The organism is Acinetobacter pittii ATCC 19004 = CIP 70.29 (assembly GCF_000369045.1).
GTDB lineage: Bacteria > Pseudomonadota > Gammaproteobacteria > Pseudomonadales > Moraxellaceae > Acinetobacter > Acinetobacter pittii.
The window spans coordinates 368,274-425,944 of sequence record NZ_KB849796.1 but is presented as its reverse complement, the minus strand read 5'-3'; the positions used below and the strand labels follow the sequence as shown (position 1 = coordinate 425,944).

The following is a 57,671-nucleotide window of genomic DNA, read 5'->3' as shown; positions in this document are numbered from 1 at the left end:
AGTTCCTGATGCTTTTGCCATTCTGCTTCCATTAAGGGACGAACAAAATGTTCTGGAAGATAAGAAGCAAATAGACGTCCCGCAGCAGAATTCACTAAAGGCATAATCGAGCCGACTTTAGTCACAATCGAAATAGGATGGTTTGACTCAATCGATTGAACCACGACAGGGCCTTTTGGTGACCATTTACTAATTTGTATACCGCAACCAATTTTGTTTTGTAGGTCATAAATTAAATGCTGTACCAGCTGTAGTGTGTCGCTATGCTGAACACAGTTGAGACCTAAGCGCCATGCCTGATCACCTAGGGCATATTGCCCATCATCAAGTTGTTTTGCATATTCCATGCGAATAAGGCTAACCAGATAGCGGTGAACTTTTGCAGGATGCATTTCTAGCTTGCTAGACAGATCTTTGAGAATAATAGGTTGATTGTGTTCCAAAAGGGCGTTTAGTACAGATAAACCGACTTCAAGTGATTGAACCCCCCCAGATACTTTTTCTTCAATCATTTAAATACCCTTAATAAATTTACTTCAGCTGTTAAACAGTGACGATCAAAACATAAATTGAAATTGGCGCGTTTTACATCATGCCTGAGCCTAGTGAAAAATAGAAATCACCTTTTTCTATTAGCGAAATTGACATGTTTAATAACCAACAATTTTCTAAAATCACTATGCTCTTATTTATAGCGTAATTTTCTAGAAATTTAGCGGTTTTAAATAATATAAATCGGCATTGATATAGAACTGCTCTTAAAACAATTCTAATCAATGCCGATTTTTTAGTGCGCTCTTTAAAAATTAGGTTCCTAACTCTTCTTCATGCAAGAAATGAGTGTGGTGTGGAGCGCGTTTGGTTTTGCTCCATTCCTCTAGCATTTCAGTTTTCATTTCTTCAGTAATTTTTGCAATTTTTTCTTCAGCATGCGCATCGTTATAAGTCAGTTCTAAACGATGGCCATTTGGGTCAAAGAAATAAATTGAGTGGAAAATGCCATGGTTAGTTACACCTAAGACTTTCACACCATTTTCTTCTAAATGTTGCTTGGCAGCCATCAACGCATTTAAGTCTTCAACTTCAAAAGCAATATGTTGTACCCATTGAGGCGTATTTTCGTCTCGGCCCATTTCTGGTTGAGTTGGCAATTCAAAAAATGCCAAAACGTTACCTTGACCAGCATCTAAGAATAAATGCATATATGGGTCAAAAGCTTTAGTTGACGGCACATGGTCTTCAGCAAAAGCTAAAATGAAATCCATATTGAGCATTTTTTTATACCACTCAACAGTTTCTTTCGCATCCTTACAACGATATGCAACGTGATGTATTTTTTTAATGGCAAATGTCATATTAAAACTCCTTTTTACTATTCCCAATCTGGTTGTTGTTCTGGCGCCGCGTTATAAAAGGCTGGGATAGACAAACAATGGTGATAAATCGATTCAATTTTTGGAAACGCAGATAAATCAATCTTGAAGCGTTTCGCGTTGTAGACCTGTGGAATCAGGCAGCAATCGGCAATTGTTGCTTGTTGTCCAAAGCAAAATTGTCCATTTGAATCTTGAAGTAGCTGTTCGAGATTTTGAAAGCCTTCAATAATCCAGTGCTGATACCAATAATTTTTTTGTTCGTCTGAAACATTTAAGTCATTTTTTAAATATTTCAGTACGCGTAAGTTATTTAATGGATGAATATCGCAAGCGATTGCTTGAGCAAAAGCACGGATTTTGGCTCTCTCTTGCACATCACTTGGAAGTAGTTTGGTTTCTGGATATTGTTCATCCAGATATTCCAAAATACTTAACGATTGAGACAAGGTTAAATCGCCGTCAATTAAAGTCGGGACCAGAGCACTACGGTTTAACTTTAAATAGTCTTCGCTTTGCTGTTCGTTTTTTACTAGATGAACCGGAACAGTCTCATAAGCTAAACCTTTAATGTTCAGACCAATCCGTACTCTGTAGGCTGCAGAGCTACGAAAGTAACTATACAGCTTCATAGTCAGGCTCCGAAGTTTCTGCAAAATCGAAATTTAATGCAGGAAGGACTGTATTTCGAACTTCACCGAAGCCAATGCGAATACCATTTTTCTCACAATGACCTTTCATGATCAGGGTATCGCCGTCTTGCAAGAAACCACGAGTTTCACCATTGGCAAGTGTTAAAGGCTTGGTGGTGTTCCATGTAAGCTCAAGCAAGCTGCCATAAGAGTCAGGTGTAGAACCTGAAATGGTACCTGAACCCATTAAATCACCAACCTGAACATTACAGCCGCCAATGGTGTGGTGAGTAAGCTGTTGAGCCATAGACCAGTACATATATTTGAAATTAGTTTGGCAAATCACGTCAGCTTGTGCCGATTTCGGGCTTTGAATTTCAACACTCAAATTAATGTCATAACTATTCGCGATATTTTCTTGTAAATACGCTAAAGGTTTAGGCTCTTGTTTTGGGCCTTCCACTTTAAATGGCTCAAGTGCTTCAAGTGTGACTACCCACGGTGAGATGGCACTAGCAAATGATTTTGAATTGAAAGGACCTAGAGGCACATATTCCCATTGCTGGATATCGCGTGCTGACCAGTCATTGAGTAATACCATTCCAAAAATATGATCCCACGCATTTTCAATCGAGATCGGTTGACTAAGCTCTGTTGGTTTACCAATAACAAATGCTGTTTCAAGTTCGAAATCGAGTTTACGCGTAGCTGAGAAAACTGGGCGCTCTTCATTTGGAAGTTTAATTTGTCCAGATGGACGTACGACTTGAGTGCCACTGACTACAACAGAACTAGCACGACCATTATAACCAACAGGCAATTCAGTCCAGTTTGGCAGTAAAGCATTTTTAGGGTCGCGGAACATACAGCCTACATTGGTGGCATGTTCTTTAGAAGAATAGAAATCGGTATAACCAGATACTTGAAGTGGTAAATGCAAAGTAACATTGTCTTGCTTAACCAAAACTTCCTGGCGCAATGCTTCATTTTCTTGAAGCGTTAAATTTTCAACCGAGAGAAGAGACTGTAGTGTCTTACGAACTTTTGACCAGTTGGCTTTGCCAGACTCGATAAATTTATTGAGTGTTGGCTGGTTAAAATATGTGTCTTGTTCTGAAAGTTTTAAAAGACCGTGCTTTTCAAGAGCAGCGAGATCAATCACCCAATCACCAATAGCTACACCAACTTGACGCTCACTTTCGTTAGCTCTGCTAAAAACACCGTAAGGCAAATTATGAATAGTGAAATCTGATTGAGGTGAAACTTCAATAAAAGAGTTTAGTTTTTGTTCCATTTTCGCTTCCTTGTCTTTATCTCGGGTCTTATACAAATAAAAGTTCGGTCTAGGACTGAGCTACTCAATAAGTTTTAACCTTTGCTTAGATCATCTTTTGTCTTATGAGTTTGATATAGACCGAGCACAACCAATTGCTTCATGTCTCTATAATACTGAATTCATCAAATTACGCAATACATAATTTAATTACACATTCCATAATAATTGTCATTTCTTGTATTTTCTGTTTTCATTCGCGGTCATGAGAAAAGTCACGCAATTATTTTTTCATGAATCTCTATGAAAGTTTGATCAATTTATGATATACGTAATTTATTGGAAAAAAATTACGTGACACGGATGAGAATAATCATATGTCAGCACAAGAGCAAGGAAACCTGAAACATGGTTTGAGTAATCGGCACATCCAGCTTATTGCATTGGGTGGGGCGATTGGCACAGGGCTTTTTCTTGGTATATCACAATCGATTAAATTAGCAGGTCCATCGGTCATCCTCGGTTATGCCATTGCAGGATTTATTGCTTTTTTAATGATGCGTCAGCTTGGTGAAATGGTAGTTGAAGAGCCAGTCAGTGGTTCTTTTAGTCATTTTGCCTACAAATATTGGGGACCATTTGCAGGGTTCATGTCAGGATGGAACTATTGGGTACTCAATGTACTCGTCTGTATGGCAGAACTAAGCGCAATTGGTCTTTACATTCAATATTGGTGGCCGCAAATCCCGACGTGGGCATCTGCTTTAGCCTTCTTTGTCTTAATTAATGGCATTAATTTGCTACACGTTAAGTTTTTTGGCGAAATGGAATTTTGGTTTTCTATTGTCAAAATCTTAGCGATTCTTGCAATGATTGGCTTTGGTTCATATCTACTTGCAACAGGCACAGCAGGTCCACAGGCAAGCATTTCAAACCTCTGGGCACTTGGCGGTTTCTTCCCGTTTGGTGTTGAAGGCTTAGTGATGGCAATGGCGGTCATTATTTTTGCTTTTGGTGGTATTGAGCTTTTCGGTATTACTGCAGCTGAAGCACGTGACCCTGATAAAACTTTACCTAAAGCTGTGAATCAAATTATTTATCGTATTTTGATTTTCTATATTGCGACACTTTTTGTTTTATTCTCGCTATTCCCATGGAACCAGATGGCACAAGGTGGCAGTCCATTTGTGATGGTATTTGCTTCTTTAGATAGCCAAGGCATTGCAACGTTATTGAACTTTGTCATTTTGACAGCAGCGGTTTCAGTTTATAACGGCACAAGTTATTGCAGTAGCCGTATGTTGTTAGGCCTTGCGCAACAAGGAAATGCACCAAAAGTATTTGCACGTATTAATAAACGTGGTATTCCAACCAATGCAGTGATCCTTTCAGCGGCAGTCACTATTTTATGTGTACTGTTAAACTATATTTTCCCTGAAAAAGCATTTGGTTTACTCATGATGCTTGTGGTTGCAGCGATTGTAATTAACTGGGTTGTAATTTCATGGACGCATTTAAAATTCCGCAAATATATGCAACGCCAAGGGCAAACAACAAAGTTCCCAAGCTTCATGTATCCATTTAGCAACTATTTATGCATACTGTTTATGCTGGGTATTTTGGTCGTGATGTCTTTAACACCAGATATGCGTGTTGCGGTCATGATGATTCCTGGCTGGATCTTGTGTTTGATGGTGGCTTACCAATTTAAACGCCGAAAATTAAAAGCTGAGCAGTCTGTACCTGCCTTAGAAGCAGATATTTAATAAATTATTGAGTTGTATCTAAAAAGGACGTCTGACAGGCGTCCTTTTTTATTTTTAAAATTTAGCAACAGAAATTAAAGGATTTTATTATTGTTATAATATAACATTTCATTAATTTAATGATGAGCAATTTTCCCATTTTTGGTGAAGATAGAGCATATTTATGAAGCGTTATTTCGGTTTAATTTTATTATCTCTCACAGCATGTAGTACCCAAACACCCAAGCCAACAATTCCTCTGCATACCCAAACATCTTTACCTCAACCTACAAAAACATTGGTCAAAATAAAGCCTCAACCCGAGGCGTATGTTGCATGGTTAGCTACAGCAGACCATCGACAGGCTGTGCAATCTTACAAGCAATTTCTTAAGCAAAAGGGACTTGCCAATTTAGTGCGAGACCATGAGTTATTACGCTCGGCTCGCGATTGGCAAAAATGTGGAGTTGAGCCTTATGCGGTGCCACCAAGGGAGATTTGGTCCAATATCGTTCCGACACTTAGCATTTTAAAAGCGTTAGTTGATGATGGCGTAATTAACGATTTTGAAGTGACTTCGGTCTACCGTGCTTTATCTCTAAACCGCTGTGCAGGTGGTGCTGATGCTTCTCGACATGTCTTTAATGCAGCACTTGATTTTCGAATTGGCCCAGAACAGCCGAGTGATTTAGACCAGTTCAATATTCAGCAAACTAAAACCAAACTTTGTCAGTTTTGGGCGACTAAAGGCCAAGCGCTTAATATGGGACTAGGTGTTTATGCTTCAGGACAAATCCATATTGATAGCCAAGGATTCCGTGCATGGGGACCTGACCATCACTACAAAACCTCAATTTGTCAGGGACTATAAAAGCAATTTTTTCAACGACTAAGTAAATTGATTTAAACAAAAGCGGAATAAAAACTTGATCAATAGTTATGTTATAACATAACATTATTGTGGTTTAGAAATAGATTACGCCTGTGATCTGGCCATACCTAGATGGCCAGCCATGATCAGTTTAAATATTATTCGAAGAGATCAAGCCATGCGCACTGCAATCGCCAACTCATTTGCCAAGCTTCCCGTCACTGTTTTATCAGGCTTTTTGGGTGCAGGAAAAACCACATTACTCAACCATATTTTAAATAATCGTGAAGGCCGCCGTATTGCCGTGATTGTCAATGATATGTCAGAGGTGAATATTGATGCGGCATTAGTACGCGAAGGTGGGGCGGAGCTTTCAAGAACAGATGAAAAGCTGGTTGAAATGAGTAATGGCTGTATCTGTTGTACTTTACGAGAAGACTTATTGGTTGAGGTGAGACGTTTAGCTGATGAAGGGCGCTTTGATCAATTGGTGATTGAGTCAACAGGCATTTCAGAACCACTGCCTGTTGCAGAAACCTTTACCTTTGAAGATGAAGATGGAAACTCTCTCAATGAGTTTGCTCGACTCGACACCATGGTCACGGTAGTCGATGCTTTTAACTTTCTTAAAGATTACGGTTCAATCGACTCACTGCAACAACGTGGTGAGTCATTAGGTGAACACGATGAGCGAACTGTGGTCGACCTTCTTATTGATCAGATCGAATTTTGTGATGTGATTATGCTCAATAAAATTGACTTGATTGATCAGGCTCAGCAAGACCAACTCATTGCAATTTTAAAAACTCTAAACCCGCGTGCTCGAATTGAAATTGCTCAATTTGGAAAGATCGCTTTAGATAAAATCTTAAATACACAGCTATTTGACTTTGATGAAGCCGCACAAGCACCGGGCTGGTTAAAAGAGTTACGTGGAGAACATACGCCAGAGACTGAAGAGTATGGAATCAGTAGCTTTGTTTACCGCGCGCGTCGACCTTTCCATCCAGAACGTTTTTATGATTTGGTGCAGGCTGAATGGCCGGGTGTCGTTCGTTCTAAAGGCTTTTTCTGGTTGGCTGCTGAACCGACATTGGCTTATTCATGGTCACAAGCAGGTGCGATGGCACGACATGGCTTGGCAGGTTATTGGTGGGCCACCGTTGCAGAAGAAGACTGGCCAAGTGACTTAGACAGCATCGAACAAATTAAAAAGGTTTGGGATGCTCAAACAGGTGATGCACGTCAGGAGCTGGTTTTAATTGGTATGCAAATGGATGAGCAAGCTTTAATACAACGCTTAGACCGTTGTTTATTAAGTGATGAGGAAATGGCTTTAGGACCACAAGCTTGGCAGAACTGGTCTAATCCTTTTAAACAAGAAGATGAAACGATGTTGATCGCTTAATTAAAAAAGCCCCTATTTTAAAGGGGCTTTTTTTTATGATTTGTCTTTAATGAAAATTTTTCGAATGTAGCTGTTAAGCGGTGTGGAATAATATTTTTCAATCGCTGCGCTGATAATAAAGGTCAGAACCAGATAGCCAATTAAAAGCATAATTTTGATGCTAGAGTCGGTTTGAGCCGGAACAAAAGCAACTTTCATAAGACCCAGCACAACTAGATGAAACAAATAAGTTTCATAACTTCTTTGCCCCAACCAAACCATGATTTTTGTAAAGAGGTTATGCGCTTGCGTTTCGGAAGGATATTGAAAACACAGAATGAGTAAACTTGTGGCAAGAGCAAATAAGCTAATACCCCATGTGCTAACTTCTTTAATTGGCGCATATAAATATAGAGCGGTCATGCTCAAAATAATCAACCACGAAAGAGGTTTTTTATAGGGCCAATTTGGCTGATATTTATGAGAAAAAATGGCAGTTAAACAGCCCACCGCTATACCATCAAAACTTGAAAAATAATGATATAAATAGGCGCCGCTTTCTTCTCCAAAATGTAGAGACCTAAAATAAGACCCGTATAAAATGACTCCAACAAGTACAGCAATAAAAACCTTATTACTACGTGTGAACAAGCACAATAATGGAAAAACAAAGTAAAAAACTTCTTCCACAGAGAGCGACCACAGCACGCCCAAAGCGTAGTTTACCCAACCGAATTTAATAATCAGGATATTCATCCAGAAGGCTAAAGCCGCAAAAATTGTTAGTGGATAGGAAACCTCAATGCCATTTGGAGCTTGGTTCATAAAGGGTTTTAAGTCAAACGAACCGAGTATGCTTACACCTAAAATGAGTAATACCAGACACGGTAAAATACGCGCTGCTCGTCGGATATAAAAATGTTTGAGGTTAATTGCGGAAAATTGTTTATCTCTTTTTAAGGTGTGATGAGTAATTAAAAAACCCGAAATCACAAAAAACATGGTGACGCCATAATTTCCATTTCTTGCGATGACTGTGCTAAATGCTTCACCTAAGAAATCAAAACCTAACCATGTATCTTTAAGTTTATAGGGAATATTAAAATGGTGTAAAAGAACCAAAAGGATAGAGATTCCTCGAAGAATATCTATTTTATAATTACGCATTCGATGTGCTTCCAGTTTTATTAATATACTGTGTGGCAGAAGAATACTATCGATCAGTTATTTTAAATAAAAGTTTTAAGCAGCGTTTCGTAAATTAGAAAAAACGATACTTTTTACATCCTTGAATTGAGCATAAACTTAGCAGACACAACTATTAAATAAATATTGATAAGATCCTAATATATTTGAATTTCTCTACATAAAACTTTAAATTAGCTCTTACCGAACTATGTTTATTTTTTAAACTTTTTAAAATCTATTTAATTCATAAATTAACATGTTGTATGTGGTTGTATATACATAGCATGTTAACTAAAATACTTTTTTGCCTGCCGCCTTTTTGAGTATTTGTTATGCCCAGAACATCAAAACAAGAACATGCTGAGCTTTCGATTGAAGCTGATAGTCCAGTTCCTTTATATCAACGTGTAAAACAGCTGATTTCACAAAAGATTTATGAAGGCTCATGGGCTGTAAATAAAAAAATTCCTTCGGAAAGTGAACTCGTTAATCAACTTGGCTGTAGCCGTATGACGGTAAACCGTGCGCTACGTGAGTTAACAACAGAAGGCTTACTCGTTCGAATTCAGGGCGTTGGTTCTTTCGTAGCTGAAGGGCAAGGCCGAACTGCACTTTTTCAAATTAATAATATTGCCGATGAGATTATTGCACGAAACCATAAGCACCATGCTGAAGTTTTAGTCTTAGAACAAATTTATGCAAATGCAGAGCAAAGTGTATTAATGCAGACTCGCGAAGGGCAAAAATTATTTCACTCGATTATTGTGCATTATGAAAATGATGTACCTGTTCAGGTCGAAGATCGTTTAGTGGATGCAGCACTGATTCCAGATTATTTAGAACAAGATTTTAAAACCATTACCCCGAATGCTTACCTCATGGCAAAAGCACCTGTGTCAGAAGGTGAGCACATTGTCGAGGCCGTTTTAGCATCTCCTCAAGAGTGTAAGTGGTTGAAGATTACTAAAGCTGAGCCATGCTTATTGATTCGCCGTCGTACATGGTCAAATAAACAACTCATTTCAAGTGCGCGTCTGATTTATCCGGGTAGCCGCTACTATCTCGAAGGAAAATTTAACCCATGATTGAATTGATCAGGGCCGATCAATATACAAAAATGCTTTGGAAAAATGGTGCAGGTTTTACTTTAGAAATTGCCAGAAGCCAAGGTGAAGCTGATTTCGATTGGCGTATTTCGATGGCAGATGTGACCACTTCTGGGCCATTTTCGCTATTTCCCAATAAGCAGCGCATTATTAGCGTACTCGATGGACAGGGTATGGTATTGCATGTCGATGATCTTCCTGCCAAAACGCTGAACCAAGGTGATATTTTTGCTTTCCATGGCGAGAGTCAGGTCCAAAATGAACTGGTCGACGGTGCAATTCGAGATTTAAATTTAATTTATGATCCTGCAAAGTTTCATGCTCGTTTTCAGTGGTTGAATGATGCAGCGGAGCAGGCATTTATCAGTTCGGCAGACCTGATTTTCATTTTTAATCAGGGTAGTGAAACGGAAGTGAACGTTGATGATCATTCCGTTCAGCTTGCTGCTCAAGAAACACTAAAAATTGAGAAAAACGCTGGCGTGACATCGATTAGTTTTCCCAAAAGACAACTCAAAAGTTGCTATGTCATGGAGCTAATTCAACGATAAAACAATATAATTTACTACTTAAAAAGCACGTATCGATTTAAAAGATATGTGCTTTTTTTATGCCTGATATAAAAATAAATTAATTTAATTCATAAGCTTATTCAATTTTATTAAAAAAATATCAGTCACCCTCTTCACGCCGAAAAATATTTGTGTAGTATATGGATGTATATATAAGTTAATACATTACTATACAAATGCAGAAACAAGTGATGTTCTGCTGATGTAAGCTCAAAGGAAGGAGTCCGCCTGTGACAACAATGACAACAAAATTTCGTGATGTAGAAATTCGTGCGCCACGCGGCACTGAATTGACGGCTAAAAGTTGGTTAACTGAAGCTCCATTACGTATGTTGATGAATAACCTTGATCCGGACGTTGCAGAAAACCCGAAAGAGTTGGTTGTATACGGTGGTATTGGCCGTGCAGCACGAAACTGGGAATGTTTCGACAAAATTGTAGATACTTTAAAAAATCTTGAAACTGACGAAACTTTATTGGTTCAATCAGGTAAACCAGTAGGTGTATTTAAAACTCATAAAGATGCACCTCGCGTTTTAATTGCAAACTCAAACCTTGTACCGCACTGGGCAAACTGGGAACACTTCAACGAGTTAGATGCAAAAGCTTTGGCTATGTATGGTCAAATGACAGCAGGTTCATGGATCTACATTGGTAGCCAAGGTATTGTACAAGGTACTTACGAAACTTTCGTTGAGGCAGGCCGCCAACACTACAACGGTGATTTAAAAGGTCGTTGGGTTCTTACTGCTGGTTTAGGCGGTATGGGTGGTGCTCAGCCTTTAGCTGCAACACTTGCTGGTGCTTGTTCTTTAAACATTGAATGCCAACAAGCAAGTATCGATTTCCGTTTACGTACCCGTTATGTAGATGAACAAGCGACTGACTTAGACGATGCTTTAGCGCGTATTGACCGCTATACAAAAGAAGGTAAAGCAATTTCAATTGCGCTTCATGGTAACGCTGCTGAAATTTTACCTGAGCTTGTACGCCGTGGTGTACGTCCAGACATGGTGACTGACCAAACAAGTGCACACGATCCACTTAATGGCTACTTACCAGTAGGCTGGACTTGGGATGAATACCGTGCACGTGCGAAAACTGAACCGGAAGCTGTTGTAAAAGCTGCAAAACAGTCGATGGCAAAACACGTACAAGCGATGCTTGATTTCCAAAAAATGGGTGTTCCAACATTTGACTATGGTAATAACATCCGCCAAATGGCGAAAGAAGAAGGTGTAGCAAACGCTTTTGATTTCCCAGGCTTCGTACCTGCATACATCCGTCCATTGTTCTGCCGTGGTATTGGTCCATTCCGTTGGGCAGCGCTTTCTGGTGACCCAGAAGACATTTATAAAACAGATGCCAAAGTTAAAGAGTTAATTCCTGATGATGAACATTTACATCACTGGTTAGACATGGCACGTGAACGTATTAGCTTCCAAGGCTTACCAGCGCGTATTTGCTGGGTAGGTTTAGGCTTACGTGCAAAACTTGGTTTGGCATTTAACGAAATGGTTCGTAGCGGTGAATTGTCTGCACCAGTTGTGATTGGTCGTGACCATTTAGACTCAGGTTCAGTTGCAAGTCCAAACCGTGAAACTGAAGCAATGCAAGACGGCTCAGATGCAGTATCAGACTGGCCTTTATTAAATGCGTTGCTCAATACAGCAGGCGGCGCAACTTGGGTGTCTTTACATCACGGTGGTGGTGTAGGTATGGGCTTCTCTCAACACTCAGGCGTTGTGATTGTGTGTGATGGTACAGATGAAGCTGCTGCACGTATTGCTCGTGTACTGACCAATGACCCTGCAACAGGTGTTATGCGTCATGCCGATGCAGGTTATGAAATTGCGATTAACTGTGCGAAAGAGCAAGGCCTACACTTGCCAATGATCACGCAATAAAAATACACGGAAGAACTAGCGGTGCTTTTTGCAATTGTGAAAAGCACCGTCTCAGCAGAATATAGTGCAAAAAATTAGGAAGCCAACATGGAATTATTAATCCAACCGGGAAAACTGACCTTAGCCGATTTACGTCAAGCCTACCTCAACCCAATTAAAGTTAAATTAGATGAAAGTGCTTCATCAGCAATTAATGCAAGCGTGGCTTGCGTTGAGAAAATTGTAAATGAAGGACGTACAGCTTACGGTATTAACACGGGCTTTGGCTTACTTGCTTCAACTAAAATTGCTCCTGAAGATTTAGAAAAATTACAGCGTTCATTGGTTCTTTCGCATGCGGCAGGTGTAGGTGAAGCACTTGATGATGCAATGGTTCGTTTAATTATTCTATTGAAAGCAAATAGCTTGGCGCGTGGTTTCTCTGGTATTCGCCGTAAAGTGATTGATGCTTTGTTGGCTTTAATTAATGCCGAAGTTTACCCACACATTCCACTAAAAGGTTCAGTAGGGGCTTCAGGTGACTTGGCGCCACTTGCACACATGTCTTTAGTGTTACTTGGTGAAGGTAAAGCGCGTTATAAAGGTGAATGGTTACCAGCAGTTGAAGCTTTAAAAGTTGCAGGTTTAGAACCTATTTCTTTAGCAGCTAAAGAAGGTTTAGCACTTTTAAATGGTACACAGGTTTCAACTGTTTATGCTTTACGCGGCTTATTTGAAGCGGAAGATTTATTTGCAGCTGCAACAGTTTGTGGTGGCTTAAGCGTTGAAGCAATGCTGGGTTCACGTGCACCATTCGATGCTCGTATTCACGAAGTACGTGGTCAACGTGGCCAAATTGATGTGGCTGCGGCTTATCGTGACCTATTAACAGACTCAAGTGAAATTGCACATTCGCACGAAGACTGTAGCAAAGTTCAAGACCCATACTCTTTACGTTGCCAACCACAGGTGATGGGTGCATGTTTAACGCAAATCCGTCAGGCTGCTGAAGTATTAGAAATTGAAGCAAATGCTGTATCTGATAACCCGCTTGTTTTTGCTGAACAAGGTGACGTGATTTCTGGTGGTAACTTCCATGCAGAACCTGTTGCAATGGCGGCTGATAATCTAGCTTTGGCAATTGCAGAAATTGGTTCACTGTCTGAACGTCGTATTTCGATGATGATGGACCGTCATATGTCACAGCTTCCACCGTTCTTGGTGGCAAATGGTGGTGTTAACTCAGGCTTTATGATTGCTCAGGTAACTGCTGCTGCTCTTGCAAGTGACAATAAAGCGCTTGCACATCCAGCAAGTGTTGATAGCTTACCGACTTCAGCTAACCAAGAAGACCATGTATCAATGGCTCCGAATGCTGGTAAACGTCTTTGGTATATGGCTGACAACGTCCGCGGCATTTTAGCTGTTGAATGGTTAGGCGCTTGTCAGGGTCTAGACTTCCGTGAAGGCCTAAAAAGCTCGCCTAAACTTGAACAAGCTCGTAAAATCTTGCGCGCTCAAGTGCCTTACTACAGTGAAGACCGTTTCTTTGCTCCTGATATTGAGCAAGCAAGTGAATTACTCTCAAGCGGCTGCTTAAACGAGTTACTTATTCCAAAACTACTCCCTAGTTTATCTGAAGTGTGATTAATAAAACGGTCACATGGAGTGGCCGAATCTAACTAAATATCCTCAAGGATTGGAGATTATAATGTCACAAAGCTCCACATTACAGCGGGGGTTGAACACCCGCCACATTCGTTTCTTGGCATTGGGCTCAGCAATTGGAACTGGGCTTTTCTATGGTTCGGCAACTGCAATTAAAATGGCAGGGCCTTCAGTATTACTGGCGTATATCGTTGCAGGGATTGCAATTTATATCGTTATGCGCGCATTGGGTGAAATGGCTGTCCAAAACCCTGTCTCTGGTTCATTTAGCCACTATGCATCACAGTACATTGGTCCATTGGCTGGCTTTACGACAGGCTGGACTTATGTTTTTGAGATGATCATTGTGGCGTTGGCTGATGTCACTGCTTTTGGTATTTACATGGGGTTCTGGTATCCCGATGTACCACGGTGGATCTGGATTTTATCCCTGATTATGTTCTTGGGTGCAATTAACCTCATTCACGTTAAAGTCTTTGGCGAACTCGAGTTTTGGCTTTCTATTGTCAAGGTGAGCGCTATTGTTGCCATGATTTTAGGTGGAATCGGTTTAATGTTCTACGGCTTCCATGCTGACCATAGCAGTGTGGTACCGGGTATTCAAAACTTATGGATTTATGATGGCTTTATGCCGCATGGGATTGCAGGCTTAGTTGCATGTTTATCTGTGGTTGTATTTGCTTTCGGTGGTATCGAAATTATTGGTATTACAGCAGGTGAATCACAAGATCCGAAAACCACTTTACCAAAAGCAATTAATGCAGTTCCGGTTCGTATTTTACTGTTTTACGTATTAACCATTTTTGTACTGATGTCGATTTTCCCATGGAATCAAATTGGTAGCCAAGGTAGTCCATTTGTACAGATTTTTGAGAATTTAGGCATTCAATCAGCAGCTACAATTTTAAATATTGTTGTTATTACGGCAGCAGTTTCAGCGATTAATAGTGATGTATTTGGTGCTGGTCGTATGCTTTATGGCATGGCAAACCGTGGTCAAGCGCCTCGAGTTTTCCAGAAATTATCACGTAATGGTGTGCCATGGATGACTGTAGTGGTTATGGCTGGCGTGCTATTAATTGGTGTAGTGCTGAACTACCTGATTCCTGAAAATGTATTCATGATCATTGCCTCAATTGCAACTTTCGCAACCGTTTGGGTGTGGCTCATGATCTTGCTTTCGCAAGTCGCGATGCGCCGTAAGTTGTCTACTGCTGAAATTAAGGCATTGGATTTCCCCGTTATTGGTTGGCCGTATGCTCCTGCGTTTGCAATTGGTTTTATGGTATTCATTTTAGTCATGATGGGGTATTTCCCAGATTCACGCCCTGCAATTTATGTGGGAATCACATGGCTTGTTCTGTTAATGATCGCTTATCGTATTTGGGTCAAACCTCAGCAAAATTCGGGAAAGCAAAATAATTCAATTCCGCAAAATATCGAGATAGAAAGCTAACAAGTCAACTGCCCAATGGTTTAACTATTGGGCAGTTTTGAGGAAAGGCGAATGAAAAAACTTTGGCAAAATTGCCACATTGCGACCATGCAAAATGGGCAATATTCCTACATTGAAGATGCTGCAATCGTCACAGAAGGGCATCTCATTCATTGGATTGGAAAACAACAACAACTTCCTGCCGACACTTATTCCGAAACAGTTAACTTAAATGGCGCTTGGGTAACCCCAGGTTTCATTGATTGTCATACACATAGTGTATTTGGTGGCAACCGTAGTGTTGAGTTTGAAAAACGCTTGCAAGGTGTGAGCTATGCTGAAATTGCAGCAAGCGGTGGCGGCATTGCCAGTACAGTGCGTGCAACGCGTGAAGCCAGCGAAGAACAATTACTAAGCTCAGCACTTAAACGTATTCGTTGTATGCAACAAGACGGTGTAACCACCATCGAAATTAAGTCTGGCTACGGACTCAATTACGAAAATGAACGCAAAATGCTGCGTGTCATTCGTCAAATTGGTGAAGCTTTACCAATGACGGTAAAAAGCACTTGCTTGGCTGCACATGCGTTACCGCCAGAGTACAAAGACCAAAGCGATGCTTATATCGAGCATATCTGTACAGAAATGTTGCCTAAACTGCATGCGGAAGGTTTAGTCGATGCAGTTGATGCATTTTGCGAGCATTTAGCATTTTCACCTGCTCAGGTCGAACGTGTTTTTAAAACGGCACAATCTTTGGGTCTACCCGTTAAGCTCCATGCTGAGCAGCTTTCATCACTAGGCGGTTCAAGCTTGGCAGCACGTTATCATGCTTTGTCAGCCGACCATTTAGAGTACATGACTGAAGATGATGTTAAAGCCATGGCAGAGTCGGGCACGGTTGCTGTGTTATTGCCGGGCGCGTTTTATTTATTACGTGAAACACAATATCCACCGATTGAAAGTCTTATTAAACATGGCGTGCGTATTGCGCTGTCGAGTGATTTAAACCCGGGCACATCTCCAGCACTTTCTTTACGTTTAATGCTCAATATGGGCAGCACACTTTTCCGCTTAACGCCTGAGCAAGCATTAGCAGGTGTCACCATTCATGCTGCACAAGCGCTCGGTTTAGAGCAAACACACGGCAGTTTAGAGCAAGGTAAAGTCGCTGACTTTGTGGCTTGGGATATTGAGCATCCATCTGAAATTGTTTACTGGCTGGGCGGCGATTTGCCTAAGCGAGTCGTTCAGTATGGACAAGAAGTTATTTTTTAGACGGTGGCATATGAATCACACATTTAAATGGCAAGGCCGCCATGATGGCGAAGGTGAAGCACACCAACGTATTCACCATATCATGAACAAAAACCAACATGCCGAATTTGCGCTGATTGGTTTTAGTTCTGATGAAGGCGTGAAACGTAACAAAGGCCGAGTCGGTGCTGCCGATGCGCCAGACGCAATCCGTAATCAGCTTGCTAACTTACCGATTCATCGCCCAGTCAGTATTGTCGATTTGGGTACAGTGACCTGTGAATATGACAATTTAGAGCAAGCACAAACCGAGTTGGCAGAACAAGTCGCAAACAGCTTACAAAATGGTTTGAAACCGATTGTATTGGGCGGTGGACACGAAGTCGCATTTGGTAGCTTTAGCGGTCTGTTCCAATATGTACAAGCCCACGCACCAGATAAAAAAATAGGCATTATTAATTTCGATGCCCATTTTGATTTGCGTGAAGCTGAACATGCCACCTCTGGAACACCATTTTTACAAGCAGCAAGGCTTTCAGAACAGCATCAAAAACAATTTAATTATTTATGTATTGGGGTCGCCAACCATGCCAATACTAAAGTTTTGTTTGATACAGCCGATGCGCTGAATTGTTCATATTTAAGAGATCATGAGGTTAATATTTTTAACCTAAACAACGTGCTCGCGGCGGTTGATGCTTTTATTGAAAAAGTAGACTGTTTGTACATTACGATTGATTTAGATGTCTTCGCGGCTGCGGTTGCACCGGGGGTCAGTGCGCCAGCCGTAAAAGGAATTGATTTAGCCACTTTTGAAGCAATTTTTAAGCATATTCAAGAGACTGGCAAAATCAAACTTTTAGATATTGCCGAGTGCAATCCAAAATTTGATTTGGACAATCGAACAGCAAAACTGGCTGCCTATATTGTTTATCAATACTTCTTTAATTAATAAGTTAAAGAATATACTTTTAAGTCAGGTTTTTACTTAAGGCCTGACTGAAAAGAGTGTAAAAATAATGAACTAGAAGAATAGCCTGATAGGAATGATTGATTCTGGTCTAGGAGGATTGTCTCTATTTATTAAGCATATTCGGCAGACCCTTCCGAATGAAGATATTATTTCCTTTGCAGACTCGAAATATATTCCCTATGGGGATAAAAATAGCGATTGAAACGATTAGAGCGCAAAATTAGTATTCCACTTATTGCTATAGAACCTGCGGTAAAACCAGCTGTAGGAATAACCTTAAGTAAATATATTATTGTTTTGGCAACTGAAACCACCGTTAAAGGAAAAATTTAGAAAATTTAATTGAAACTTACGCAAAAGATATCAAAGTGTCTTTACTGCCATGTATTGGTCTGGCCGAAAAAATTGAAAATACCAAAGCATACACTGCTGAAGTTAAAAGCTATTTAAAAAATATTTTGGATTTTCTGTTAGGACGAAAGGTTGATATGATCCTAGCCAAAATAATGGACACAAAGTCCCTCTAAAGCTAACTATGGAGATATAAGAAATGGCGAAACGCTTTAGCACTGAATTTAAGCAACAAGCGATAGAGTATGTGCTGGCAAATTCACATGAACCATTAGCTGCCATAGCTAGGAAGTTGGGTGTGGGTTATTAAACGCTAGATAAACGGGTACGTGATACGTGAAATAAAAGTGGCTGGTGCCAGCAAACGACAACTAACACCAGAGCAACAACGTATTCTGGATTTAGAAAAAGAAGTCAAACAGCTTAGTGAAGCGAATGATATTCTAAAAAAACGCATGTGTACTTTCTGACCGCAGATCAAACTTCGAAAAGTACACGGTAATTGCGGATTTAACGATGAATAAGAAAGTCACTATCTCTTCAGCCTGTAGATGTTTAGCTGTCAGCGCTGCTGGTTATTATGCTTGGCGCAAGCGACGAGTTGATAATGCTCAGAAATATAAGGATTTAAAAGCAGTATATTAGCAACCTCATGCTCGTTTGGGCGCACCGTCATTGGTTTATGACATGCATGATCTGGGCTACAGCATGAGTGAACGTATGGTAGGAAGAATGCTTAAGCATCTTGGGTTATGCAGTAAGATTTCATGCAAATATAAGCATACGACAGATTCAAATCATCGTTTGCATACAACTCCCAATTTATTGGATCGCCAATTTACAGCCACAAAACCGAATCGGGTTCGGGTATAGACAACAGACATTACATATATTTGGATCAAAGAAGGTTAGTTGTATTTATGTGTGATGCTGGATCTATTTAGCCGTCGTATTGTAGGAGGCAAACCAGCCATAGAATAGACCAATTTAAGGTCTATGAGGACACTAATTTGCCATCACACGATACGACGAATGAAAAGTGCTTTTGTAAAAAAGGCACTTTGTCGAATTATTTTATTTGTTTTCTATAAACATAATCATTATCTTCTTCATGAGTTTTTATAAAACCTGATTTCTCGAGAATTTTTATAGAAAATATGTTTCTAGGATCAACATAACCTTCTAGGTACTGCACATTATCTTTTTCTTTTAAAAAATTTTCAAGCCATTGCAAAGCAGAATATCCATAACCTTGGTTCCAATATTTTTTATAAATTACATAACCTACATAAGCTTTTTTTTCATTTTTTAATACTGTAGCTTGAATTGTACCAATTGGGTAATTTTTATGAAAGTCACTATATATTATCCAGTTCATCCACTCTTCGTTCGGATTATGAGATCCATCTATTAAAGATTGATACCTATTTCTCAATTGTTGTATATTCTCATACTTAACATCTGGAATATACAAATATAATTCATCATCCTGCAGGTAATTAAAAGTATTTTCTGCATCACTGATACTCAATAAAAATACATTTAAACTATTCATGATAAAACCTCATTAATTAAAAAAAATTTATATATAAATAGATTATATAATTCAAAATGAAGATTTGAATTTTTATCATCAAATAATTTGTCATTAAAATTTAATGGTTGATTAAACAAAAATAATCTTTTTAGAGGCTCTTCTTTAATTATTAAAGAAATATCATTTAAGCTTAGAATGAGATCATCATTTAAATTGAGGGATCCATCATTAAACTTTTTAAGTATAAAAATATTATTATTAATTCTATATTTATTATCTCTTATTGCTTCGGTGAAATAATTGTTTCTTTCGACTAAGTAGTTATCTATTAATAAATAATCAACATCAAATTTTTTTAGATACCAATCTATTGCTTGATTATAATTTTCTATAATAGGCTCATCTGGACCATTGAAAGATGTGTTAACTAATACGCCAAACCCTGTTATTTCTTTAAATTTTGTTATTAAATCATATAACCAAGGATCATCTTCATAATCTAGCGTTTGGCATCTTGTCGTATTATCTGGATGTTCTAAAGCTGGCATTTTTCTTAGATTACTATCAGATATATTATATGAGAACGTCATCCAAGAGCTATTTAAGGGACCGTGAAAGATATTTCCTATTTCTTCTTTTAGAATAATAGGTGCAACTGGTCTCCATGACTGTCTCTTCTTTATTTTGTTTAATTTGTTTTTTGTACTATCCAATAGTGGAGAGGCCAATATACTTCGTCCACCAAGTGCTCTTGGGCCAAACTCTGAGCGACCTGAACAACGAGCAAATATTTTCCCATCGAATATTAATTTTGCTACTTCATGGGTATTCGTTTTTTTGAATGAAATGAAATTTTTATGCTCTTTATTTAAAATATCTATATCTAGTTCATATTTGATGCCAAGCCTATCCGTTGTAACTTTGTTAACTTGATCTTTAAGTTTAACTGCACCCCAAAATGCACAACCAATTGATATTCCAGCATCATTTGGCGCACTTGGTAAACTAACACTATCGAAAAAACTACTGTTATAGATTTTAGAATTAGCTAAAATATTAAGAAAAGAGCCGCCTGCTAATGCGATATCCTTTAAACCTGTTAATTCTGATGCTTTCTTTGCATAATGTAAAAGTATATTTTCTGCAGCATTTTGACAACTATCTGCCAAATAAAATTTAGTTTCATCTGTTAATGTAAATTGATCATTATTATTTGAGGGTAATTTATATAGCATCTGTTGCCAATTATTATGATATATGATTTCTCCATCTTCTTCTTCAAAAATTTTTATTAATTCTTTACGTTTGTTATAGGCTGCTAGGGCCATCAAGGAGCCATGTTGTCCCTCTTTATTAAAAATTAATCTACTAACATTTTCATATAAGGCTCCAACACTTTGAATTATTGAAAAGTTATTAGGGTGAGGAATTTGGCTTTCTCTATATTTTAAATCAAAGTATTCACCTAATTTAATTTTATAAATACTTAAATTTTCAGATTTAAGTTTGACTGGTTTTTTACATTTAATTGTTGAATTATACCATTCCGAAAACTTCATTTCATAATCTTTTAATTCTTCAGTAGCTGATCCAGCATAATCAGATACTAATACACAAATTTCTTTTTTAGGTGCATAACTTGAAGCACAATAAGCATGAGCTAAATGATGTGAAATAACGTAATGATTATTTGAATAGGGATCAAAATCATCAAAATCCTCTTCTATAACCGAATGCTGAAATCCTACACCTCCTCTTGCAGTACCCTGAAAAGAAGACACAATAATATCAACTTGTTCGATTGAAAATCCAAAAGATTCTAAAAAATTCTTTATTTCTAGTCTCTTTGATAAACCATGACAAACGAAGTTTTTTATTCTGGTTATTCGTTCTAATCGTGTAGCTGCTATAAGCGTACCATCTTGAACTAATGCTAATGAAGCATGATGTCCTAAATGAATTCCTAATGATAGTCCCATTATTATTTATCCTCTAGGAGTAAATCCAATTGTTAAAATTCCAATTGACTCATTAACAGATAGTTGTGATCTTCCATGTACTATGGAATCACCATAAGTAATCATTATTTCTCCAGGCTTGAAATAATATTTTCTCATTTTTTCTCCATTAATATCAAATGCATATAAGAAAGAATTTTTATTTCCCACTGCTTCATGCCATAGATTTATATTTACATTTATCGAGAAACTCGTTGTATCTACATGCGCAGCCAATCCTTCTCCAACTTTCTCATAAAATAAATAGCTTGCTATTCCTGTTGGAGTTGATTGCGTAGTATAAGTAGTGACAAGTTCATTTAGCTCATTTGACAATGCAATTCTATCTGCAATAGTTCCTCCTAATCTTAAATAATGTCCAATTTGTTTAATTGCTCTTGGTCGTACTTCATTTTTTGCTTCATTAATAAGCTGATTTAGCAATTTATCAGTCATGAAGCTAGGTCTTCCAAAGTAATTAACCCCGGTTTCAGAAATTTTATTATGATTTTGAATTCTTGAGATCAAATATGCATAATCTTTGAATAAGGATAGTTCTTCATTATTCTTTGGTAATACTCCATTTGGACATATTTCCTGGATAGCCATAGATAAACTTCCTCTTAATAAGGCTAACTCCTTAGAGTTAAGTTTATCTTTAATTTTTAAAATTGATTCAGCAAAACTTTCAATTACCATTTAATATCTCCAAATTTTTTAATGGGAAGCCATAGGACATAATGCATACTTCCTCTCCTTCCTTTAAAGTAGTTCTTGCATGTACAGTTGTTTTTGCCCAAAATATTATATAGTCACCTGGTTTTAAATTTAATTCTATGGGATCTGATAACATTGGATATAAAATTAATTTTGATGAATCATTTATATTGTAATTATGCTTTAGCATAATAATCATGTTTATACAGAAATCTTCAATATCTATATGTGGATATGCTAATTCACCTTCATTATAAAAATTATAATTACTATTAACCTTTCCATTAAATTTTATTTTATTTTCTTTGAAAATTGTTTTGATAAAATTTTGAAAACTACTGCTATTAAAAAATTTTTTTGACTCAGAACTAGCAATATTCCATCTATGTGCTTTTTTAGGAACAGTTAGACAGTTTTTTTTAATAATTCCGCCTCTTCACTTAAATATTGTGGTAGGACTCCATTTTTAAGGAGTTGGCCATGCCATTATTCAAACTCATTTTCTTTCACAATTAATTATTTTATTTAAAATTTGGATTTTCTATATCCTGATTTTTTAAATATATAAATTATTTTTATTTTATAATCTTAATTATTTTGTTTTCCTGTTTTTGTGGGAGGATTAATTATTATTTAAAAAATTATTTTAATATTTAAACGAATAATATTTTATTTAAAGATATAAATAATCATGAGAATAATATGAAACTTCATAAATTTATATTGTTTTTAAACCTTGTGGTCGGTGCTTACAGTATTACAAATGATGATGCGAACGCTCAGCAGGAATTTAAAAGAATTTGTTTGTCAGATGAACACATGCAAGCCAGTTGCAATTGTGTTTGCCAACAGCTCGCGCAACTGTATTCACCTCAAATCGTGCAACGTTTAAAACACACCAGTTTGCAAAGTCCTGTTCTCCCACAGGGCTTTGCCCCTAACTTGTTTAGCAGCATTCAACGCTGCGATAAAAATGAAATGGGCTAAGTTCGCTTAGCTCCTTTATCTCTGTGTCGCAATGATCTCTCAAACTTTAAATCAGCGCAAAAGTAAAAGTCCGTTGTGACACAGGGTCCTAGGGAAGTTTTCTACTATCAAACTAGATTTTCTTACACGCAAAAGCGTCTGCGTAGTCGTATGAACGCAATAAAAAAGCCCGATAGGCAATTAATGCATATCGGGCTTCCTAATCAACAGAAGCGATCTAGACCCCTTATGGCATAGATAGTATGTCTGATTATTATTCTACAGTTACTGACTTCGCCAAGTTACGTGGCTGGTCAACGTCTGTACCACGTAATACAGCAACGTGATACGACAACAACTGAACTGGTACGCTATAAACAATTGGAGCTAGCCATTCGTTTACTGCTGGAATATGCACAACGTGTTGACGTTCTTTTTCATTGATTCCGCTATTTTCATCAGCGAAAACAAATAGCTCACCACCACGTGCTTGAACTTCTTCCATATTCGATTTTAGCTTATCAAGCATTTCATCATTTGGAGCAAGAATCACGATCGGCATTTCATTATCAACAAGTGCTAATGGACCGTGTTTTAACTCACCAGCTGCATAGCCTTCGGCATGAATATATGAAATTTCTTTTAGCTTTAATGCGCCTTCCAATGCGATTGGATAATTCGTACCACGGCCTAAGAATAAGCAGTGATTTTTTTCAACGAATAATTCAGACAAACGCAAAATTTCTGGATCATACTTAAGCGTATCAAGAATAACTTTCGGGCTGTGCCATAACTCACGTGTAATTTCTTCAAGCAGAGCAGGGCTAATACGTTGTTTCACTTGACCAATTTTCAAGATTAACAACATAAGTGCAGCAAGCTGAGTCGTAAACGCTTTAGTTGAAGCAACACCAATTTCAGGACCAGCAAGCGTCAATAAGTGATGATCAGTTTCACGAACCATTGAAGACGTCGCAACGTTACAGATAGTCAAAGTCTGAATATCTATATTGTTTGCTTTAGCACGTTTTTGAGTTTCACGTAGTGCAGCTAAAGTATCAGCAGTTTCACCTGACTGTGAAATACAAATATAAAGTGTATTTTCAACAATTACAGGAGTGCGATAGCGGAATTCACTTGCGATTTCAACTTGGCAAGGCACGCCAATCAGTTGCTCAAACCAATATTTAGCAATCATTCCTGAGTGATAACTTGTACCACACGCAATGATTTGTACGCTTTGAATTTTATTGAAATCTGCATCAGCATTTTTCAAGAAATCATCACGTAAGCTATTGCCATCAAGCGCTTGAGAAATTGTTTGCTTGATTGCTTCTGGTTGCTCATAAATTTCTTTGAGCATGTAGTGTTTGTATTCACCTTTTGATGCACTACTTACGGTTGCATCAAGCTCTCGTACTGGACGCTCAACGCGTTCGCCATTTGCAAATACTTCAATTGAAGTACGAGTAAGACGTGCAATATCACCTTCTTCTAGGTACATAAAGCGGTTAGTTACAGGCAAAAGTGCAAGTTGGTCTGAACTAATAAAGTTTTCACCAATACCTACACCAATCACGAGTGGTGAACCTTCACGTACAGTAATGAGTTCATCTGGATAATCGCTGTGGATAATACCTAGCGCGTAAGCACCTTTAAGCTGAGGTACAACAGTTTCAACAGCTTCTAAAAGGCTATCTGTACTTTTTAATGCTTCAGCAACTAAGTGTGCAACAACTTCAGTATCTGTTTGAGAAGTAAAAACGTAACCTAAAGTTTGAAGGTCGTCTTTTAATTCTTGGTAGTTTTCAATGATACCGTTATGTACTACAGCGACCTTACCAGACATATGCGGGTGAGCATTGTTTTCAGTTGGTTTACCATGTGTTGCCCAACGGGTATGCGCAATCCCGATAGCCCCCGCAAGTTGGTGTTCAGCGACAGCTTCTGCAAGATTGATAACTTTACCTACACGACGCTCACGTAAAATTTGTTGGTTATTCAGTAAAGCAACACCCGCAGAATCATAACCGCGGTATTCAAGACGTTTTAAACCTTCAAGTAAAATCTCGGTTACACAACGTTGTGCAACGCCTCCGACGATACCACACATACTTCAATCCTCTTATTTTTTAACCTTTTGGGGACGTTGATAATTTGCTTTTGAAATTTGTTGTGCACGTTCAAAGGAGAGACTTTGCTCGGCTACATCTTTCGTAATCACAGAACCAGCACCAACTGTTGCGCCACTCCCAATGGTCACCGGAGCAACCAGCGAGCTATTAGAACCGATAAAAACGGCATCACCAATAGTGGTTTTGTGTTTATTTGCACCGTCGTAATTACAAGTAATCGTACCTGCCCCAATATTTGATTCAGCACCGATTTCTGCATCACCTAAATAGGTGAAATGGTTAGCTTTACTACCCAATCCAATCGTTGTATTTTTAACTTCAACAAAGTTGCCGATATGTACTTCATTTGCCAATTTAGCGCCTGGGCGTAAGCGTGCAAATGGTCCAATTTGAGCATTTTCGCCTACAACTGCGCCATCAAAAATGCTATAGGCTTGAACTTTAGTTCCGGCTGCAATTTTGGTGTTCTTTAAAATACAACCAGCCCCGATTTCTACAAAATCGCCCAGTTCACAGTCACCTTCAATAATCACATTTACGTCAATACGAACGTCATGTCCAACTTTCACAGAACCGCGTAAGTCAAAGCGTGCAGGGTCTGCAAAAGTTACGCCTTGTTGCATAAGCTCTTTTGCTTGCTGTTGCTGGAACTCACGTTCAAGTGCAGCAAGTTGTAAGCGATCATTGACGCCTTCAACTTCGAAAGCGAGTTCTGGTTGAATAGATGCGATTTCTAGACCATCTGCAACAGCCATTGCTACGATATCAGTTAGATAATATTCGCCTTGCGCATTTTCATTTGAAAGTTTAGGCAACCACTCATGAAGTTTTGCGTTGCTAACACAGTAAATGCCTGTGTTGATTTCTTGAATCTGACGCTGAGCTTCTGTTGCATCTTTATGCTCAACAATCGCTTGAATCTTACCTTCTTGACGAACGATACGACCATAACCTGTTGGGTTGTCGACATGTAAAGTAATCATGCCAATGCCCGTTTTACTTGAAACTTCAACAAGTTGCTCTAGTGTTGTTTGACGTACTAAAGGTACATCACCATAAAGAATTAATGAAATCCCGTCTTTAGGAAGTACGGGTAAAGTCATTTGTACCGCATGACCTGTACCTAGTTGTTCTGCTTGTTCAACCCATTGAATCTTTTCTTGTGCAAAAGTTTGTTTGACGTGGCCACCACCATGTCCATAAATCGTAATAATATTTTCTGCATGTATTTTTTTTGCTGTTTGAATGACATGTCCTAGTAGCGGGCGACCAGCTAAAGGTTGCAATACTTTAGGTAGTTGTGAACGCATTCGCGTTCCTTTGCCTGCAGCAAGGATAATGACGGTAGTTGACATGAGTAAACCTACTTAAATGGCGTTACGCCCCAGAAAGTAATAAATATGATGATACAGAGTGCCGCCCAAAGCCCTGCAATGACGTCGTCTAGCATGATCCCGAAACCACCAGCAACTTTCTGGTCGGCAACACGGATTGGCCAAGGTTTCCAAACATCAAATAGGCGGAATAAGCAAAAACCAATTAGTGCCCATTGTAACGACATTATATTAAAAAAGATTAAAGGCAGAAGAGTAATTGATTGTCCTGCAAATTCATCCCAAACAATTCGCCCATCATCATGAACATCAAGGACTTTTGCAGTTTGACCACAAATATAAATTCCCACCAATGACATGATGAGGATAGCGATCAAGCTTAAGTTAAAGCCAAGTGATAACCAGATTGGAACAAAAAGTAGGGCAAAGGCAGAGCCAAAAGTACCGGGAGCTTTAGGTGCGAGACCAGATCCGAAACCAACTCCACAGAAAACGATGCAGCGGTTGAACCAAGACATGTCCTTAAAATGAATCGGTGGCTTATGCAAAGTGTTGGTATCCATGAATTTGCAATGGGTAATCTGAACCCAAATGCTCAAAAGTTAGTTGTGTTTGCTCAACGATCTCTCCGATCATTGTAATCTTAATGTCTAGTTGTTTTTGCAAAAGTTTTTCATAATTTTGCGGTGTTATTGTAAAACATAACTCGTAATCATCACCACCAGCTAGCGCATATTGCCAGCGCTGTTGTTCGGGTAGTTCTTGTAGTGTTGAATCAATTGGTAATTTTTCTAAAAGTAACCGAGCACCGACCTTTGAAGCTTTTAAAATGTGACCTAAATCTTGTGCTAATCCATCAGAAATATCAATCATACTAGATGCTAATCCCTTCAGCTGTTGTCCAAGCTGACAACGTGGTGTCGGGTAGTCTAGTCTTTTTTGTAATGGATGACCTAGGTGCTGTAAACCATACGCTGCATCACCAACTTGACCACTCACACAAACATAGTCACCGACTTTGGCACCTGAACGTAACACGGCTTGTCCGGTTTCAACCCAGCCCATGGCTGTGACAGTAATGGTGAGATGAGGGCCTTGAGTCGTGTCTCCGCCAATAAGAGCAACCCCAAATTGATTACAGCAGTCATAGATACCCTGACTGAATCCTTCAAGCCATTCATGATCAATTGTGGGTAGGCTGAGCGCAAGTAAAATACTATGCGGTTTTGCCCCCATGGCAGCAATATCTGAAAGATTGACAGCTACGCTTTTCCAGCCAATCGCATGGGCAGAAGTATCAAGAGGGAAGTGACGTCCAGCAACGAGTGTATCTGCACAGATCACCAATTGTTGGTTTACGGGAGGGGTAATTAAGGCTGAGTCATCTCCAATACCCAAGGTGACATCTGTATAAGATTGTCTGTTAAAGTATTGGTCAATAATAGAAAACTCAGCCATATCAACTTCAAACCTATTAGTTTGCTTGTTGTTTTTCAGCACTACGTAGTGTTGAACTTAAACGATCTAGAACGCCATTAATGTATTTATGGCTATCTGCTCCACCAAAGTGTTTAGCGAGTTCAATAGCTTCATCTAGAACGACACGGTAAGGTACTTCTAAATGATCACGTAACTCGTAAGCACCCAAGCGTAATGTTGCTAGCTCTACACCATCAAGTGCACTAAGTTCACGGTCAAGTACCGGAATAAGTAATGCATCAAGATCTTCGTGCTGTGCAATCACTTGTGTTAGCAGTTCGTGATAGTAGTTTAAGTCTACCTTGTGCATTGCATTTTCAGCACGGGTGCGTGCTTCGATTTCATGTACAGGGTTGTGACTCATTTGCCACTCATAAATACCTTGTACAGCAAAACGACGTGCTTTACGTTTTGCTGCATAAGCGGCTTGCAGTGTTTGAGACATGCTTTAAATTGCCTTTAATAAATTAACCATTTCAATAGCAGTCAATGCAGCTTCGCTACCTTTGTTTCCTGCTTTTGTACCTGAACGTTCGATGGCTTGCTCGATGCTATCAGTAGTTAATACACCATTGATGACAGGCAAGCTGCTTTCTAACGCAACTACACCTAAACCTTTTGCACATTCACCTGCAACGAAGTCAAAGTGTGGTGTGCTACCACGAATAACTGCGCCAAGTGCGATAATGGCATCAAACTGGTTTGATGTAGCTAATTTTTTAGCAACAATCGGGAGTTCCCATGCGCCAGGAGCATGAATAACAGTAATGTTATCTTCATTTACACCGTGACGTTTTAATGTGTCGATTGCACCATCCAATAAGTGTTCAACAACAAAGCTGTTGAAACGACCCACTAAAATCGCATAACGACCTTCGCTTGCGAGATGTAATAAACCTTCAATACGGCGAATTGCCATAGCAACCTCGATTATTTCGTTGTGATTTGATCAGCAGTGACATATTCCACTACTTCTAAATTAAAGCCAGATAAAGCATTGAAACGTAATGGTGAGCTAAGAAGCTTCATTTTTTCAACACCTAAATCACGCAAAATTTGAGCACCGACACCAATAGTTTGATATTGATGTGAAAGTGCTGCATTGGATTTCACCGGTTTTGGCTTATTTAAATCATCCAACGCTGGTCCCAAGTCTTGCAAATGATCTTGTCCGATCCAGACTAAAACACCGCGATCACTCGCTGCAATCGTCTGTAGGGCACGGTCTAAATTCCACGCAGGTTCACCATCAGCTTTATTTAGCTTAAGCAAATCGCGAATTGGACTAAAACCATGCACACGTACTGTAGTAACACCTTCTTTTGGCTCGCCTTTAACTAAAGCCAAATGAATGTCCGGGTTACCAATCTCACGATAACGATAAAGTTCAAATGAACCGTATTCTGTTTGAATGGTTTTTTGATCCAGACGTTCAACCGTTTGCTCATTGGTCATGCGGTAGTGAATCAAGTCCGCAATTGTACCAATTTTTAAGCCATGCTTCTCAGCAAAAATTTCCAAATCTGCACGGCGTGCCATTGTGCCATCTTCATTGATGATTTCACAAATGACAGAAGCTGGTTCAAGCCCTGCTAAACGTGCTAAATCACAACCTGCTTCGGTATGGCCTGCACGATGTAAAACACCGCCTGGTTGTGCCATTAACGGGAAAATATGGCCCGGCTGTACGATATCAGTTGGTTTTGCATGCGCTGCGACAGCAGCTTGAATAGTATGTGCACGCTCTGCTGCTGAAATACCCGTGGTAATCCCTTCGGCAGCTTCAATTGATAAGGTAAAGTTTGTACTGTGCTGAGCACCATTTTGGTCAACCATCAACGGAAGGTTTAACTGTTTACAGCGCTCACGGCTTAGCGTTAGGCAAACTAGACCACGTGCATGGGTAATCATGAAGTTAATATCTTCAGGACGAACATGCGTTGCTGCAATGACAAGATCACCTTCATTTTCGCGATCTTCGTCATCCATCAAGATAACCATTTTGCCTGCACGAATATCGGCGACAAGATCTTCAACACGACTCAGCGGCATTCGCTTTCACCTTTTTTTGTCGTAAGACAATTTCTATTTAATAAATTTTGCATAGTTTACGCTGTTTAGAGAATTTTGCCTATGATTCTGATTTATCCAAATTTGTGACCTCTAAGAATAGATCGAGATTTATTTATACAAATAAATCATAAGAAAATGGAGTGGTTTTAAATAAAAGCCATGAATTTAAATAAAAAAACCTAGCCAAAAGGCTAGGTTCTGATGCGCGTAGTTACTTTTTATGAAGCTGCACTACTTGGACTATCATTTTGTGGGATTGATTTTTTCCCCATTAAAATTTCAGTCCGGATATTTTGAGCAAGTTCAGCACATTCTGCATTCATACCATTGATCATAAATGCATGACGTGTCATCACATTGCTTGGGTTTGGCATTGCAACAAGTTGGTAGCTGTCTTGAATTGCTTTGAGCTGTTCATTTTCGAGATATAAAGCAGATTCTTTAGCGTGAAGATGTTGTGCTAAACGTTGAGCCGCTTCTTTTGCATCGATTTGCATAGCTTCTACAGCATTACACGTTGCACTACGAGTTTGCAGCGCAAAACGTTTATCTTCACGGTAACGTTTATATAAAACATCTGAAAGTAGTTGGAATACGGTTCCAATCATAAGCAGACATTCTACGGCATGCGTATGAGAGGTTGAAATCGCAAGTGTCGCACCGTCGGCATTAAACTCCTCTACTACTTCAATATCTGTGAGCTTCAATTGGTAATGCTTAACGCATAACTCAATACTCTTGTTTAAAAAGAGCTGGCAGAGTTTGAAATAAGGAACAGATACCGATTGGTTAACACTGCTTAATAACTGTTTAGGATCATAAAACTGAATATTGAGTGCCAACGTATGTTGGTCAGCTGAATCTGAAGTTTTTTCGGCTTGTTGGCGAGCTGCTGGTTTCGCTTTCGCTTGTTGCTGCGCTTGTGCAACCAAAGTTACCGTATTTTGTTTTTCTAGAGCCAATGCTTGAGTTAACTGCTGAATTTCATGCTTCAAGCGGTTTTCTTCATTAATGCGTGCCAAATATTCGCTTCGTGTTGGACGAGCAATCGCGCGATAGGCAAGCCATAATAAAACATGCAAAAACAGAGAAGCTAAAATGGCAAGCCATTGAGTACGAAGAATTTCTCCAATACTTGGCTGAATCAACGTAACTTCGATAGATCCGACTTTCTTTTCATTTTGAAGGGCATCACGAGCAAAAATTTCGCCTTGGCGGGTTTTTGAAATTCCGCTCGTTGCTAGAACCTGTTTGTTCGCATCAAGAATGCGAATAGACGCAACACTTGGATTGGTCGCATAGCGATTGGCAATCAGAGCTAAAGACACCGTATTAGCAGGTTCAAGCTCGGATAAGCTGTCTGCAACGAGCTGACTGGTCATGAGCTGACCTTGACTCGCACGGTTTTCATTAAGCTGGTGTGTCGTTGCAATGACCAATAAAAAGGTATGCAATGCAAAACTAACGATCAGTAGGCTAGCAAATAGCCCTTGTCTAGGCGCAATCAAGTTAAACTTCCAAGGCAATTATATTGAAATTCGATTATGATTCTTACAATAGTTGTCACTCAGACTAGAGTCAATTCATGCGAGAAATCATTCTTATATCCTTTTTAGGACCGGACCAACCAAACCAGTTTACCCGATTAATGCAAGTACTATCCGTACATTCATTGCAAATACTGGATGTAGGTCAGGCTGTTATTCATAATCAACTTACATTAGGCATTGTGGTCGCTTCTGATAATGAAACTGCAACCGCATTGGCAATGAAAGAGATTCTGATTTTAGCACATGATATTGGCTTAACAGTGCGCTTTAAACCAATCACGGGCGCAGAATACGATCAATGGGTAAGTGAAGGTGGTCGGACTCGTTATATCGTCACGGCTTTAGCCCCAGAACTCACTGCTGCACATTTACAAGCGGTTACACAAATTGTGTCTAGCCAAGGCTTTAACATCGAAACGGTAACGCGTTTATCAGGTCGTGTCGACTTTGAAAAGGATAGCGCATTCCCACGCCGTGCCTGTGTACAGTTTGGTTTAAGTAGCGGCCCAACTTTAGATGCACAAGCTATGCGTGCTGCTTGTTTACTTCTTTCAAGCGAATTAAATATCGATGTTGCTGTTCAAGAAGACAATGCTTATCGACGCAATCGCCGTTTAGTGTGTTTCGATATGGACTCAACCTTAATTGAGCAAGAAGTGATTGATGAGTTGGCGATTGAAGCAGGGGTAGGCGCTCAAGTTGCTGAAATTACTGAAAGAGCGATGCAAGGTGAGCTTGATTTCCAGCAAAGCTTCCGTGCACGTGTTGCATTATTAAAAGGGCTTGATGCTGCTGTTTTACCTAAAATTGCAGAGCGTTTAACCATTACCGAAGGTGCAGAGCGTCTTATCTCGACCTTAAAGGCACTTGGTTATAAAACGGCAATTTTATCTGGTGGATTCCAGTATTTTGCTGAATATTTACAAGGCAAACTCGGTATTGATGAAGTTCACGCTAACATTTTAGATGTGCAAGACGGTTTCGTAACAGGCGAAGTGAAAGGTGCGATTGTAGATGGTGCCCGTAAAGCTGAGTTATTACGCGAACTTGCAAATAAGATGGGGATTTCTCTAGAGCAAGCGATGGCAGTAGGCGATGGTGCAAACGATTTACCGATGCTTGCGATTGCAGGTTTAGGGGTTGCTTATCGTGCAAAACCATTAGTACGCCAAAACGCAAATCAAGCGATTTCAAGTGTTGGTTTAGATGGTGTGCTTTATTTACTCGGTATGCATGATAAAGATTTAAATCGTGCTTAACCTATATAGATAAGCTTTAAGCGCTACTTCAGAGTAGCGCTTTTTTTATGCAGAATAGTCATAAAAACAAGCAAGTTATGACAAAATTTTGCACAGAAAAAAGGCAATAAAAAAATCTGAAAAAAACTTATTTTGGTCCTTAAAAACAGCATATTTTTTTGTAATGACACGCCAGAATTGATGCCATATAGGGAATCGAACTTTTTGAATTTTGCAAAAATGTAATGACAAAAGAATGTTGCGACAAAGTATGTCGCATTAAGAAAAAACGGGTCTTTTTTTCTAAAAAAAAACATCCATAATGCATCGTAAGCTTCAACACAAATCATGAATTAAAGTTGTTTTTGGAATGAGGTCGGGTATTAAAGACCGAATGTTTTTAGACGTTTTCATTAAGACGGAGGTTTCTATGGTAACAGCGAATTTTGCCGCTATCGCCGGATTCAGCTTAATTGCTGTCGCGCTTGTTGCTGTTTTCTTTTCTCCTTACCGTCGTTGGCTTGGTTTTATGCTTGCAGGGATGTTCTTTTGGGGGCTATTGGAAGTGGTCCGTTTTGGAGTTCAAGTCACTTTTGAAATGCCAGTCACATATAGTTATTTAACTGCATTAAGTCTAGCGATGGTAATGGTTACATTTATTTTGTTACGTGAGGATAAACAAGCACAAAAGGCATTGGCAAATCGCCAATATATAGAACACACGCCAGTATATGAAGATGATCAGCAGCAATGTTCTAGCCGATAATTAAATTGTTATCTAACGGTAAAAAGGTATGCACAGCATGCCTTTTTCATTTACGAAACGTGATTTTTATTATACAAAGCATTTATTAAAAAATAGCCAGTTATGCTACGATAGATGGGTCTGTTGACGTTTCATCTAGATTGCGTTGCCAGCTAAAAAATATCAATTGATGCATAAAACATAAGCAATGGTATGTCCTTGCTAAGTTTTGCTCTAAAGTTTTCATAAAAATACAATAGGCGTGAATGTTCATGAAACTTTCTTCCATACCTGTAGTCAAGTTACCTCTTGTTGATGTCAGTACAGACCCATTAGATTTGTTGGTAGCAGGTTTAGTGCTGCGTATGAAGCAGTTGGCGCGTACTAGCCCTAAGTTTATTGAACTGATTCATGACCGCGCATTCCGTATTCAGATCGGTACAGATTTAGGTGTTGCACGTCAGATCATTATTAATAATGGTCAGATTGATACTGTTGCAGGCGCACCTGAAAAAGCTGATTTTATTTTGCAATTTGCAGACAGTGAGCAAGGTGTAAAAACTTTGATCAAAGGTGACCCAACAGCATTTATGACGGGTATGCAAGACGGCAGCATTAAAATGGAAGGTGACTTCAGCCTATTGGTGTGGTTCAACCAAGTTGCTAAGCTCATTCCGCCTAAGTTACCAAAACCAGTAAAAGATAAAGTACGTCAGGCACGTGCTTTTATTAAAGAGAAAACTGGACGTTAATATCCAAATATAAAAAAACTCCCATTTTGGGAGTTTTTTTATATTTATGCTTCGACTTCTAGATTGAATGTCACCGGACCATCATTAATCAAATGAACTTTCATATCAGCTGCAAAAATTCCAGTTTGAACTTTCTCAAATTGAGAATGTGTATATTCAACCAATTGTTCATATAACGCTTTTGCGTCGCTAGGTGGCATTGCTGGGCCAAAGTCTGGACGCAGACCTTTTTGTGTTTGTGCCATCAAGGTAAATTGTGACACAAGCAAGATTCCACCATTTGCTTGAGACACGTTCCAGCCCATTTTGCCTTGTTCATCATCAAAAATTCGATATTTCAAAATCTTATCAATAAGCTTTTGGCCAATAGCTAAAGTATCATCTCTGCCAATGCCTAAAAACACCAGAAGGCCGTGTTGGATTTCGCCTGTAGTTTCACCATCTACGACTACTTTGGCTTCAAGAACTCGTTGTATTAAAGCGCGCATAGTTAAAGCAAATTTCTATAATTAATTGAATTAACGTAGTTTAGCAGAATTTAAATTAAATGATTTTTAAAAGGAAATTTCATGGAACTGCAACAATGGTATAAAACCTCGTAATTCATCCATAAAAATATGCTTTAATGCTAAGAAGCAAGCGAATAATCATTGACTATGTCTCCAATTATCCATTCTTTACTAGATACAGACTTGTACAAATTTACGATGCTACAAGTGGTTCTGCATAAATTCCCACAAACGCATAGTGTCTATCATTTTCGTTGCAGAAACTTAGAAGATACAGTCTATCCATTAGTGGATATTTTGGATGACTTAAACGAGCAACTCGACCATTTATGTAATCTCAAATATAAAGAAGACGAGCTACAATATTTAAGAAAATTACGATTTATTAAAAGCGACTTTGTCGATTACTTAGAATTATTCCAACTCAAACGTCGTTTTATTCAGGCTAGTATTGATGCCGAAGGTCGTTTAGATATTCATATTGAAGGACCGATGGTTCAGGCGATGATGTTCGAGATTTTTGTCCTAGCCATTGTAAACGAGTTGTATTTTAGCCGTATCAAAACAGATCAAGTTTGGGCCGAAGGCGAACGCCGTTTACAAGCAAAGCTCGATTTGATTCAGCAATATGAAAAATCTCAACAGCCAAACGATCCACCGTTTTTAGTTTCTGATTTCGGTACACGTCGTCGTTATAGCTTTGCTTGGCAAAAACATGTCGTAGCGGCATTTCATAAAACTGTACCAAATGTGTTCCGGGGTACAAGTAATGTGTTGCTGGCTAAAGAGCTTAACATTACACCGATCGGGACCATGGCACATGAATTCCTACAAGCGTTTCAGGCACTTGATGTACGTTTGCGTGATTTCCAAAAAGCTGCTTTAGAGACGTGGGTACAAGAGTACCGTGGAGATTTAGGAATCGCCCTAACCGATGTGGTAGGGATGGACGCTTTCTTACGCGACTTTGACCTGTATTTTGCCAAACTATTTGATGGTTTACGTCATGACAGTGGCGACCCGTATGAATGGGGTGATAAGGCGTATGCACATTACCGTAAATTAAAAATTGATACCAAAACCAAAATGCTGACCTTTAGCGATGGCCTTAATTTGCCAAAGGCATGGGAGTTGCATCAATACTTTAAAGATCGTTTTCAGGTGAGTTTCGGTATTGGTACTAACCTAACCAACGATATGGGGCAAAAGCCACTGAATATTGTGTTGAAACTGGTTGAATGTAATGGTCAGTCAGTTGCGAAGATCTCTGATAGTCCGGGTAAAACCATGACTGACAACGATACTTTCTTGGCCTATTTGCGTCAGGTTTTTGAAATCGAAGAACTTGAAGAAGTGGTTTAAGTAAAAAGTGGTCTCGCTATTTTTTATTCTTAAAAGTGAGAATGCTGATATCTGATTTTCTGCTAAAGCGTAGCAGAAAATCAGAGTTTGTTAGATATATGCTTATGCTAAGATTGAAAATAAGCTGGTATAAAAAGAAACCATGACGATGACACTCCCTGATTTTAAACTCGATTTATTAATAGAAGCAGAAGAATTAGTGCCTTATTTAGGTAATGAATATATTCGCATTATAGATTTGAGCCGTGCATCGGTTTATGAACAACTCCATATTCCACATGCCATTCATTTACAGCCTAAATGGTTAGTGGCTCAACAAGAAGAAGCCACTGGTGTTTTGCCGGATGAAGCGGGTTTGCAAGCACTGATTGAAAAATTGAATATTTCACCTAATCATCATGTTGTGGTCTATGACGATGAAGGTGGGGCATGGGCTGGGCGTTTAATCTGGAATTTGCATTGCCTAGGATTTACCCGTACCAGTTTAATTAACGGGGGTATCCATGCATGGTTAGGTGCAGGCTTACCCACTACAGCAGAAGTCGAAAAAGTTTCTCCTGTTACAGACTTAATTCAAATTGATTTATCACATGCCGCTCAGTTCCGTGTGAACTATGAAGAGCTACGCAAACAAGTTGAGCAAGAAAGTGTGCAACTGTGGGATTGCCGGACGAGCGATGAATATAGTGGTGTCCGTTTAGCAGCGCGACGCGGCGGTCACATTCCAAATGCTCTCCATTTTGAATGGAGTACTGCACTTAATCGTCAAAATCATCTAAAATTGCATCCGCTTGAACGCACGCGGCAGCGCCTTGAACAACTTGGGTTCGATTTACAACAACCTGTAGTTGTGTACTGCCAGTCACATCACCGTTCCGGTTTGGCCTATATTCTGGCTAAACTCTTGGGCTGGGAAGCAAAAGCCTATGATGGTGCGTGGAGTGAATGGGGCAATCGCCTCGATAGTCCTATTATTACTGGAGAATCACCGTCGTGAGTTTCACATCTCGATTAAAAAAAGAATTATTTATTAAGGCACAAAACCTTGTACCACAGCATCAATTGAGCCGTGTGGTAGGTAAAGTTGCTGCGAGTGAAAATCCAGTTGTGAAAAACGCTGTTATTCATGCGTTTAAAGCTAAATATGGGATTGATTTATCGATTGCTGAACAAGGCAATGCACTGAAATATAAATCTTTTAATGACTTTTTTACCCGTGCATTAAAAGAAGGTGTACGTCTGATTGATGAAAATGCAGATAGCATCGTGTCCCCAGCAGATGGCGCAATTTCCCAAATTGGTAAGATCACTGCGGGTGAAGTCTTTCAAGCAAAAGGTCAAAGTTTCTCTGTAGAGAAATTAATTGGCGATCCACAACTTGCTCAACCATTCCAAGACGGTGAGTTCGCGACAGTTTATTTATCACCGCGTGATTACCATCGTGTTCATATGCCATTTGCAGGGACATTAACAGAAACATTATATGTGCCAGGCGAGCTATTTTCGGTAAATCAGGTCACTGCTGAAAATGTACCTGGATTATTTGCTCGTAATGAACGTATGGTGTGTTTGTTCGATACTGAACTTGGCCGTATGGCTGTTGTTCTAGTGGGTGCGATGATTGTTGCTGGTATTGAAACTGTGGCAACAGGCAAGGTAAAACCTTCAGGCCGTATTGAATTGCAACATCATCAGTTAAAGCTAGAGAAAGGTGCTGAGCTTGGACGTTTTTATTTAGGTTCTACAGCCGTTATTTTATTTGAAAAAGATAAGATCGAATGGGAACAACGTTTTAAAGCTGAGTCTGTAGTTGTAATGGGCGAGCGCATGGGACATACCATTTAGTCCGTTATATTGCCTCCTAAAAACAAGTAAACCCTGACTTTAATTATTCAGGGTTTTTTTGATTTAAATTATATAAAAGTAAAATATATAATTATGTTTGGATTTATATTATATAGAAATATAATTATTATTAAGTGATCTAAATGAGTACGTTATATAAGCTAGTCTATAAATATGTATCTGAAAAGAGCAAAAATATTAATATGATTGAAAATTAATAAATAAAAATAGAATGAAATATTTAAGTTAGACTTAAGTCGAGGTTTTAATTTTATTTGAAGATAAGTTATTAAATCTAAAAAATTTATTTAGTTTTTTTATAAGCATGAAGCGCTTTTTAGATATTACACAACTTTAGCCTTGGCACAATGCTTGCTACTTGTTCAGGACTTTACTGTAACTTTCATATTTTTTAGGTTCTGAAATCATGTTAAAAGTTAAACGCCTGACAGCTTCGGTTTTATCTGTACTTTGTATTTCACTCACCCATGCAGATGATTTTAAAGTTTTAAATCAAATTTCAAAACAGCCTACTCAACTTCAAAGTGGCGAATATAAAGGTAATTATTATGTTCCCTCTACTTTAAATACCATTACATGGGGCTATTTACCAAATCGAGATGCTAAACCCGTGCTTACTGTTCCGTCGGGTAGTGTCGTAACATTTGATACGGTTTCTCATGAAGGTTTGCTTGAAGACCAAGGGCGTAATGCTGAAAAGTTTTTTAAATCGAAGGGTGTAAATTCTAATCAAATATTGGAAGATGCAAAAACAATTACGCAGTCAAATTTAAAGCATGATTTTCATAAAGATGGGCCGCATATTGTGACAGGCCCTGTTGCAATTGAAGGCGCACAGCCCGGTGATATTCTAAAAGTTGAAGTACTTAAAGTTGAGCCACGTGTTCCTTATGGTGTGATTTCAAATCGACATGGTAAAGGTGCTTTAGTAGGAGAGTTTCCTAAAAAAGTAAAGCAAGAAAATGCATCGGCTGAGCATCCTGAACGTTATGGAAATGTATCGATTTTCACCCCAATCGAAAAAAATGCTAAAGGTGAATACGAAGGTGTATTAAAAACAGAATCTGGTAAATCAATACGTTTTCCGCTCTATCCTTTTATGGGAATTATGGGGGTAGCAGCCAATACGTCTGAGCCTGTTCACTCCGTACCCCCTGCAATGTATGGCGGAAATATTGATATTAATGAACTAGGTGCAGGTTCAACTGCGTATTATCCTGTTCAGGTTAAAGGTGCATTATTCTATACGGGTGATAGTCATTTCGCGCAAGGCGATGGGGAAGTGGCATTAACGGCACTAGAAGCTTCAGCCCGCGCCACACTGAAATTTACCTTACTCAAAGCAGGTAAGGACAAAATACCGGGCAAAGAGCTAAAACAACCTTTAGCTGAAAATGCTGAGTTTTGGATTACACCGGGACTTGATGAAGATCTTGATGAAGCGATGAAAAAGTCTACACGTGAAGCCATTCGTTTCTTAAACCAAGAATACGGTATTGATGAAGCGACAGCGTATGCCTATTTAAGTGCCGCGACTGATTTTGAAGTTTCACAAGTAGTAGATAAAACCAAAGGTATTCATGCAAAAATCAGAAAAGCTGATTTTAAAGAGTTTGAGAGTAAATAATTGAGATGACCTAAGCTTGGTATTTAAAATATTAAATACCAAGTTAATTTTATTTTAACTATTTATAAGTTTTATATATTTTATAATTAAGTATAATAAATCTCACATATATTGATTAGTATAAAATCTAATGCAATCACTTCCTAACGTTCTACTATATTTGGCTGCACTATTAACATTCTGTGCCGCATTACTTCATTTTTTTTTGTGTGTTCTGGGGAGCAAATAGTTTTCGGTTTTTAGGGGCTGGTAAAAGTATTGTCCAGATGGTCGAAAGAGGGCACTGGTATCCTAATTTTACAGCTATAACTGTGGGATTAATTCTAACAGTATGTGCTACATATGCCTTCTTTGCAGCAAAGGGAATACAGATATTACCTTTTACCAAAATTATTCTGTCGCTTGTTGCAGCGGTTTTTCTTATCCGTGGTTTTGCTTTTCCATGGTTAAAATCAAAATTTGTGGGAAATAGTGATTTATTTTGGTATATCAGTTCAGCCTTTTGTTTAGTACTAGGCACTTTATATGCCGCAGGCGTATATTTAATTTGAAACGAATATATTCTAGGTGAACTAGAGTGAATAATTTTAAAAAATAAAAGGGAGCTTGGCTCCCTTTTTAATTATTTAGTCCAACCATATTTTTTGAAAATAGTATTGCCTTGTTGTGAAGATAGAAAATCTACAAAACGTTTAGCCTCGTCATCTTTTAAACTATGTTTAGTCAAGGCTACACCTGTGTCACGATAGACAACTAGCTCTGGTTCGATAGGGATAATTTGTCCAACGTCTGGGTTACTGATTCCCCAAATATTAAAGACTAACCAAGCATCATAGCTGCTATTTTCTTCCCAGTTTTTCTTGGCAATACCTGTGTTGGCTGCATAGGTAACAATATTCTTTCGAAAAGCTTTTGTTAATTGGATATTTCCAGTTCTGCCAGCGATATCTTCCCACATACCAACTTGACCTGCACCATGTGTAACTAAAACCTTAACGCCAGATTTAGCGAGGTCTTTAAATCCTTTAATATTTTTAGGATTTCCTTTTCTCACCAAAATCGCTGCGGGGCGTAAATATAAAGGTTCAACCGAGTCTTTTATAATTTGCTCAGAAAATGTATTTTCGAAATCAGACATCATGGCTTCGGAACCACTATAGATAACATCTGCATCTAGTTTCGCTTTTTCAGACCATTGAGCAGTAGGACCAGAAGTCACATGAACTGCTATTCCTGTCTTATTGGTGAATTGTTTGGCGGCTTCTTTCATAGCGGGTGCTGGCCCACCCGGACCATATACTTGTACATCTGCAAAACTATGGATGGATAGAGAACCGAGAATAAGAAAAATCAGGTAGGGTATAAATTTTTGTTTTGGCATTTTAATCGCTATCGTAATTAAGAAAATATCAGCATATATTTTTTATTATTGAAATTGGATTAATTTTTGCAACGATATTTATAATACATATTCTTTAAAATATATTTAATGAGATTTTAAGAGACTATATAAATGTAAATTATTTTGAGTTGAATATAAATATAGAAGATTCTATGGTAATTTATATTTTATAAATTAATTATTTAATTAGATGTAATTTAAATAATAGAGGAGTAATCCCTTGATTAGAAAAAGTAATTCTTTTTTAAAAATTTTATTTAGCAGTATTTTTTTGGCATCTGGTTCTGCTATGGCTGCTCCAATTACAGATTTGGGTAAGCAAATTGTGAGCGAAAAACCGGGTTCAATATTGTCGCTAGAACAGCAAGCTGTGACGAATTTATTTCCTCATGCAGATCAGCGCTTGTTGGTCAATTATCGTAGTCGAGGTATTCAGGGTGAACCTATTGTTGCATCGGCTTTTATTTTATTACCAAAAGGAACGCCACCAAAAAATGGCTGGCCGATACTTGCTTGGGCGCATGGTACGACTGGGGTTGCTGATACTTGTGCACCTTCGGGTGATTATGCCGGTGGACCAGTTCATTCATATCAGGAAGTTGCTTCAAAAGCGTTAGATGGTTGGCTTGCACGAGGCTATGCGGTTGTTGCACCTGATTATCAAGGTTTAGGTACACCAGGTGGGCATCCTTACATGAATGCAAAGAGCCAACTGCATACAGTGGTTGATGCAGTGCGTGCATTACATTTGCTTAAGCCCAAGAGCTTTAATAAACAGTGGTTGGTGATGGGGCACAGTCAAGGTGGGGCTGCGGCAATTGCAGTGTCTGCCTATGGTCAAAAAGATGCGCCCGAATTAGATTTAAAAGGGGCAATTGCTCTTGCGCCAGGCGGCTATCAATATGAAGGCATCGCAGAATATGTGCAGAGTAATCCAAACCCAGAACCAAGTGTGGCAGCTTTCTTCCCGATTGTATTATTGGGTGCGCAAGCAGCAGATCCAAGCATCATTCCTGAAAAGCTGGTAAGTCCTGAAATGAACACTGTGCTGACTCAAGCACGTAGTCGCTGTTTATCTGAACTTCAATCTGATTTGAAGAAGTCTCCTTCTAGCATATTTCGCCCTAACGCAGACTTAAAACCTCTTTTGGCTTATCTTAAAAAGCAGTCCATTGAAAATATGGTGCCGACTGTGCCGTTAATGATTGTTCAAGGCTCTAAAGATCATTTAGTCGACCCTAGAGGGACATCTGCTTATTACCAACAGCTATGTAAATTAAAAAAACCAACTATTTATCAAACGATTGATGGTGGCGATCACCGTGATGCACTGCGTCAAAGTAATACTTTTGCCACTCACTTTTTAAATGTCATAGAGAAAAATCAGACAAAATCGTATTGCTCGAATTCTAAGTAAATTGGTTTAAATAATACAAAAAAGCCGACTTTTCATGAGTCGGCTTTTTAAATGTGAGAGGGCAACTTTAGGTCATGTTATATAGTCTTTCTTTTGGAAAAACTGCGGTAAATGTTGATCCTTCGTTTTCTTTAGACTGCACATCTAAATAAGCGCCGTGTTGCATCAGCACATGTTTTACAATCGCTAAGCCTAAACCTGTACCACCTGTTTGACGACTACGGTCGCTATCAACACGATAGAAGCGTTCAGTCAGTCGTGGCAAATGTTTAGGGTTAATTCCGATGCCTGTGTCTTGCACACTAAAGTATGCATGTTCGCCATCATCATGCCAGCCAATGGTAATGGTTCCACCTTTTGGCGTGTACTTGATAGCATTCGTAATTAAATTACTAAATGCGCTGGCAATTTCCATATCGGAACCAATTAGGTCACAGTGGCTATCAATATGTAAATTGAGCGTGTGTCCATAATCAGCATTGTAGGCCTGAGCATCATCAAACAATTGATTCATTAAGCTCGGCATTTCAATAATCTGGTTTTTTGCGATTTTCTTATTATTTTCTAAATTTGATAACAGTAGTAAATCATTGACCAACGCATTCATACGTTTGGTTTGTGATTGCATCTGGTCAAATGCACGTTTCCAGCGTGGGCTAATATCTTCCTGATCGGTAAAGGTTTCGATATAACCACTGAGCACGGTTAATGGGGTACGAAGTTCATGCGAAATATTGTCGACAAAGTCTTTACGCATTTGCTCAAGGTTGTGCATACGTGTCACATCGTAAGCCACCAATAAACGACTTTCTCCACCAAATCGAGTGAGCTTAACCTGTACATAACGGTCATCATCAAAATTGGAATGCAGCTTAATCCCATCAGGTGCCTGATCAATATTGTTAAAATATTCAATAAAAGTAGGCTGACGTAAAATGGTTAATAAGTTGCGGCCACGGTCGAGAGGACTGATTCCTAACAAACGTTCGGCAGCAGGGTTCCACCACTCGATTTGATGTTGGTCATCAATGAGTACAACCGCTTCAGCAAGAGCAACTAATGAAGACTGAGCCCGGTCAATTAAACCGACCATTTCGGCCTGAACAATTCGTTCCTGACGCTGAGCACGGTAAACATTAAATAACAATGCCCCCCAAATCCCGTTAAGGTTTGGAGGAACGTCATAAGGTTTATTCGCAATCCAGTCATTGACCAGATATAAAGAACGCAACTGGAGTGTAAAAAACACCACGAAGGCGATAAAAATACAGCTCCAGAAATACCCAATACCGAAACCGACTAAACCGGCAATAATTAGAAAAAATAATAAAAGCCGTAAATCTTGTTTGGCAAACGTCCATAAACTACTGTAGCGAGAAAGCTTTTGTTCACGTACCTGTTCAGGGACGGGGTAGGGTTCATACATAAATCTTGGTTAACCTGCGGCTAAATCTGCACGTGTTGAGAAACGGTAGCCAGTTCCACGTACAGTCTGAACAAATCGGTCAACACCAAAAGGTTCTAACACTTTACGTAAACGACGGATATGCACATCGATAGTGCGGTCTTCAATATATACATTACCGCCCCATACCTGATCGAGCAACTGGGCACGCGTATAGGCACGTTCTGGATGGGTCATAAAAAACGCAAGTAAGCGATATTCAGTTGGGCCCATATCTAAAATACTGTTACCAAAGCTAACACGCTGGCTTACAGGATCAAGAATTAAACCATTGGCATCAATTGTTTTTTCACCACTTAATGCATTCGCGCGGCGCAGAACTGCCTTAATACGTGAAACCAGTTCACGTGTTGAGAAAGGCTTCGTCATGTAATCATCTGCACCCGCATCAAGACCTTGTACTTTATGGTCTTCTTCTCCGCGAGCGGTCAGCATAATCACTGGAATTTCTGCTAAATTCTCATCGCGTTTTAAGCGGCGACATAAATCGACACCACTTACACCTCCAGGTAACATCCAATCAAGCAAGATAAGCGCCGGACGTTGGTCGACGATAATTTGATGAGCCTGTTTGGCATCTTCTGCCTGTAAACACTGAAAACCTGCCATGTCCAAAGAAGTATGGATCATTTCACGAATAGGAAGCTCATCATCGACAATTAAAATATAGTCATCTTTCACAACGCAATATCCTATAGATTTAACGGTGAACCGTTTTGTAGTTATGACAGGCTTATTACAAAGATTAATTATGACAATTTCATTGCAGAAAAGTCTATAAAAATGAATTTAGCAATAATTTGTGACAAAACTACGGCAAAGGTATGACCAAATTATGACATCTAAGCCTCAAACTTTCTAAAATCATTCAATAGGTTATCACCTTAATTGCTTCGCTATTTTTTCACATTTTTAGCTGTCAAAAAACTTTAATATTATTTTGAAACTTGAGCTAATAAAGATAAGAAAACGATACGGCATGCAGTTAAAACCTGCTCAAGAGACTGCTCAAACCCTCCCATCACCCATCGAATTGCAATTTGAGTGACATATCCATTCAAACCAGTTGCGATTAAAGACAGCTCATTTTCATGGTGCTGAATTTGGGGCATGGTCAGCATAACAAAGGCTTGAATCATGCGATCAAATTGCGCAAGTGTTTCTTGAATGGTGGCTTGATTATGTAATTCTTGTACCAAGACTGCGTCGACATAGACAATACGAGCTAATCTGGGGTCATCTTTTAATGTCGTCAGCAGTGCTCTTAAACCTGCATCAACCATTTTTTCTGGATCGGGGGCAGCTTTAATCACGGCTTGCATCAGATTTTGCTGTAATTCTTCAATCATTTTTAAAAAGATGGTTTGGAATAAATCTTCACTCTTTTTAAATGATTCATAAAAATAACGTTCGGTGAGTTTTGCCTCTTGGCAGACATCTTTTACCGTCACTGAAAAAAAACCAAGGGTTCCGTAGGTTGCAATACCCGCTTCAATCAGCTTTTCACGGCGTGCCTCTTTACGTTCAGATAGAGATAACCCTTTGAACTGACGTTCTTTACTCACACTTTTTGTTTTCTTTTTACTGGTTGAGTCGTTAGTCGCCATAAATAAATTGTTTCCTGAAGAATGGTTTCCTAATTTATAGGTTTTAGCCAAATATGCTCACTATGATAAAGCCCTCAGCAGAATTGTGCCATTCTATCTGAAATTACAGTGTACTATATTGACAATGTGTATTGTCAAAATTATATTGAAGGTGTCTAAAGTGCACATGCAATGAACCGGTTGTGCAAAACGAAAAACAAAGGATGGACAATGAAAAATTTTAAAAACAAAGTCGCTGCAATTACGGGCGCGGGTTCTGGCATTGGGCAACAGTTAGCAATTCTTTTGGCAAAACAGGGCTGCCATCTTTCGTTGAGTGATATTAATGAAAAAGGATTACAACAAACTGTCGAGCTTTTAAAGCCGTACAGCAATATTACTGTTACCACCAAAAAGCTTGATGTGTCTGACCGTGAAGCGGTAAAACAGTGGGCGCAAGAAACTGTGCAAGATCATGGTTCTGTTAACCTGATTTTTAACAATGCTGGCGTTGCGTTAGGTTCGACTGTTGAAGGCGCAACCTACGAAGATTTAGAGTGGATTGTTGGGATTAACTTCTGGGGTGTTGTATATGGTACTAAAGAATTTTTACCGTTCATTAAGCAAACTCAAGATGGGCATATTATTAACATCTCGAGCTTATTTGGTCTGACTGCTCAACCAACCCAATCTGGCTATAATGCAACTAAATTTGCTGTACGCGGCTTTACCGAATCGTTACGCCAAGAGTTGGATATTGAAAAAAGTGGCGTGAGTTCTTTGTGCGTACATCCGGGGGGAATTCGCACCAATATTGCTAAAGCTGCAAAAATGAGTGATAGCTTGAGTACTTTAGGTATGGACCCAGCTAAATCGATTCAAAACTTTGATAAGTTCCTACGTACCCCACCAGAAGAAGCGGCACGTCAAATCCTGGATGCCGTTTTGAAAAATAAACGCCGTTTATTGATTGGTAGTGATGCAAAATTTCTTGATGCATTGCAGCGTTTGTTCCCAACAGGATATCAACGTGCTTCAACCGTTGTGACCAAATGGATGAAATAAGATTCAAATTAAAAAAAGCCATCAAATGATGGCTTTTTTTATGTGGCTTGGATGGTTCTAAATAAGAACTTTGATCGTCTTTTTCTTCCAGATAAATTGATAATACAAGCCTTGAATAATACATAGACTGACAAATGCCAAGGCATACGCAACCCAAATGCCTTTAAGTCCCCACATTGAGCTAAACCAGTAAGCGCATGGAATTTCAATAAATAAAATGGCAGAGATGTTAATCAGCATTGGAACAGTCACGGTACCGCTCGCACGCATGATAGATGCAAAAATGGCACCTGCACCAAAGAATAAAATCGCCCAAAGTACAATAAACAAAAGCTGTTGACCTAACACCACCACAGTTGGGTCGGTAATAAACAAAGCCATTAAATATTTTGAAAATAGATAACCAAGTGCAATTAAGGCACCTGTAAATAAAAAGTTCATTCCCAGAGCCGTACGGGTTACTCGCGCTAATAGATCTGATTTACCCGCACCAATCGCTTGCGCTGCAAAAATTGAGGCTGCGATGGAGATCGAAATCGCTGGAAACTGAATGTAGTTGAGCACCTGATTCACTGCACCATACGCTGCTGTAGCATGTGAACCATAATGGTTAACCAACCCAACAATAACTAAACCCGCCATTGAGGTCGTAATCATTTGAATACCCGTTGGGACGCCTAAGCGTAAAATGATTTTGCTCAGTTCTGGATTATGACGGATATGTTGCAGAAGCTGACGATTCGGCCGAAGCGAATGATTTTTCTTGTTAAGATAAATCGCGAGAAAAATTAATATTGCGATATAACTAATAATTGATGCTATAGCAGGAGCAATAATCCCTAGGGCAGGAAAGCCAAAATAACCTTTGAGAAGAATTGGTGTAATAGTTACACCGATGACACTGGTTAAAGCGAGGGCCAGTAAAGGGGTCGTACTGTCTCCCACTCCACGTAAAATTGAGGTATAGATAATATAGACGAACAGAAGTGGACTACCCGCCAACATCCATTGTACATAAGGCAAAGCAAGATGCATTACCTTGGGATCTGTACCTAAAAGCTCCAAAATATCATGGGCGAAAAACACACCAAGAATCGCGGTAATAATTCCACCAATGATGGTCATAAACAGGGTAGAACCGACCACACTTTGGACTTTCTCTATATTTTGCGCACCCCATGCTTGCCCTACTAAAACAGTAGTACCCGTTGAAATCCCAATAATAAAAGCGAGTAGTAAAAATAAGATAGGGAAATATACAGAAACTGCCGCAATTGCATCTACTCCCATCATTTGACCAACAAAGATGGTGTTAATAGTTCCCGACAAGTTCTGCAAAATATTGGTTGCAATCAAGGGTAGCAAGAAAACAAAAAATGTTTTCCATAGATTTTGCTGTTGAATTAAGGACTGTCTTGGTGGCATGTGTTCTCCATCGCCCATCTCTTTGATGAGCGGGGCGGATATTCAACTTAGCATAGTTGGAGCGAATGACTTGTAGTATTTTTACAGTGCTAAGTGGCTAAATTTATTAACATTGATTTAAAATTTCTCCTGCTTTTTGCAGAGTCTCATCATTTTTAGCAAAGCAGAATCGAATCAAGCGTAAAGACTCAGGGGCTTGCTGGTAGAAAACCGAAACTGGAATTGCCACAATCTTGTGTTGCTCGGCAAGAAACTGGCACATTTCCACATCGTTTAAGTCAGGTCTAATTTGACTATAATCAAGATTTTGGAAATAAGTACCTTGAGATGGTTTTAGTAAAAAACGGCTATTGTGAATTGCCTGATTAAATCGATCTCTTTTCGTTTGGTAAAACTGAGAAAGTTCTTGAATATGTTCTGGATGTTGCTCCATATATTGCGCTAGGGCAATCTGACAAGGAGTCGTGCCACAGAAATTCGCATATTGATAAATCTGGCGGAATAAACGCATTAGCTCAGGTGAAGCGACGCAGTAACCCGTTTTCCATCCTGTCACGTGAAAGGTTTTTCCAAAAGAACCAATCACAAAACTACGCTCTCTGAGCTCTGGAAAATGCAATGCGCTAAAGTGTTGTTGACCATCAAAAACTAAGTGTTCATAGACCTCATCGGATAAAACCAGAATATTTTTATCTTGAATCAGTTCAATGAGTTCTAACCAGTCTTGTTTTGCCCAGATTGTACCGGTTGGATTATGGGGCGTATTCACCACAATCATACGGGTTTTGTCATTGATCAGATCTTTAACTTGTTGCCAGTTCACCTTAAAGTCAGGTGCTTGCAGGGCAATATGAACCGCTTTGCCGCCTGCTAACTCGACAGAAGGGCCATAGCTATCATAACTTGGGTCAAAAATAATGACTTCATCACCTGCATTGATGCACGCTTGTATGGCACAAAAAATTGCAATGGTTGCGCCGGGAGTAATCGTGATTTGAGTAACAGGATCAAGTTGAATTTGGTCACGCTGCTGAAATTGTAAAGCGAGTTGCTCCCTTAAACCGAGAATACCATCGCCAGGTGGGTACTGATTATGTCCAGCTAAAGTCGCTTGAGATAAGGCTTCAAGTAAGGCTTGTGGCGCCGGAAAATCTGGAAAGCCTTGTGACAGGTTGAGTGCACCTAGACGATGTGCCAGTGCCGTCATGGTACTAAAAATAGTCACGCCTTGAGTGGTCAATTTTGACTGTAGCTGAAGCATATTGTTCTCTTATTAAAAATATTTAAAGTTATAAAATTGACTCAATCACTGCCCGAATTACACCGAGTGTCAAACCAATAAATGCACCCACTACCACACCATTTACTCGGATCATGTGCAAGTCGCCACCGACTTCATTTTCAATTTTCCCGATCATTTCACGTGAATCCCATTCATGAATGCGTTCACTCACATAGCGTATGATTTTATGGCTATATTGATCCGTAAAATTCATGGCAAGTCCTGTCATTTCTTTGTTGAGAACTTCACGTACTTTTACATTTTGAACAAGGTTTTCACCGAGCTGCTGAATGGCAGCTCGCAGATTCATTGCAATGCCAGAGTCTTCTTTCATTAAATCTTCTTTAATGGCATCACACAAAATGGTAACAGCACCACTAATAAAATTTAGAACTTGAGGACTATCAAGGAGCGCATCTTTACCACTGTTAAGACGTTGACTGGCAACACTATCGGGTTTCGCTAGTTCCAGCATGAGTGAATGTGCAATGGTTTCAATTTCTTGCCGCCATGGGTGTTCATGGTCTGCCAGCATCGATTCTACTTTTTCAACCAATGAGTCGATGGTACGTTGTTGAACATCAATTCCAATCCAGCTTGCACCTCTTGCAAGTGACCAGACGCCTAGTGCTTTAAACATTTTTCGGGTTAATTCACGAGTTTTATCTGGATTTTGTACGACCCATTCATGAGCGATATCGAGACCACGCTGTAAAACGTCTTGGTGGAAATCATTTTCCAATACCGCGCGTAGCATCTCACTGGCGAGTTTGTTGACTTGGGTATTACGTACCCATTGCACACTGTTGTTTTGCACGAAATTAGCAATTTGCTCTTGGCTCACAAATTCAAAAATTTTCGGTACAGTTTGCTGAATGAGCTGCACTACTTGAGTATTGTTTTGTGGACTTGCCAACCATTGACCAATTGCGAGACTTAAGTCTGTTTTTTCTAAGCTTCTTTCGACGACTTGAGGCGAAAGAAAATTTTCCTGTACAAAACGGCCCATTGACTCTGCAATGCGTGCCTTGTTACGCGGAATAATCTCGGTATGGTCGCGTAAAAACTTAGGAATCGGTAACTTACCAAAAGGGTTCCGAAACAGAACTGTAATCGCGTACCAATCGGCTAGACCACCAACGACACCTGCTTCGGCTCCTAGCATTAAAATATGAATAAAACCTGTGTACTCTGGCAGAAAACGATCGGCTACCATCAGTGCAATCCACAGAACAACGACGATGATCAGCGCTAGGGTAGCAAAATATTTACTACGTTTAAGACTGGGCACGTGGTGAACTTCTTCTGCCATGCTCATAAATTTATCCTATTCATTTTTGTTTTACTGGAGGCTCGGGCGGTGGCAACAGCTCTCCTGTCGGACTCAATCCATATTTTTGTCCGAGTGATTTCAAGATCAAGCTTGCATCAAAAGCGTCTTGAGGAGCCTGCTTTTGATCCCGATAACATTCAATAGTATACGACACTTGAACAGGGTCGATATTGACCACTTGTGGGAAATCATAGAACGGATCATGCCAGAAACCCGGATAGCGACGACCATAGCCATAAGGATAAAAGCTCGGCGCAGATGGATAAACCACAGCCTGACGTGGTGGTTTCTGACTTTGGTTACTTGGGTCATTCAGTACTTTAAAAAAGCGGAAACCTTTTTGCACGGTCGTTTGTGCTGATTTTACCAAAGTGATTTCTTCAGCTGCACCGTAACTCATATTCGGATCGGCTTGGAAACTAATACGAAACGTTTGCGCATTTAAAGGGTATGCGGAAAACTGGCCAAGTTGATCAAAGGTTTTTGGTTTACTTGGAGTCGTCGCACAAGCAGTTAAAGTTAAGGCAGTGCCTAATGCTAAACAAAGAGAGAGATATTTCATGGTGAACTCCCAGCTGAGTATTAAAACAAAGATGACTCAGCATTAAAAAATTAAGAAGCTTTAAAAACTACTGTTCGGTTCTAATAAAAATTCGGTTTCCTCTGGAGTAGAAACACGTCCAAGAATGGTATTGCGATGAGGATAGCGTCCAAAGCGATCAATAATGACTTTATGCTTTTTTTCAAAGCTTAAGTTAATTTCATTGCCAAGACGTTGAAATAGTTTCAAGGCAAATTCATGGATCAATTTTGATTCACTATGCATAAACGGCATATATAAAAAAGAGCGTTGCTCTGGATTAAGCTGTGCATCGAGTTGCAAACTAATTGCTTCTTGTGCCAAAGCTAATGCCAAGCTGTCATAGGCAAAAGATTGGGGCTGATCACGATAGATGTTGCGAGAAAACTGGTCTAGTACAATAATCTCTGCCAAACGACCTTCTGCTGTTTTTCGCCAAGACCAGAGTTCTGCTTGAGTTGCCTGTCGATGAACATCAGAAAAATTTTCACGGATTTTTTTGTCAAAATCATCACTTTTTGCAAACCAAAGTGAACGGTGTTCAGGAGAAAACCAGAAGTTTAAAATGTCTTGTTCGTTCATGATATTGACAACTCTTTAGCAATTATTCTTCAATAAAATCACAATTCTTTCGTGTCTTAAATAACAAGATTGTGATAAAAATTGCCAAACTGGAATGATGTGATTATATAAGTAACCGTATCATCTCACGATTTTGTATATAGTGATCTTTAATAAGCGAGCAAATGCATGAGTCAACCCACTACACCATCTCAATCAGTTATTCCTGCTTGGGTGGATTCGTCGCTACTACAAGGCATGTTACGTGGAATAGAGCGTGAAAGCCTACGTATGCAAAGTAATGGGTTCTTATCACAAGAGTTACATCCGAAAGCATTAGGTTCAGCTTTAACACATCCAAAAATTACGACTGATTATTCAGAAGCGTTGATGGAGTTTATTACTTCACCTAAGCCAACAATTGAAGAAGCTTTACATGAGCTCACCGATATTCATGCGGTTGTGCATCGTCATTTAGAAAATGGTGAAAAACTCTGGCCGCTGTCTATGCCATGTATGTTAGACGACAATGAAGAACGCATTCGTCTAGCGCAGTACGGCACCTCTAATATTGGTCGTTTTAAAACACTATATCGCCGTGGGTTAGGAATTCGATATGGTCGTCGTATGCAGACCATTTCAGGTGTGCATTACAACTTATCTTTCCCAGATACACTTTTTGCTGAGCTACAAGCTCATGAAACTGACGAACAATTAAAATCATTAAGTTTGCAGGATTATCGTAGCCATCGTTATTTTGGCCTTATTCGTAATTTTATTCGTTTAACACCATTGGTCATGTTCTTGGTGGGCGCGAGTCCAACAGTCTGTCGTTGTTTCTTGACCGGACACAAACATCATTTGTTGCCTTTAATCAAAGGTTCATACTATTTACCGTATGCTACAGCACTCCGTATGGGGCGATTGGGCTATCAAAACTCAGCACAAAAAAGCTTAGGTATTCATTACAACAATTTGTCTGGCTATCTGGATGGTTTACAAAAAGCCGTTCATTCTCCTTACCCACCATTTAGCCGTTTAGGGTTAAATGATGCATCTGGTGAGCCATTGCAAATTAATGATCATGTTTTGCAGATTGAGAATGAATATTACAGTCTAGTACGTCCAAAACAGGTGCCTCAAGCAGGTGAAACACCGTCTCAAGCTTTAAAAAATCGAGGCGTGGGCTATGTTGAGTTACGTGCTGTAGATGTAAATCCATACTCGGCAATTGGCGTTGATGAAACGACAGCAGGCTTTCTTGAAGTGTTAGCACTTTATTGTCTGTTAAGTGATAGCCCAGACTTGTTATGTCCTGAACAAGACTTGGTTGAGAAAAATCAGACAGAGGTGGTCAACCGAGGTCGAGCGCCAAACGCAACCATTACAGATTTAACAGGGTCATATCACATCGAAGATTGGGCACGTTTATATATTGCAAAAATGCAAGATTGTGCACAGCTACTCGATCAGACCTATGCAACGGACTTGTATGGTTCAGCTTTGGCGGTCATGCAAGCACGAATTGATGAAGTTGATGAAACTTTATCTGCCCATGTCATTAACGATACGTTAAAGCATGGTGGAACTTGGAGTTTTGGTAGCCACATGGCTCAGTTACATGCTGAAAGTTATGAACAGCATGAGCTTAGTGTGGAAACTTTGAAACATTTTGAACAGTTGGCTGCGCAATCTTTACAGCAGCAAGAAAAACTTGAGCAAGATACCAAGATCAGTTTTGATCAATATCTTGAACAATATCGATAATAAAACGAGGTTTTACATGCGATTAAGTTACCGTTTGGTGAGTGGACTACTTGTTTTAGCAAGTATAGTCGGCATGTCTTTTGCGTTGTATCTGGAACATGTAAAAGGTTTAGAGCCATGTCCGCTCTGTATTTTTCAACGTGTTGGCTTAATGGCGATGGGCCTTGTAGCACTCATAGCCTTTTTGCATAACCCAGTTTCCAATGCTGTTAAACGTTTTTATGCATTTTTAGCAGGCATTGCAATTTTATGGTCAGTGGGTGTGGCAGGACGTCATGTCTGGTTGCAACATTTACCACCAGATCAAGTACCAAGCTGTGGCCCGGGTTTAAATTATTTAATTGATGCCTTACCAATGAAAACGGTTTTACAAGAAGTATTGTCGGGTTCAGGTGAATGTGCAGCAATTGATTGGACCTTTTTAGGTCAATCTTTACCAGTTTGGTCATTGGTCTATTTCCTCTTACTATTACTGGTCTGTTTATGGCAGTTATTCCGTTTTTATCCAGTATTTAAGACAACCAAAAAAAGAGCTTAAAGCTCTTTAAAAAAGCCCAACACTATGTTGGGCTTTTTATTGCTTGGGAATAGGTCAAAATATAAAAAAACGAATTAAAAAAAAGCATAATCATGTAGACAGATAGTTCTGTTTTTTATAAAGTGCAGCCGTTTATATATCCTTATGATTATAAAAAATGCTTTTTAATATCTTTAATGTTTTGGAAAAAATAGGGTTAAGTGCGCAGAAACGTGCCGTCCATGTGCAATTTTCTAATGAACTACTCAATAGCCAAGTTTTTTTACAACGTATAGAAGGCCAACATCAGCTAAATGGGGGATTGGAAGCTGAGTTGATCTGCCTTTCAACGAGTGCCCAAATTGCATTGAAGCAGTTTATAGGTGTGCAAGTTGCCGTTGATCAGGTCACTGATTCTGGACAATTATTTCGAACTACAGGAATTGTGACAGAAGCGAGTTATGGTCAGAGTGACGGTGCTTTAACGCTTTATAAACTCACCTTAAAAGACGCGACAAACTTATGGCACAAGCGCCGTAATAGCCGTGTTTTCATGAATAAAAGTATTATTGAAGTCACGGAAGTTTTATTTAAAGAGTGGCAAGAAAAAAGTCAGCTATTTGCTACAAGTTTAAGTCTCGACCTCAGTGGGTTAAGCCAGAGTTATGATATTCGCCCATTTATCATGCAGCACAATGAGTCTGATTATGACTTTCTTACACGCTTGTGGCGAAGTGAAGGCGTTAGTTGGGTAATTGATGAAGCAGAGCTTTTTGTTCCTCACTTTACTGCACCTATACAACCTCAAAAACTAAGACTCATTGATGACAATAGCCAGTACCAAGCTTTAGCACGTCGCAGCATTCGCTATCACAGAAGTAGTGCAACAGAATATCAAGATAGCATTACAGGTTTTGTTGCAGTGCGGTCTTTACAGCCGACTGCTGTACATGTGCAGCGTTGGCAACCTGATGCTCTAGCACATGAAGAAGGTGTAGGTTCAGTTATCACTACACACCTACATTCAGAGCAGTTTGATTCAGCGAGTTTGAGTCTTGAACAAGCATGGCATCTTAGTCCTGCTTGGATGCAAGATTTGAAAGGGGAAGATCAGGCCACTGCTTCAAGTAGTAATCAGCTAGAGAAATTGAATCAGCACTTCACTGACATGTATGCGAGTCAGGCCAAATACTTTAAGGCTTATAGTAGCGTCCGTGATAGTCAAGTCGGCTATTGGTTTAATTTACAGGAGCATCCTGAAATTGATCAGCATGAAGGAGCAGATCAAGAGTTCTTAATCATTGCTAAAAATTTCTATAACCAAAATAACTTACCAAAAGATTTACATCAGCAAGTGAGCCAGTTGTTAACCCAAAGTCGTTGGGATAAACATGGTTATGATGATATTGAGCGCCAAGGTAATGAGCTGACCCTAATACGCCGTCAAATTAAAACTGCACCTGAATATAATCCAGAACAGCATCGCCCAATTGCTTACCCGCAAAGAGCCAAAGTCGTGGGGCCAGAGGGAGAGACTATTTATGTCGATGAATGGGGGCGCATTAAGGTGCGTTTTCTATTTACCCGTAGTGATGATCATGGGCACGATGGTGGCGCAGGGAGCAATGACAATGATACCGACTCAGCTTGGGTGGATATACTGACTCCTTGGGCAGGCGAAGGCTATGGAGCACGCTTCTTACCACGTATTGGTGAAGTGGTTGTCATTGACTTCTTTGATGGCAATATTGACCGTCCATTTGTGACTGGGCGCATTCATGAAGCGCAGCGCTCACCAACCAAGTTCGATGTAAAAGGGCAGCTTCCTGATACTAAAAAACTGAGCGGAATTCGCAGTCAGGAAATCAGTGGTAGTGGCTTTAACCAATTACGCTTTGATGACACAACGGGACAAATTAGTACCCAACTTCAAAGCAGTCATGCAGCAACACAGCTGAATTTAGGTAATTTAAGCCATCCGAAAGAACAAGAGACGAGCCAAGGCCGAGGTGAAGGCTTTGAGTTGAGAACAGACGCTTGGGGAGCTGTACGTGCAGGTAAAGGCATGCTCATTAGTACCTATGTACAAGAGCAGGCGATTGCAGATCATTTAGAGGCTGCACAAGCACAATCTTTACTTTCACAAGGCTATGAAAGCATGAAAATGCTCAGTGAAGTTGCAGCTAAGCAACAAACTGATGCTTTGAATGTGATTAATCGCTTACCTAAATTTATCCAGTCGCTTGAGCTAAAAACCACAGGACAGGCATTAAATAGTACGATAAATCTATTTAAAGAAGGCATTAATAACGATCCTATTCACGCTTTAAAAGACTGTGGCGGCTTTATTCAAGACATTGGTGCACTAGGTGGAAATGCAAAAGGCGTTGTAGATGAATTTAATGCTTTCTTTACCGATGCCAAAGATGCGGTAGAAAATTTAAAAGCGTTCATCGAAAACGTTGAAGAACATGGTGCCGACATCGTTAAAGGTAAACTTGCCAGCATTAAAGACCGCATTCATAAAAATCCATTTGAAAGCATTCAAGAGGTCGGAAAAGTCTTAGCCAATGTTGAGACTAAAGACTTTGACATGATGAGTGTATGTGGAACGTTTAGTAAAGGCAGTAAATTGGAAGTATCACCTTCTAAAGCATTAAGTTCTTTGCAAGGCTTTATGGAAGGTTATACCCAAGGTTTAGAAAGTAGTTCCGATACTAAACAGCAAGAACAAGGCAAAATTTTTAGACAAGCGCTGATGTTATTAGCATCGCCAAATGGGATTGCCTTGACGACACCTGAAAATATTATTTTGCAAGCTTCGCAAGATATCGCAGAAAGTGCTAGTGGCTCAATTAACTTAAGTGCACAGAAAAATATCGTTGGGCATGCACAAGACAAAATCAGTTTGTTTGCCGCTCAAAAGGGTTTCCGTGCTTATGCAGCAAAAGGAAAGCTCGAACTACAAGCACAAGACGATGCCATTGAAGCAATTGCTAAAAAGGTCATTAAGCTCATTTCTACGGAAGAAAAAATCGAGCTTACGAGCCCAAAAGAAATTGTTTTAACAGCGGGTGGATCTCAGCTCAAAATTAATGCAGATGGCGTATTTTCAACAACAGGTGGCAAGTTTGAAAGTAAAGCTGGGCAGCATTTGTTTACGAGTGGGGCAACAGTAAATGCTGAGTTGCCTAAAATGCCTGAGAGTGGAATTTTTAGTCGAAGATTTGATTTTAGTGATATTTTCAATTTAGAAAATTTGAAAGAGGAAATTAGATTTAAAGTTATCAATAAAACAAAGAATACAGAATATATTGGAATGTTAGATGAAATGGGCCGAACACCAAGAATATTTAGTGATTCATCAGATACTATTGAAATTCAATTTATTAGCAATAATGACAATAAAAGTATTATACCTACGAAGGAATTAAATGAAGATATTTATGATCATGATACTGGGGATTTTGTAGATGATGGAATTCAGAGCCAGCTTGCAGAAGAGCTAGATGATGAATATAAAGATGATCTAGAAGATGATTTTAATAAATTTGGAGTTTAAGAGATGAAACGCAGTCTAATATTGCTACTGAGCACATTTATCTCAATACAAGCTTTTGCTGAAGAAAATGCTTGTGAAAAAATTTGGGATAGCTTCAAAAATAAG

General features: G+C 39.2%; 50 protein-coding genes and 4 pseudogenes (2 of these 54 cut by a window edge). 27 read left to right on the top strand and 27 right to left on the bottom strand.

Annotated features, from left to right (window positions below; all coding sequences use genetic code 11):
• The 4 genes from araD to fahA all read right to left on the bottom strand — a co-directional run.
• Positions 1-512, bottom strand: the 5' portion of a protein-coding gene (araD, locus tag F928_RS18455) for an IclR family transcriptional regulator (RefSeq protein ID WP_002119135.1). Its footprint begins 268 nt before the window's first position; 512 of the gene's 780 nt are visible here — the first part of the coding sequence; its start codon is at positions 510-512; the stop codon falls past the left edge of the window.
• Between the two features lie 294 nt (positions 513-806).
• Positions 807-1,355, bottom strand: a complete 549-nt coding sequence (locus tag F928_RS18450) for a VOC family protein (RefSeq protein WP_002119119.1) — start codon at positions 1,353-1,355, stop codon at positions 807-809.
• Between the two features lie 17 nt (positions 1,356-1,372).
• Positions 1,373-2,005, bottom strand: a complete 633-nt coding sequence (gene maiA / locus F928_RS18445; protein WP_005066626.1) for a maleylacetoacetate isomerase — start codon at positions 2,003-2,005, stop codon at positions 1,373-1,375.
• Positions 1,992-3,299 carry a fumarylacetoacetase gene (fahA, locus tag F928_RS18440; protein ID WP_005078764.1) on the bottom strand — a complete coding sequence of 436 codons (1,308 nt, stop codon included), beginning with the start codon at positions 3,297-3,299 and terminating at the stop codon, positions 1,992-1,994. The genes maiA and fahA overlap by 14 nt, the downstream gene beginning before the upstream one ends.
• A 356-nt stretch (positions 3,300-3,655) precedes the next feature.
• Between fahA and F928_RS18435 the strand changes: the two genes are divergently transcribed.
• The 3 genes from F928_RS18435 to zigA all read left to right on the top strand — a co-directional run bounded on the left by F928_RS18435 (position 3,656) and on the right by zigA (position 7,302).
• Entirely contained in the window at positions 3,656-5,044 is a 1,389-nt protein-coding gene (locus F928_RS18435) for an amino acid permease (protein ID WP_002119258.1), read from the top strand.
• A gap of 163 nt (positions 5,045-5,207) precedes the next feature.
• Complete coding sequence (locus F928_RS18430) at positions 5,208-5,894, top strand: D-Ala-D-Ala carboxypeptidase ZrlA (protein WP_005078760.1); 687 nt, start codon at positions 5,208-5,210, stop codon at positions 5,892-5,894.
• 142 nt (positions 5,895-6,036) lie between these two features.
• Positions 6,037-7,302: a zinc metallochaperone GTPase ZigA gene (gene zigA / locus F928_RS18425; protein WP_025465503.1), complete on the top strand. Its 1,266-nt coding sequence runs from the start codon at positions 6,037-6,039 to the stop codon at positions 7,300-7,302.
• 33 nt (positions 7,303-7,335) lie between these two features.
• Here the strand turns inward: zigA and F928_RS18420 are convergent, their stop codons facing one another.
• Positions 7,336-8,448 carry an acyltransferase family protein gene (locus F928_RS18420; RefSeq protein WP_005078756.1) on the bottom strand — a complete coding sequence of 371 codons (1,113 nt, stop codon included), beginning with the start codon at positions 8,446-8,448 and terminating at the stop codon, positions 7,336-7,338.
• Positions 8,449-8,801: 353 nt separating this feature from the next.
• On the opposite strand from F928_RS18420, the gene hutC reads away from it, so the two are divergent.
• The 9 genes and pseudogenes from hutC to F928_RS22425 form a co-directional block, all read left to right on the top strand.
• Complete coding sequence (gene hutC / locus F928_RS18415) at positions 8,802-9,554, top strand: histidine utilization repressor (protein WP_005078753.1); 753 nt, start codon at positions 8,802-8,804, stop codon at positions 9,552-9,554.
• Positions 9,551-10,126, top strand: a complete 576-nt coding sequence (locus F928_RS18410; protein WP_002119143.1) for a HutD/Ves family protein — start codon at positions 9,551-9,553, stop codon at positions 10,124-10,126. The genes hutC and F928_RS18410 overlap by 4 nt, the downstream gene beginning before the upstream one ends.
• Positions 10,127-10,386: 260 nt before the next feature.
• Positions 10,387-12,054, top strand: a complete 1,668-nt coding sequence (hutU, locus tag F928_RS18405) for a urocanate hydratase (protein WP_014207979.1) — start codon at positions 10,387-10,389, stop codon at positions 12,052-12,054.
• Positions 12,055-12,141: 87 nt separating this feature from the next.
• Positions 12,142-13,680, top strand: a complete 1,539-nt coding sequence (hutH, locus tag F928_RS18400; RefSeq protein ID WP_005078750.1) for a histidine ammonia-lyase — start codon at positions 12,142-12,144, stop codon at positions 13,678-13,680.
• Between the two features lie 64 nt (positions 13,681-13,744).
• Positions 13,745-15,157 (top strand): amino acid permease, encoded by a 1,413-nt coding sequence (proY, locus tag F928_RS18395; protein ID WP_002119193.1) that lies wholly within the window; start codon positions 13,745-13,747, stop codon positions 15,155-15,157.
• Positions 15,158-15,208: 51 nt separating this feature from the next.
• Positions 15,209-16,414 carry an imidazolonepropionase gene (gene hutI, locus F928_RS18390; RefSeq protein ID WP_002119235.1) on the top strand — a complete coding sequence of 402 codons (1,206 nt, stop codon included), beginning with the start codon at positions 15,209-15,211 and terminating at the stop codon, positions 16,412-16,414.
• A gap of 10 nt (positions 16,415-16,424) precedes the next feature.
• Complete coding sequence (gene hutG, locus F928_RS18385; protein WP_002119201.1) at positions 16,425-17,345, top strand: formimidoylglutamase; 921 nt, start codon at positions 16,425-16,427, stop codon at positions 17,343-17,345.
• A 94-nt stretch (positions 17,346-17,439) separates the two neighbouring features.
• Positions 17,440-17,863 (top strand): annotated as a pseudogene (locus F928_RS22685) (glutamate racemase); the annotation flags it as partial.
• 53 nt (positions 17,864-17,916) lie between these two features.
• A pseudogene (locus F928_RS22425) lies at positions 17,917-18,703 on the top strand (IS3 family transposase); the annotation flags it as partial.
• 83 nt (positions 18,704-18,786) lie between these two features.
• Here the strand turns inward: F928_RS22425 and F928_RS18370 are convergent.
• From F928_RS18370 to F928_RS18360, 3 genes are read right to left on the bottom strand one after another with little or no spacing between them, the layout of a single operon-like run.
• On the bottom strand, positions 18,787-19,272 hold the full coding sequence (locus F928_RS18370) for a GNAT family N-acetyltransferase (protein WP_005078744.1): 486 nt from the start codon (positions 19,270-19,272) through the stop codon (positions 18,787-18,789).
• Positions 19,269-21,233: a carbamoyltransferase C-terminal domain-containing protein gene (locus F928_RS18365; protein WP_005078742.1), complete on the bottom strand. Its 1,965-nt coding sequence runs from the start codon at positions 21,231-21,233 to the stop codon at positions 19,269-19,271. The genes F928_RS18370 and F928_RS18365 overlap by 4 nt, the downstream gene beginning before the upstream one ends.
• Before the next feature lie 6 nt (positions 21,234-21,239).
• Entirely contained in the window at positions 21,240-21,950 is a 711-nt protein-coding gene (locus F928_RS18360; RefSeq protein ID WP_005078738.1) for a hypothetical protein, read from the bottom strand.
• A 720-nt stretch (positions 21,951-22,670) separates the two neighbouring features.
• On the opposite strand from F928_RS18360, the pseudogene F928_RS18355 reads away from it, so the two are divergent.
• Positions 22,671-22,965, top strand: a pseudogene (locus tag F928_RS18355) (hypothetical protein).
• Between the two features lie 243 nt (positions 22,966-23,208).
• Here the strand turns inward: F928_RS18355 and glmS are convergent.
• The 8 genes from glmS to F928_RS18315 form a co-directional block, all read right to left on the bottom strand.
• On the bottom strand, positions 23,209-25,047 hold the full coding sequence (gene glmS / locus F928_RS18350; protein ID WP_002119170.1) for a glutamine--fructose-6-phosphate transaminase (isomerizing): 1,839 nt from the start codon (positions 25,045-25,047) through the stop codon (positions 23,209-23,211).
• Positions 25,048-25,059: 12 nt separating this feature from the next.
• Entirely contained in the window at positions 25,060-26,424 is a 1,365-nt protein-coding gene (gene glmU, locus F928_RS18345) for a bifunctional UDP-N-acetylglucosamine diphosphorylase/glucosamine-1-phosphate N-acetyltransferase GlmU (RefSeq protein WP_005078732.1), read from the bottom strand.
• An 8-nt stretch (positions 26,425-26,432) separates the two neighbouring features.
• A complete protein-coding gene (locus F928_RS18340) occupies positions 26,433-26,966 on the bottom strand; it encodes a phosphatidylglycerophosphatase A family protein (protein WP_002119121.1) in 534 nt (177 codons plus the stop codon).
• Positions 26,944-27,861 (bottom strand): thiamine-phosphate kinase, encoded by a 918-nt coding sequence (gene thiL / locus F928_RS18335; protein ID WP_002119231.1) that lies wholly within the window; start codon positions 27,859-27,861, stop codon positions 26,944-26,946. Before thiL ends, F928_RS18340 begins: the two co-directional genes overlap by 23 nt.
• A gap of 16 nt (positions 27,862-27,877) precedes the next feature.
• Positions 27,878-28,327 carry a transcription antitermination factor NusB gene (gene nusB / locus F928_RS18330; RefSeq protein ID WP_002119137.1) on the bottom strand — a complete coding sequence of 150 codons (450 nt, stop codon included), beginning with the start codon at positions 28,325-28,327 and terminating at the stop codon, positions 27,878-27,880.
• Positions 28,328-28,330: 3 nt separating this feature from the next.
• Positions 28,331-28,801, bottom strand: a complete 471-nt coding sequence (gene ribE / locus F928_RS18325; protein ID WP_002119264.1) for a 6,7-dimethyl-8-ribityllumazine synthase — start codon at positions 28,799-28,801, stop codon at positions 28,331-28,333.
• Between the two features lie 11 nt (positions 28,802-28,812).
• Positions 28,813-29,934, bottom strand: coding sequence for a bifunctional 3,4-dihydroxy-2-butanone-4-phosphate synthase/GTP cyclohydrolase II (gene ribBA, locus F928_RS18320; protein ID WP_002119278.1), 1,122 nt, complete (start codon positions 29,932-29,934; stop codon positions 28,813-28,815).
• 239 nt (positions 29,935-30,173) lie between these two features.
• Positions 30,174-31,481, bottom strand: coding sequence for a hypothetical protein (locus F928_RS18315; protein WP_080564099.1), 1,308 nt, complete (start codon positions 31,479-31,481; stop codon positions 30,174-30,176).
• 59 nt (positions 31,482-31,540) lie between these two features.
• Here F928_RS18315 and serB point away from each other — a divergent pair, with 59 nt between their 5' ends.
• Positions 31,541-32,764: a phosphoserine phosphatase SerB gene (serB, locus tag F928_RS18310; protein WP_005078729.1), complete on the top strand. Its 1,224-nt coding sequence runs from the start codon at positions 31,541-31,543 to the stop codon at positions 32,762-32,764.
• Positions 32,765-32,787: 23 nt separating this feature from the next.
• On the opposite strand, the gene F928_RS22740 is transcribed toward serB, so the two are convergent.
• Positions 32,788-33,060: a hypothetical protein gene (locus F928_RS22740; protein WP_016803107.1), complete on the bottom strand. Its 273-nt coding sequence runs from the start codon at positions 33,058-33,060 to the stop codon at positions 32,788-32,790.
• A 113-nt stretch (positions 33,061-33,173) separates the two neighbouring features.
• On the opposite strand from F928_RS22740, the gene aciT reads away from it, so the two are divergent.
• On the top strand, positions 33,174-33,509 hold the full coding sequence (gene aciT, locus F928_RS18305; RefSeq protein WP_002119105.1) for a ciprofloxacin tolerance protein AciT: 336 nt from the start codon (positions 33,174-33,176) through the stop codon (positions 33,507-33,509).
• Between the two features lie 251 nt (positions 33,510-33,760).
• Positions 33,761-34,240: a hypothetical protein gene (locus F928_RS18300; protein ID WP_002119134.1), complete on the top strand. Its 480-nt coding sequence runs from the start codon at positions 33,761-33,763 to the stop codon at positions 34,238-34,240.
• Between the two features lie 44 nt (positions 34,241-34,284).
• On the opposite strand, the gene dtd is transcribed toward F928_RS18300, so the two are convergent.
• Entirely contained in the window at positions 34,285-34,728 is a 444-nt protein-coding gene (gene dtd, locus F928_RS18295; protein ID WP_005078726.1) for a D-aminoacyl-tRNA deacylase, read from the bottom strand.
• 168 nt (positions 34,729-34,896) lie between these two features.
• Between dtd and pncB the strand changes: the two genes are divergently transcribed.
• From pncB to F928_RS22205, 5 genes and pseudogenes are all read left to right on the top strand, one after another.
• Positions 34,897-36,111 (top strand): nicotinate phosphoribosyltransferase, encoded by a 1,215-nt coding sequence (pncB, locus tag F928_RS18290; protein ID WP_005078724.1) that lies wholly within the window; start codon positions 34,897-34,899, stop codon positions 36,109-36,111.
• A 148-nt stretch (positions 36,112-36,259) separates the two neighbouring features.
• Entirely contained in the window at positions 36,260-37,108 is an 849-nt protein-coding gene (gene rhdA, locus F928_RS18285; RefSeq protein ID WP_016805908.1) for a sulfurtransferase, read from the top strand.
• Complete coding sequence (asd, locus tag F928_RS18280) at positions 37,105-37,956, top strand: archaetidylserine decarboxylase (protein WP_002062283.1); 852 nt, start codon at positions 37,105-37,107, stop codon at positions 37,954-37,956. The genes rhdA and asd overlap by 4 nt, the downstream gene beginning before the upstream one ends.
• 427 nt (positions 37,957-38,383) lie before the next feature.
• Entirely contained in the window at positions 38,384-39,604 is a 1,221-nt protein-coding gene (locus F928_RS18275; protein WP_005078720.1) for an acetamidase/formamidase family protein, read from the top strand.
• Between the two features lie 130 nt (positions 39,605-39,734).
• Positions 39,735-40,155, top strand: a pseudogene (locus F928_RS22205) (hypothetical protein).
• Between the two features lie 71 nt (positions 40,156-40,226).
• Here F928_RS22205 and F928_RS18270 read toward each other — a convergent pair.
• A complete protein-coding gene (locus F928_RS18270) occupies positions 40,227-40,985 on the bottom strand; it encodes an AcfC family putative adhesin (protein WP_002119269.1) in 759 nt (252 codons plus the stop codon).
• 241 nt (positions 40,986-41,226) lie between these two features.
• Here F928_RS18270 and F928_RS18265 point away from each other — a divergent pair, with 241 nt between their 5' ends.
• Positions 41,227-42,423 carry an alpha/beta fold hydrolase gene (locus tag F928_RS18265; RefSeq protein WP_005078717.1) on the top strand — a complete coding sequence of 399 codons (1,197 nt, stop codon included), beginning with the start codon at positions 41,227-41,229 and terminating at the stop codon, positions 42,421-42,423.
• 67 nt (positions 42,424-42,490) lie between these two features.
• Here the strand turns inward: F928_RS18265 and phoR are convergent, their stop codons facing one another.
• The 3 genes from phoR to F928_RS18250 all read right to left on the bottom strand — a co-directional run bounded on the left by phoR (position 42,491) and on the right by F928_RS18250 (position 45,495).
• On the bottom strand, positions 42,491-43,849 hold the full coding sequence (phoR, locus tag F928_RS18260; RefSeq protein ID WP_002121907.1) for a phosphate regulon sensor histidine kinase PhoR: 1,359 nt from the start codon (positions 43,847-43,849) through the stop codon (positions 42,491-42,493).
• Between the two features lie 9 nt (positions 43,850-43,858).
• A complete protein-coding gene (gene phoB, locus F928_RS18255) occupies positions 43,859-44,569 on the bottom strand; it encodes a phosphate regulon transcriptional regulator PhoB (RefSeq protein WP_000650776.1) in 711 nt (236 codons plus the stop codon).
• A gap of 254 nt (positions 44,570-44,823) precedes the next feature.
• Positions 44,824-45,495 carry a TetR/AcrR family transcriptional regulator gene (locus F928_RS18250; RefSeq protein WP_000224580.1) on the bottom strand — a complete coding sequence of 224 codons (672 nt, stop codon included), beginning with the start codon at positions 45,493-45,495 and terminating at the stop codon, positions 44,824-44,826.
• Positions 45,496-45,705: 210 nt separating this feature from the next.
• Here F928_RS18250 and F928_RS18245 point away from each other — a divergent pair, with 210 nt between their 5' ends.
• Positions 45,706-46,539 carry an SDR family NAD(P)-dependent oxidoreductase gene (locus tag F928_RS18245; protein ID WP_002121857.1) on the top strand — a complete coding sequence of 278 codons (834 nt, stop codon included), beginning with the start codon at positions 45,706-45,708 and terminating at the stop codon, positions 46,537-46,539.
• A 57-nt stretch (positions 46,540-46,596) separates the two neighbouring features.
• Here F928_RS18245 and ypnP read toward each other — a convergent pair whose 3' ends face one another.
• From ypnP to F928_RS18220, 5 genes are all read right to left on the bottom strand, one after another.
• On the bottom strand, positions 46,597-47,964 hold the full coding sequence (gene ypnP / locus F928_RS18240; protein WP_005078715.1) for an MATE family efflux transporter: 1,368 nt from the start codon (positions 47,962-47,964) through the stop codon (positions 46,597-46,599).
• A gap of 106 nt (positions 47,965-48,070) precedes the next feature.
• Complete coding sequence (gene ybdL / locus F928_RS18235; RefSeq protein WP_002121910.1) at positions 48,071-49,225, bottom strand: pyridoxal phosphate-dependent aminotransferase; 1,155 nt, start codon at positions 49,223-49,225, stop codon at positions 48,071-48,073.
• A 28-nt stretch (positions 49,226-49,253) separates the two neighbouring features.
• Positions 49,254-50,564, bottom strand: a complete 1,311-nt coding sequence (locus F928_RS18230; RefSeq protein WP_005078711.1) for a DUF445 domain-containing protein — start codon at positions 50,562-50,564, stop codon at positions 49,254-49,256.
• Positions 50,565-50,577: 13 nt separating this feature from the next.
• Complete coding sequence (locus F928_RS18225; RefSeq protein WP_005078708.1) at positions 50,578-51,141, bottom strand: CC0125/CC1285 family lipoprotein; 564 nt, start codon at positions 51,139-51,141, stop codon at positions 50,578-50,580.
• Positions 51,142-51,201: 60 nt separating this feature from the next.
• Positions 51,202-51,741 (bottom strand): DUF924 family protein, encoded by a 540-nt coding sequence (locus F928_RS18220; protein ID WP_002121850.1) that lies wholly within the window; start codon positions 51,739-51,741, stop codon positions 51,202-51,204.
• 168 nt (positions 51,742-51,909) lie between these two features.
• On the opposite strand from F928_RS18220, the gene gshA reads away from it, so the two are divergent.
• From gshA to F928_RS18200, 4 genes are all read left to right on the top strand, one after another.
• A complete protein-coding gene (gene gshA, locus F928_RS18215) occupies positions 51,910-53,487 on the top strand; it encodes a glutamate--cysteine ligase (RefSeq protein WP_005078706.1) in 1,578 nt (525 codons plus the stop codon).
• Between the two features lie 16 nt (positions 53,488-53,503).
• The gene (locus tag F928_RS18210; protein ID WP_002121896.1) at positions 53,504-54,025 is read left to right on the top strand and encodes a disulfide bond formation protein B; all 522 of its coding nucleotides are present in this window, start codon (positions 53,504-53,506) and stop codon (positions 54,023-54,025) included.
• Between the two features lie 157 nt (positions 54,026-54,182).
• Positions 54,183-57,566 carry a type VI secretion system Vgr family protein gene (locus F928_RS18205; RefSeq protein WP_005078704.1) on the top strand — a complete coding sequence of 1,128 codons (3,384 nt, stop codon included), beginning with the start codon at positions 54,183-54,185 and terminating at the stop codon, positions 57,564-57,566.
• A gap of 3 nt (positions 57,567-57,569) precedes the next feature.
• A protein-coding gene (locus tag F928_RS18200; RefSeq protein ID WP_005078702.1) for a hypothetical protein crosses the window boundary here: on the top strand, positions 57,570-57,671 show its start. 435 nt of this gene lie beyond the right edge of the window; only the first 102 of its 537 coding nucleotides appear in the window; it begins with the start codon at positions 57,570-57,572; the stop codon falls past the right edge of the window.

Bases quoted from the DNA above. Each gene is read 5' to 3' on its own strand.
- pncB (WP_005078724.1), top strand. From the start codon at position 34,897: ATGTCTCCAATTATCCATTCTTTACTAGATACAGACTTGTACAAATTT.
- ypnP (WP_005078715.1), bottom strand. From the start codon at position 47,964: ATGCCACCAAGACAGTCCTTAATTCAACAGCAAAATCTATGGAAAACA.
- F928_RS18435 (WP_002119258.1), top strand. From the start codon at position 3,656: ATGTCAGCACAAGAGCAAGGAAACCTGAAACATGGTTTGAGTAATCGG.
- dtd (WP_005078726.1), bottom strand. From the start codon at position 34,728: ATGCGCGCTTTAATACAACGAGTTCTTGAAGCCAAAGTAGTCGTAGAT.
- nusB (WP_002119137.1), bottom strand. From the start codon at position 28,327: ATGTCTCAAACACTGCAAGCCGCTTATGCAGCAAAACGTAAAGCACGT.
- F928_RS18450 (WP_002119119.1), bottom strand. From the start codon at position 1,355: ATGACATTTGCCATTAAAAAAATACATCACGTTGCATATCGTTGTAAG.
- serB (WP_005078729.1), top strand. From the start codon at position 31,541: ATGCGAGAAATCATTCTTATATCCTTTTTAGGACCGGACCAACCAAAC.
- F928_RS18230 (WP_005078711.1), bottom strand. From the start codon at position 50,564: ATGAGCATGGCAGAAGAAGTTCACCACGTGCCCAGTCTTAAACGTAGT.
- aciT (WP_002119105.1), top strand. From the start codon at position 33,174: ATGGTAACAGCGAATTTTGCCGCTATCGCCGGATTCAGCTTAATTGCT.
- F928_RS18275 (WP_005078720.1), top strand. From the start codon at position 38,384: ATGTTAAAAGTTAAACGCCTGACAGCTTCGGTTTTATCTGTACTTTGT.
- glmU (WP_005078732.1), bottom strand. From the start codon at position 26,424: ATGTCAACTACCGTCATTATCCTTGCTGCAGGCAAAGGAACGCGAATG.
- ribBA (WP_002119278.1), bottom strand. From the start codon at position 29,934: ATGCCGCTGAGTCGTGTTGAAGATCTTGTCGCCGATATTCGTGCAGGC.
- maiA (WP_005066626.1), bottom strand. From the start codon at position 2,005: ATGAAGCTGTATAGTTACTTTCGTAGCTCTGCAGCCTACAGAGTACGG.
- ribE (WP_002119264.1), bottom strand. From the start codon at position 28,801: ATGGCAATTCGCCGTATTGAAGGTTTATTACATCTCGCAAGCGAAGGT.
- hutH (WP_005078750.1), top strand. From the start codon at position 12,142: ATGGAATTATTAATCCAACCGGGAAAACTGACCTTAGCCGATTTACGT.
- rhdA (WP_016805908.1), top strand. From the start codon at position 36,260: ATGACACTCCCTGATTTTAAACTCGATTTATTAATAGAAGCAGAAGAA.
- F928_RS18410 (WP_002119143.1), top strand. From the start codon at position 9,551: ATGATTGAATTGATCAGGGCCGATCAATATACAAAAATGCTTTGGAAA.
- glmS (WP_002119170.1), bottom strand. From the start codon at position 25,047: ATGTGTGGTATCGTCGGAGGCGTTGCACAACGTTGTGTAACCGAGATT.
- proY (WP_002119193.1), top strand. From the start codon at position 13,745: ATGTCACAAAGCTCCACATTACAGCGGGGGTTGAACACCCGCCACATT.
- F928_RS18420 (WP_005078756.1), bottom strand. From the start codon at position 8,448: ATGCGTAATTATAAAATAGATATTCTTCGAGGAATCTCTATCCTTTTG.
- F928_RS18205 (WP_005078704.1), top strand. From the start codon at position 54,183: ATGCTTTTTAATATCTTTAATGTTTTGGAAAAAATAGGGTTAAGTGCG.
- F928_RS18225 (WP_005078708.1), bottom strand. From the start codon at position 51,141: ATGAAATATCTCTCTCTTTGTTTAGCATTAGGCACTGCCTTAACTTTA.
- thiL (WP_002119231.1), bottom strand. From the start codon at position 27,861: ATGGCTGAGTTTTCTATTATTGACCAATACTTTAACAGACAATCTTAT.
- phoR (WP_002121907.1), bottom strand. From the start codon at position 43,849: ATGTATGAACCCTACCCCGTCCCTGAACAGGTACGTGAACAAAAGCTT.
- F928_RS22740 (WP_016803107.1), bottom strand. From the start codon at position 33,060: ATGTTTTTTTTTAGAAAAAAAGACCCGTTTTTTCTTAATGCGACATAC.
- F928_RS18270 (WP_002119269.1), bottom strand. From the start codon at position 40,985: ATGCCAAAACAAAAATTTATACCCTACCTGATTTTTCTTATTCTCGGT.
- F928_RS18365 (WP_005078742.1), bottom strand. From the start codon at position 21,233: ATGGGACTATCATTAGGAATTCATTTAGGACATCATGCTTCATTAGCA.
- F928_RS18245 (WP_002121857.1), top strand. From the start codon at position 45,706: ATGAAAAATTTTAAAAACAAAGTCGCTGCAATTACGGGCGCGGGTTCT.
- F928_RS18370 (WP_005078744.1), bottom strand. From the start codon at position 19,272: ATGAATAGTTTAAATGTATTTTTATTGAGTATCAGTGATGCAGAAAAT.
- F928_RS18220 (WP_002121850.1), bottom strand. From the start codon at position 51,741: ATGAACGAACAAGACATTTTAAACTTCTGGTTTTCTCCTGAACACCGT.
- F928_RS18210 (WP_002121896.1), top strand. From the start codon at position 53,504: ATGCGATTAAGTTACCGTTTGGTGAGTGGACTACTTGTTTTAGCAAGT.
- F928_RS18250 (WP_000224580.1), bottom strand. From the start codon at position 45,495: ATGGCGACTAACGACTCAACCAGTAAAAAGAAAACAAAAAGTGTGAGT.
- F928_RS18340 (WP_002119121.1), bottom strand. From the start codon at position 26,966: ATGGATACCAACACTTTGCATAAGCCACCGATTCATTTTAAGGACATG.
- F928_RS18360 (WP_005078738.1), bottom strand. From the start codon at position 21,950: ATGGTAATTGAAAGTTTTGCTGAATCAATTTTAAAAATTAAAGATAAA.
- hutG (WP_002119201.1), top strand. From the start codon at position 16,425: ATGAATCACACATTTAAATGGCAAGGCCGCCATGATGGCGAAGGTGAA.
- gshA (WP_005078706.1), top strand. From the start codon at position 51,910: ATGAGTCAACCCACTACACCATCTCAATCAGTTATTCCTGCTTGGGTG.
- ybdL (WP_002121910.1), bottom strand. From the start codon at position 49,225: ATGCTTCAGCTACAGTCAAAATTGACCACTCAAGGCGTGACTATTTTT.
- hutI (WP_002119235.1), top strand. From the start codon at position 15,209: ATGAAAAAACTTTGGCAAAATTGCCACATTGCGACCATGCAAAATGGG.
- hutU (WP_014207979.1), top strand. From the start codon at position 10,387: ATGACAACAAAATTTCGTGATGTAGAAATTCGTGCGCCACGCGGCACT.
- fahA (WP_005078764.1), bottom strand. From the start codon at position 3,299: ATGGAACAAAAACTAAACTCTTTTATTGAAGTTTCACCTCAATCAGAT.
- F928_RS18300 (WP_002119134.1), top strand. From the start codon at position 33,761: ATGAAACTTTCTTCCATACCTGTAGTCAAGTTACCTCTTGTTGATGTC.
- F928_RS18430 (WP_005078760.1), top strand. From the start codon at position 5,208: ATGAAGCGTTATTTCGGTTTAATTTTATTATCTCTCACAGCATGTAGT.
- hutC (WP_005078753.1), top strand. From the start codon at position 8,802: ATGCCCAGAACATCAAAACAAGAACATGCTGAGCTTTCGATTGAAGCT.
- zigA (WP_025465503.1), top strand. From the start codon at position 6,037: ATGATCAGTTTAAATATTATTCGAAGAGATCAAGCCATGCGCACTGCA.